Origin of the sequence: Gordonia sp. NPDC057258 (genome assembly GCF_042668985.1) — a bacterium.
Taxonomy (GTDB): domain Bacteria; phylum Actinomycetota; class Actinomycetes; order Mycobacteriales; family Mycobacteriaceae; genus Gordonia; species Gordonia hongkongensis.
Genome location: NZ_JBHUXZ010000026.1, coordinates 1 through 57671 on the forward strand (window position 1 = coordinate 1; position 57671 = coordinate 57671).

Below are 57671 nucleotides of genomic sequence, written 5' to 3' on the forward strand. Positions count from 1 at the left end.
CTACCGCCACATCGCTGGTCCTCCGACTCCAGTCCGCCGTAGCCACCGCAAACACCTCCATGATCATGGTGTTGCGACGACCAGTTGAATCCGCCTGCGACCCGCGGTCGGAATGATGAGTCAACCCGGATAGATCGGTATTGCGCTGCCACACAGCATCTTGAACGCTTGCAGCGGAAGATCCTCCGTCCGCATCGTGGAGGCGACATGCCAACCGACGATCACCCGGGACTGCTGCACGGATAGGTGACATCTGATCTGGCTTGCCTTCGGGCGGTCGGGAAGGATGTAGCTGTGCCTGTTCATGGTGGTTGGCGACCAGGCCGGGGCGTTGATGAACCAGTGGGTCGTGATGGCGTGGTCGGGTGCGAGGGTGGTTGAGAGTCCATGCGGCGAGGGCTCATGGCTCGTGTAGGTCGCGCGAGCGGGCGTTGGCTCGGGGGCTTCATGAGCGCTATAAGCAGGGTGTGGGCCTCGGTACTGCACCGCTGTGCATTAGGCGGCCCATTGTGAACCCAGATGGCTATCGCGACCGTCTGTTGGCCGGCAGCGATGGCGTCACCCTCACCGCTGTCGACGTGACCACCGGCGAGATCGCGTGGACGGCACCGTTCCTCGCCATCGATTCCGACCCGGATGCGTTCGTCACCGGCACAGCACTCGAGCCCTACGGCGACGGGTGGATCTTCTCGTCGGACCGTCGAATGATCAGGCTCGCGCCCCTCTGAGTCACATCTAGGCCGAGATGACCTCGACCGCGTCGTCGTCGGCGAAGACGATGTCGTGATCGTCGGTCGAGATCGCCCAGCGGCGTAGGCGCGCGGTGTGCTCGTCGTCGATGCGGGTTTCGATGGTGGCGTTGCCGGCCAGGTCCGCGAAGTCGTCGACGACCTCGCCCTCTCTGGTCGAACCGTCGTCGAGTGTGACCCTGACCCGTGCCGCCACGGCGACCTCGTCCGGGGCCTCACTGTCAGCGCCGTCGTGGTCGACCGGCTCGTTCTCCGTTGTGCTCATCCGATTGTCCTGTCCCCCTCGGGGTGGCCTCCGACGGTGAACTGCTCCGCACGCCGGTGGCACACCGTTCGTGCGGAGCAGCTTATCAAATGAGTCCATTGACAGCGTGAATGTCGCGGAAGGTGCTGCTCGTGCGACGGGGCCGGCCCAGCGTCTTGATTCGACGCCCCGGCAGTGAGTGTCCGTCGTGTGTACCGAGTCGTCTGCGGCGCAGCGCGATCGGGGTGTACGTGACGGCCGGCCAAAATGCGGATCGCCAGAGTCCGCGGTATCGGACTCTGGCGATCGATCAGGCAGTCGTCGACTGGATCAGTGGGCGGCGTTGTACGCCTCGACAATGTCGTTCGGAATCCGGCCGCGAGCGGAGACCTCGTAACCGTTGTCGGCCGCCCATTCCCGAATTGAGGCATTCACCGACGAACCGGCCCCGCCGGAATTGGTCTTCGTTCGTGCGGATGGTGACCGCCGACGCCCACCGACTCGGGTCGACGCCTTGAGCAATTTCGCGACGGTCACTTTTCCCTGCTCGATCTTGTCGAGATTGGTCGAGGACACGTCTAGTTCGTAGTCGACGCCGAGCCACGACCACGAAACCGTCTGTGCGTCTTGGGGATCGAGTTCGCGACCGTCAAGATCGTCGACAAAGGTCACTGTCTGTATTTTCGACACACTGACCACGGTAGTCGAAAGACGAGGCGGATTCATGGACGTCTGCATTCCCGGTGTCGGGAGTCACTTCGGATATAGAGTGACAAGTCCGTCGAATGCGGACTCGTCCGCTCAATTCAGGCCGGGAATGCTGAATCGAGGTGCTTCGGGACGCGGAATCGTGGAGGTGGCTCGCGACGGCTCCGCAGTTCTCGACGCCGACGGCCGGGGTGATTCGCGTTTCCGGGTCACGCCGACTCGCGGAGTGGGGTCGGTTGTCTTCCGTCGGTTCGCCTCGGCGCCCAACCCGCTACCGGTGGTGTCGTCGACGCGCAGGCACATCGACCGGATCACATGGTGCGCGGTCACCAGCCCATAGGTCATCGGCAGTCCCAATACGGTCACCAGCAGGCGGGTCGGACGCAGTGGGCTGTCTCCGAGGATGGACGGCTCGACGACATTGCCGACCTCCCGGATCAGGTGCAGCGCGAGTTTGTACGCGTAGTGCGCCGCGGTGATCGGTTTGCTGACGGTGAGCTCGTCGAGCGACACGGTTTCCCAGGGATCCGCGCCGTGGCCGAGGTTGTGTCCGATGCCGAGCAGGATGTCGAGCGGGGCGCCGCCGAAGATCGGGATCAGGGAACCGAAGAGCGAGACGCCCAGTTCCCCGACGGAGCGATCCTCCGCCGGGTCGAGCGGGATCAGGTTGTGGTGGATGCGGATTCCGCGCATGACGCTCAGGATTCGCGTCGTCTCGCCGCGAATCCTGGCTGCATCGGCGGGGTTGTTCTCCTGCGCCTGCACGGACACGTAGCGGACCAACCGGCCGAGCGTGAGGGAGCCGATCGGCGTGCAGGTCTCGACATCGGCCAGTGCGAGGTGGTCGGCGATCTCGGCCACCATCGGCGGGATGGGGATGTCGAAGCGGACGGTGTCACTCGGGCGTCCCGCCTGGGCGCGCTGCTCGTCGGTCACTCGTGCGACGCATTGGTCGAGAACGGTCTTCGCCGTGGCGCGCAAGAGGGCCTTCACCGCGAATTCGGACGAGAAGACGAAGGCGGACAGCAGCCAGTTGTACGTGACGAACTGCGCGAGGCCGTCGGCGTCGGTGCCGGCGAACGGACTGCCGAGGTCCGGTGCCGACCCGACGAGGAGCCGGGCCGGGATCAGGACGGTGGTGAACATGTACAGCCACACCGTTTCGACGGCCTGGATCACGGTGATGTTCCCGAGCGGGATCGCCTCGGTGTGCCGGCCGTCGCGGATCTTGAGGAGGTTCGAGACGAGAAGCTGCGAGATCGGGTCGCGGTAGTCGAGGGCGGGATCGTCGTCGTCGGCACCGAGGGTGAGCGGATGCTCGGTCACGGCGAGGGTCGAGATGTGCAGCCTGCGCATGTCGCGATGCGCCGCAGCCCGGCTCGCGCGCGCGGACGCCTGCAACGAGGGCGGCAGGATGTCGTAGACGGCCTCGAAGATCGACTCGTACACGACCGACAGGGTGGTGAAATCGCCGCTCGCGCAGCGTGTCTCGGCGCCCTCGAGCGACTTCGGCGTCGGCAGCAGCGGGCGGGTCAGGGTCTCGATGCGTTCGAGGCGTTCCGGATAGGTCTCGGTTTCCGGGTCGACGGTCGGGGTGAGCTCGTGGACCGGCGTCGCGCGCAGCGGAGCTGCCGAGAACGGTGCCGTGCTACCGACGATCGCGGCAGTGCTCGTCCCGGCCGCCAGAGTGGGCAGCGACATCGTCAATGTGAACACCGCGACGAGTCGCAGTACCCATGGCTGTACGCGCCGTGCTGCATTGCCCCGACCTGAACTCATGCACCCACTAACCGAATAGTCGTCTGGTACCCCGGCGAGGAGTGTCGGCGCCCGCCGCCATCACGGCGTCGTGCGCGACCAGAGCAGTCCGCGAAGGGGAAGTTAGTCGAACGAATCTTAAGGTGCGCGGCGCCGGTCCGCGCACCGGGTGGACCGGAAGCACTGTCGGTGCGTCGTGCAACGATTTCGAGGTGAGACGTCGAGCGGCATGGTTGTCGGTGATGATCGCCGCGGTGTCGGTCGTCGTGGGACTCGGTGCCCTGTTCGTATCCGGGACCGACACCGGATCGGGAGAGGTGCTCCGCCCGTCGGCTCCGCCCGTCGGCTCGTCGACATCTGCGCTGCCGTCACCAGAGGTCCGGACGCCGGTACCCGGCGTCGGTCAGGCCCTCGCCGACCTGGCAACTCTCCAGGTGAAGGGACGTGCCCCCAAGACCGGTTATGCCCGGGCGCGGTTCGGCAAGGCGTGGGACGACGCGGTCGACGTGCAGTTCGGCCGCAACGGTTGCCGGACGCGAGAGGACATCCTCCGCCGAGACCTCACCGGGATCACGGTCCACGACGACGGGTGTCGAGTTCTCGCCGGCACGCTGGCCGACCCGTACACCGGTACGACCATCCCGTTCACCCGAGGACAGGAGACGTCGGCTCTCGTTCAGATAGATCACGTCGTCGCGTTGTCGGACGCCTGGCAGAAGGGCGCGGCGGGCTGGGCCGCGGGCAAGCGCATCGAGTTCGCGAACGATCCGCGGAATCTGCAGGCCGTCTCCGGGACCGTGAACCAACGGAAGAGCGACGGCGACGCCGCCACGTGGCTCCCGCCGAACAAGGCGTACCGATGTACTTACGTCGGCCGGCAGATCGAGGTCAAGAAGTCATACGGACTGTGGGTGACCCCGGCCGAACGCGACGCCATGCGGCGGGTCCTCGCGTCGTGCTGAACCCGTCGGGCCGCGGTCGGCGGTCTCGTCGGTAGCCTTGGCGACCGTGACCGCCGACCAGGGACGACCCCAGCCATCCGACGACGCCGCCGGCCATCCGCTGACCGACGACACCGTCGTCGCGGCGCTCGGTGCCGATCTGCGGTCGGCGGGGTACACGAACGACGGCGTCACCGGCCTGCTCGGCGCCGGCGCCCACGAAGCGCTCGTGCGGGGTGTGTGGTGGCCTGCGCTCGCCGCCACGCGCGACGCCGCAGGCGAGGACGGTCGGCTGGCCACTCTGATCCGCTTGTTCCTCTTGGGTTCGGACGAGCCCGAAGACGCTGTCGCCGCGTCGTTCCCGACGGCCGGAATCGACGCGCTGATCGCCCAGGGGGTATTGGTCCGGGTCGATGGGTCGCGGGTTCGCGCGAACCTCGACATCCGGCCGCACGCCGACGACACATGCGACTACCTCGTCGTCGCCGATCAGGACGCCGCGATGCGGCCCGGACCCGTTGCCCGCGACCACGTCCTGGGGATCGGCGGTGCGTCGATCTCGCTGGCCCGAGCGGTCATCCGTGAGCCCGTCCGTCGCGCGCTCGACATCGGTACCGGGTGCGGCATCCAGGCTCTGCATCTCGACGCCCACTGCGAGCAGATCGTGGCCACCGACACCAACGACCGAGCGCTGGCGCTGGCCGCGGCAACGGCCCGCCTCAACGGGATGTCGTGGGATCTGCGCTCGGGCAGCATGTTCGAGCCCGTCGGCGGGGAACGCTTCGATCTCATCGTGTCGAATCCGCCGTTCGTCGTCGGCGCCGGTGGCCAGGATTACATCTACCGCGATTCCGGGGTCGTCGGGGACGGGCTCTGCGAACAACTCGTCCGCGAGCTGCCCGCGCATCTGAATCCTGGTGGCACCGGCCAGATCCTGGCCAACTGGATCATCCGCGACGGCGAACCGTGGGAGGAGCGCGTCCGGTCGTGGCTCGCCGGCACCGGACTCGACGCGTGGGTCGTGCAGCGCGAGGTCGCCGACCCCATCAGCTACATCTCCCTGTGGCTGTCCGACGCCGGTGAGGACGAGTCCGACGCCGCGCAGCGGGGAGCGGAGTGGCTCGAATGGTTCGAGACCAACGGCATCGTGGCGATCGGGATGGGCTCGATCACCGCCCGGCTTCCGATGCCGGACGAGAACCGCGCTCCCGACGTCGTGGTCGAGGAGATCACCGGCGCCGGTGAAGAGGTGACCGGATTCGAGGCGCAGGCCTTTCTCGCGCGACGGCGCTACCTGCGGGAGACCTCCGACGGCCGGCTGCTCGCACAGCGGCTGTCGGTGGCGCCGGTCATGCTCGAGGAGCACTCGCTCCCGGGTGACGAGGGCTGGCAAGAGGTGTCGGCCGCGGTTCGCCGGCCCGGGGGTCCCGGCGCAGTTCTCGGCGTCGACGAGATCTCGCGCGCCCTGCTCGCCGGTTGCCGGGGACAGGTGCCGCTGGGTGTCCTGCTCGAACTCCTCGCCGACTTCCACGGCGTCGATGCCGACGCCCTGGCCGAGGCTGCGCTGCCCGTCGTCCGTGAGGCGATCGGCCGGGGGATTCTGTACGAAGCGACCTGAGAGTGGTTGCGGGGGAGGTGGTTTCGACTCGGCGCCTCGCTGCGCTCGGTGCCGGCTCAACCAGCAGGGAAAGCGCCTCGCTGCGCTCGGTGCCGGCTCAACCAGCGGGGGAAGCGCCTCGCTTCGCTCGGTGCCGGCTCAACCAGCAGGGGAAGCGCCTCGCTGCGCTCGGTGCCGGCTCAACCAGCAGGGGGCGGCGCCGGCTCAACCAGCAGGGGGTGGCGCCGGCTCAATTACCTGGGGTGGCCGGGAACGTCGCGTCGAGCGCTGCGGCGAGGTCGGCGATGAGGTCGTCGGCGTCCTCGAGGCCCACCGAGAATCGCAGATGGCCCCACTCGCGGAAGGGTTGCGGGTACGCGGCGACCCGCGGCCCGTCGGCACCGACGTGGACGATGAGCGATTCGTCGTGACCGAGTGACACCGCCGAGGTGATCGTCGTCAGCGCCGAGACGAAGCGATTCTGGGTGGCCGGATCGCCGCGGACCGCGAAGGCCATCATGCCTCCGAAGCCGCGACCGCCGAACTGCCGCGCGGCGAGGTCGTGTTCGGGATGCGACGACAGTCCCGGGTAGCGCACGTAGGCGATGCGCGGGTCGTCGTCGAGGAAGGCCGCGACCCGCTCGGCATTGCGTTGGTGCTGAGCGAATCGCAGTGGCAGGGTGATCGCACCGCGGGCGATCAACCACGCGTTGAACGGTGAGATCACGCCGCCGACGTCGACCATCGCCTGCTCCCGGATCTGCGCGATCAGGTCCGGCCGGCCGACCACGGCGCCACCCATCGCGTCACCGTGGCCGTTGATGTACTTGGTCAGCGAGTGCACGACCAGGTCGGCGCCGTCGGCGAGCGGGCGGTACAACACCGGTGGGGTGAAGGTCGAGTCGACGAGCAGCAGCGCTCCGGTGTCGGCGGCGATCTGTGCGAGAGCGCCGATGTCGGCGACCTTGGTGGTCGGGTTGGCGATCGTCTCGGCGATCAGCATGCGGGTGGTGCCGGGCCGCACGGCGGCGCGGGTGGCATCCAGATCCCCGACATCGACGAAGGTCGCCTCGATCCCGTATTTCGTCGGCAACAGGTCCGACCACAGTTTCCACGTGGCCTCGTACGTCGTGTCCGACACGACGACGTGGTCACCGGCGGACAGGAGGGTGAAGAACACGGCGTGCAATGCGGCCACCCCGGACGCGAGGACGACGGCGTCGTCGGCATCTTCGAGAGCGGCGAGCTTGTCCTGCAATGCGACCTGGTTGGCGCCGGTGTTACGCGTGTAGAACAGTTGCTCGGTGCCCGACCAGCTCATCGTCTCGGGTTCGGGCGGCAGGTGATACGAATTCGCCATCGTGATGGGAGTCCGCACCGACGGACCCGACGCGTCGTTTCCGGCGTGGACGCTGCGTGTCATCTCACCTGTCACGGATGAACTCCCATCGGTTCGTCGATGCGTGCCCCGGCCGGGTCCATCACGTCCCGATCCATTCCGGACAGGTCGTCGGACACCACATCGGCCGACAGGTCGTCGACGACCGGTCCCGCAGACCGAGTGGCGTCCGGTTTCTCGTAGGTGGGTACGCCGGGTCCGGATCCGGGGGCGACCTCGGCTCGGCGTGGGCGGACGAGGTCGACCACCCGTACCGGGAGCTTGTGCAGTTTGTCGATGTGGGCGACGTGGCGGAACTCGGCCCAGCCCCAGCAGGCGGCGAACACCAGTAGCGCCACGGCGTCCATCGTGACCGAGTTCCATGGGCGGTGCGCGATGTGGATGGGGACCACGACGAGGGCGATCGCCTGGATCACGTAGGAGTCGAGGCTGCGGGTCCCGGTCATGACCAGAGGTCGCAGCCAGTCGTGGTGCCACCACTTGAGCAACAGCCGGAAGAGCCCGTAGATGGCCGGGATCGCGAGATACGCGCCGATGGCCCGGGCCGGTCGGAAGTCCAGCTTGTCGGCGACGTAGGGCTCGAGATGCGCCCAGGGGCCGTGGTCGATGCCGAAGTGGAAGAACAACGCCACCGCGAGGGCGACGACGACGATCGCGACCAGCCACCGGTCGACGAACTCCGGGACCTTCCAGGTCGACCAGTTCCAGCCGATGACGAGCGCGGGGACGAACATGATCTGCCAGCCCGCGACGTTCTGGATGTGCGGGGCGGCCTGGTAGGCGCTGAGGTAGAACCAGCCGGGGGAGTAGATCAGCGAGAACACATAGAGACCCAGCGAGGCGGCGAGGACCCAGATCCACCAGCCTCGGCGCAGCAGCGGGAAGAGTCCGAACGCCGAGATCAGCAGGACCATGTACAGGAGCAGGATGTTGCCGCCGCTCGGCAGGTACTGCATCGTCAGCGCGAGCCGGATGCCGTCGGCCCAGCCGTCGACCGGCAGCAAGAGCGTCAGCCAGCGATGACCGGCCAGGGCCGCGGCGACCGCGACGAGCGCGATGACCAGCTGGCACAGATAGAGCACGACAATCCGCTTGGCCAGCCGCCGGTAGGCGAAGGCGAGTCCGTGACGCGCGACCCACCGCTGGTAGACGAGGCCGAGGACGATTCCCGACAGCATCACGAACGCGGACATGCCGTCCACGTAGGGATAGGCGTGCGTCGGGGTGGCCAGCGTGGACTCATGCGCGAAGTGCGCCGTGATCATGCTCCAGATCGCCACCCCGCGGGTGGCATCGATGGCCAGGTCTCGTTTCATTGACTTGCACGATAGACAGCGCCGCGGCCGGGGTCATCCCGGGCCGCGGCGAGTCGTGCTGAGAGATTCGCTCAGGTGTAGAGGTCGGCGATCGCTTCCTTGTGCGCGTCGTGGATGACGTTGCGCTTGAGCTTCATCGTCGGGGTGAGCTCTCCGGTGTCGATGGTGAAGTCGGTCTCGAGGATGGAGAACTTCTTGATCGCCTCGGCGTTGGAGACCTTGGTGTTGGCCTCCTTCACCGCGGCGTCGATCTCCGCCTTGAGGTCGGCATTGTCGACCAGGTCGGAGACCGGGGTGTCGGCAGGCAGCCCGTGGCGCTCGAGCCATCCGGGAACGGCCTCGGCATCGATGGTGATGAGCGCCGCGATGAACGGCTTGTTGTCGCCGACGACGAGACACTGGCTCACCAGGGGATGCGCCCGGATGGTGTCCTCGAGTTGGGCGGGGGAGACGTTCTTGCCGCCGGCGGTGACGATCAGCTCCTTCTTGCGGCCGGTGATGAACAGATAGCCGTCGTCGAGCGTGCCGATGTCACCGGTGTGGAACCAGCCGTCGCGGATGGCGTCGTCGGTGGCGGCCTGGTTCTTCCAGTACCCACCGAACACGACGGGTCCCTTGAGGAGGACCTCGCCGTCCTCGGCGATGGCGACGGTGACGCCGGGGATCGGTCGGCCGACCGAGCCGACCTTCTGGTTGTCCTCGTTGTTGGCCGTGACCGCCGCGGTGGTCTCCGACAGCCCGTAGCCCTCGTACACCGGGATCCCGACGCCGCGGAAGAAGTGACCGAGACGCGCGCCGAGCGGGGCGCCGCCGGAGATGGCGCCTTCGCACTGGCCGCCCAGGGCGTCGCGCAGCTTGCCGTAGACCAGCTTGTCGAAGACGGCGTGGCGGAGCTTGAGGCCCAGTCCGACCTTGCCGGCCTCGGTTGCCTTGCTGAACTCGATCGCGGTGTCGGTCGCCTTGTCGAAGATCGAGCCCTTGCCGCCGTCGTAGGCCTTCTGCTTGGCGGAGTTGTACACCTTCTCGAACACGCGGGGCACCGACAGCACGTAGTTCGGTTTGAACACGCCCAGGTCGGCCACGAGGTTCGTCAGGTCGTTGGTGTGTCCGAGGATCACGCCGTTCTCCACGCACCCGACGGTAACGACCCGGGCGAAGATGTGGGCCAGTGGCAGGAAGAGCAGCGTCGACTTGCCCTCGCGCATTCCGGCGCCGACCGCGTCCCGGGTCGCGGCGGTCTCGGCGAGGAAGTTCGCGTGCGTCAGGACGACGCCCTTGGGACGACCGGTGGTGCCCGACGTGTAGATCAGCGTGGCGGCGTCGGACGACAACGCGTTCGCCTGACGCTGGTCGAGGTCGGCATCGGCGATCTTCGCGCCGCGCTTGGTGACCGTGGGAAGCGCGTGGTCGTCGATGACCAGGGTTTCCTTGAGGGTCGCTGTCTCGTCGATCACCCGGAGGTGGCGGGTGTAGTGCTCGTGGTTCTCGACGAACAGCAGGGTGGCGCCGGAGTCCTCGAGGATCCACTGGACCTGGTCAGGGGCCGAGGTCTCGTAGATCGCGACGGTGCAGGCGCCGGCGCGCCAGATCGCGTAGTCCAAGACGGTCCACTCGTAACGGGTCGAGCAGAGGATGGCGACGCGGTCCCCGGCCTGCACGCCCGAGGCGATGAGTCCCTTGGCGACCGCGTCCACCTCGTCGGTGAAGTGCTTGGCGGTGACGTTGACCCATTGATTGTGTGAGCGCTTGCGGAAGAGCGGCATCGTGGGGCGCTCGGCGCGGTAACGCAGGATCGTGTCGACGGTCGTCGCCTTGTCGTCGATCGTCAGATCAGACGGGGTGGCGTACTGCTGCTGCATGGCACTCCTGAGACGGGAGAACAAATGGACATTCCGGACATCGGTATGCGTGTGACCGGGACCGATGGCCGGATGAGTGGCACCGACAGTACCAGGATTCGTGGGATGCATCACACCGGTCGGCGATCGTGGTCCGTGCCCTGCTCAGGGGGCTGATGCGACCCCGGCAAGCCGCGATGCCGACATTCTGGTGCAGGGCCATTACAGTTGAGGGCGATGAATGAGACTTCCGCCGCATGAGTACTTCCGATCACGGCGAGCACGACGCCCCGACCGACCCCTCCGTGGGCACGTTCGACGACCTCGAGATCGATCCGCGCGTCCGCGCCGCCGTCACCGACGTGGGCTACGAGACGCCCTCGCCGATTCAGGCGGCCACCATCCCGACCCTCCTGTCGGGGCGCGACGTGGTGGGTCTGGCGCAGACCGGTACGGGTAAGACCGCAGCCTTCGCCATCCCCATCCTGTCCCGGCTCGACACGTCTGCGCGGACTCCGCAGGCGCTGATCCTGGCGCCGACTCGTGAGCTCGCCCTGCAGGTCTCCGAGGCGTTCGGCCGCTACTCGGCCCGTATGCCCGAGGTGAAGGTCCTGCCGATCTACGGCGGGCAGTCCTATGGCGTCCAACTCGCCGGGCTGCGTCGTGGCGCGCAGGTCATCGTCGGTACCCCGGGTCGTGTGATCGACCACCTCGACAAGAAGACGCTCGACATCTCGGGGCTGGAGTTCCTCGTCCTCGACGAGGCCGACGAGATGCTGACGATGGGCTTCGCCGAGGACGTCGAACGCATCCTGGCCGAGACCCCGGACACCAAGCAGGTCGCCTTGTTCTCGGCGACGATGCCCAGCGCCATCCGGCGTCTCGCGCAGCGCTACCTGAACTCGCCGCAGGAGATCACGGTCAAGGCGAAGACCGCGACCGCGCAGAACATCACGCAGCGCTACCTCCAGGTCTCCCACCAGCGCAAGCTGGATGCGCTGACGCGGTTCCTCGAGGTCGAGACCTTCGACGCGATGATCGTGTTCGTCCGTACCAAGCAGGCGACCGAAGAGCTGGCCGAGAAGTTGCGGTCCCGCGGATTCTCCGCGGTGGCCATCAACGGCGACCTCGCGCAGGCGCAGCGTGAACGGACCATCAACCAGCTCAAGAACGGTTCGATCGACATCCTGGTCGCGACCGACGTCGCCGCGCGCGGACTAGACGTCGACCGCATCTCGCACGTCGTCAACTACGACATCCCGCACGACACCGAGTCGTACGTGCACCGCATCGGCCGCACGGGTCGCGCCGGTCGTTCGGGCAACGCGCTGCTGTTCGTCTCGCCGCGCGAGCGCCACCTGCTGCGCGCCATCGAGCGCGCCACGCGACAGACGCTCACCGAGATCGGTCTGCCCAGTGTCGACGACGTCAACGCGCAGCGAGTGGCGAAGTTCGCCGACTCCATCACGCAGAACCTGTCGTCGGACAATCTCGATCTGTTCCGCGGGCTGATCGAGAACTATGCGCGGGACAACGACGTCGCGATGGCCGACATCGCCGCCGCGCTGGCACTCGAGACGCGCGACGGCGGATTCCTGATGACCCCGGATCCGCCGCAGTCGGAGAAGCGCCCCGAGCGCGAGCGTGCGCCGCGTCGCCCGGGCGCGAGCTTCGCGACGTACCGGATCGCCGTCGGCCGGAAGCACAAGGTGTCGCCCGGCGCGATCGTCGGCGCCATCGCCAACGAAGGCGGCCTGACCCGCGCCGACTTCGGCAACATCAGCATCCGCGACGACTTCAGCCTCGTGGAACTGCCCGACGACCTCGACAGCGAGACCCTGTCCAATCTGCGGCACACGAAGATCGGCAAGAACCCGATCGACATCCGCAAGGACATGGGGTCACCGCGTACTCGTGGCGGCGGCAAGCGCGGAGCGGGTGGTCATGGTGGCGGACGCGACGGTCGCCGCGGCGACAGCTGGGGTAAGCGTCCGTCACCCCGCGTGGCCGGTCGCGGTCGCCACTCCTGAACCGACCCCGGACTGTCCCGCCGCCAGCGGGCTCCCAGTACCAGAAACTGCGTACAACGGCGCACTTCTGAGAGCTGCGTGAGAAAACTTGTCAATTCGAGATCGTTCCGTAACCTGGTCGACGGGGGTCATCCCGCGGGGTCACCATGCGGTGGTCACCGCGAAACACGATGTACACGGACAAAATTCGAGCAACAGGGTTGGTGAGTCACCGGTGTCAGTGGTGAATTCGATTTCGGCAGCAGAGGCAATGAACCACACCCGCGAGGGGCACGCAGTGGTCGTCGATGCACGTCCGCAGGTGGTGCGACATCAGGGCAGCCTGCCCGGTGCGCTCGTGGTGGATCCGACCGAGGTGCCGAGGCGGTTCACGCCCACTCCCTCGGGCACCTTCCCGGTCATCCGCGATCGCGACACCGAAATCGCCGTCGTGTCGGTCCGCTCGGAGGCGCCGCGCATCGCCGAACAGATCGCCGACTGCGGCTACACCAACGTGCGTTACGTCGACGGGGGTTACCGCGCGCTGCGTTCGCGCACCGTCGGCTGAAGCACCCGCGAGAGAATCCGGCGCCGTCCCGCGCGACTGCGCGGGTTCCTCTGACCAGCGTCTTGTAGCGTAAGAGTCGCCGGCGACGAGAGGAACACATCGGTATGCAGGATGACACTCGCGAGGTGCTGCGCGATCAGGTCACCCGGCTGATGTCGTTTCTGGCTGATCTCGTCCGGTCCCGCTCCGGCGACGTGCTCGACATCGCCGATCATCCCGGTCACGTCTGGCTCGGCCCTTCCACCTCCATCTCCACACGCACGAACGCGGTCCCGGGGCAGGTCGTCGTGGAGTTGGGGCCGGAAGACGCCGGACGGAACGACTCGGGCCACGCCGATCTCGGCGGGCTGGTCGACGACCTCCTCGACAATCCCGAAGACCTCGAGCTCGTCGTCGCGTCGGCGCTGGTCACGGTCCGGCAGGCCGCGAACGACGACGCGGCGCCGGTCGTCCGGGAACACCTTCTCACCCAGGCGCTCGTCGCCGAACGCGACGCCGACGACACGATCCGGTTGTCCCTGGCTGCCGGGTCGTCCCCGGCCCTGCACGACACGCATCTCCTGGCGGCGCTGGACGGTCTCGATCTCGCTGGTGCGGTCAAGATCCGCGGCAAGCTGGCCGCGCAGGCGTCGGTGCTGACGGCGAAGACCACCGAGCTGATGGCCGAGTGGCGCGACGCGATCGACGTCGACACCGAGCGCGTGACCCTGTCGGTCGAGACCCGTCCGGCAGTCGTGCTCCGCCGGCGTGGCGTGGAGAACTCGCTCGCGTTCTACGACGCGATCATCGACGACCTGCGGGACGAGGGTTCGGACGTGCCGGTCGGACTGGCACAGCTCGTCCGGCCGATCGAGGCCGCCGACCGACTCGCCGCCCTTCGGGGTGACGGCGTTCTCGATCCCGCGGAGCTGGTCGCCGATGCGCTGTTCCCGCTGCCGTCCAACGTCGAACAACGCGACGTCCTCGCCCGGCTCGGCGCCGACACCGGTGTGGTGGTCGAGGGTCCGCCCGGCACGGGAAAGACCCACACCATCGCCAACGTCACCTCGGCACTGCTGGCGAAAGGTCAGCGGGTCCTGGTGGTGAGCGAGAAAGCTCATGCGCTCCACGTCCTGCAGGACATGCTGCCGCCCGCGCTGCGGGCGCTCACGGTGTCGATCGCCGATGTCTCCCAGGACAGTGCCGAGGGGATAGTGGACGCGGTGACCGAGCTCGCCGAACGCAAGGCGTCGTTCACTCCTGGGGTCGCCGACGCCGAGATCGCCGATCTGTCTGCTCGGCGGGAACATGCTCTGCGGCAACGGGATCAGACGCTCCGCGAACTGTGGGATCTGCGCGCCGGGGAGACCGAGACACACGAATGGGTCGCGGGGGACTACCGTGGCTCCCCGGCGCAGATCGTCCGGCGGGTACGGGCCGACGCCGACGCGTTCGACTGGCTGCCGGGCCCTGTGCACGGCGCCGTGCCGCCGCTGGACTCGGCCGAGTTCGTCCGGCTCGCGGAGTTGCTCGCGAGCACCGGGGGCTTTAACTCGCGCATCGCACAGCGCTTCGTCGACCTCGATGAGCACCTGCCCGACCCGGGGCAGATGGATGCGATCTGCGAGCGGATCGCGTCCCGGCCCCGCGGACCGATGGCCGGTGCCGAGACCCTGCTGTCTGTGCTCGACGGGGTCGACAGTGCTCGCTTGGTCCGGATCAAGGACATCTGCGATGACCTGGCCGTGGCGTCCGGCGAGGTGTCCTCTTACCCGCGTCCGATGATCGACATGGCCGACCGGTTGCTCGCCGGTCGGGCCGCGCACCTCTGGTCGCGGGTGACGACGCTGTCGCCGGTCATCGCCGAAGCTGCTCGCCGGGACCGCGATCTGGGCGGGCACGCGGTCGTCGTCGACGGCAACCGGCCCGGGGACGCCGCGCTGTTCGATGCCGCCGCCGACTTCCTGCGGGACGGCGGTCAGTGGCGGGGACGGCTGCGCCGCTCGCCCGAGCAGCGCGCCGTGGAGGACGCGCCGGTGCGGGCGACGGTGGACGGTCGTCCGCCCCGGGACGAGGCGTCGCTGCGGCGGGTCGCCGATCACCTCACCGTCGTCGACGCGACGCACCAGGTGCATCGCATCCTCGCGGACCTGCACGTCCCGGTCGACGCCTCGGGGTCACGGTCGGCTCAGCTGGACCACCTCGTGCGCCTCGACACCCAGCTGTCATGGATCTCCCGGTTGCTCTCCGGGCGTGAGCATCTGGTGCGCGAACTCGAGTCGATCAGCCCCGGCGGTCCGCGCCCGCGCACCGTCGCCGAGGTGGCCGAGGTGGCGCATCAGGCCCGGTCGGTCGCCGTTGCCAACGACGCGGTCCTGGCCGAGCAGGAACTCGCCGATCGCGTGTACGGGCTGACGACCGAACTCGAGAAGGGGCCGTCGCCGGAGGGTGACGCGCTGCTCTCGGCGCTGGGTACGGCCGATCCGGCTTCGATCCGCGATGCTCGTCGTGCCTTCACCGCGGCCGCGGCCGACGCCGACGAGCAGAACGCCCTCGAGCTCCTCGGACTCCGATTACGTGGCCGCGCACCCGAACTCGCCAAGATCATGTGGGCCGGTGCGCAGGATCCGGTCTGGACCGAACGCGCTCGAGACATGGGCGCGGCATGGGCGTGGCGATTCGCCCACACCTGGGCGCAGGACCGTAGCGATCCGCTCGCCGAGGACCGGTTGCAGTCGGCACTCGACGCCGTCGACGTGGACATCGCGTCCCTGACCACTCGTCTCGCGTCTGCGCAGGCCATCCGGGAGCTGCTGACACGCACCACATCCGGCGAGCTGCAGGCCGTCCAGTCCTACCGCGACCACATGATCAACCTGGGCAAGGGATCGGGCAAGCACGCCAATCGTTTCCGGCGCGCGGCGCGCGAGGCCATGGTCGAGGCGCAGAATGCCGTCCCCGCCTGGATCATGTCGATCAGCCAGGTGGCCGAGACGTTGCCGCCGCGCCGCAACTCCTTCGATGTCGTCATCGTCGACGAGGCGTCGCAGGCCGACATCACCAGTGCCTTCTTGCTGTGGCTGGCTCCCCGGGTGATCGTGGTGGGCGACGACAAGCAATGTGCGCCCGCCGGTCTGAACGGCACGACACTCGACTCGGCGTTCGCCGAACTCGACGCCGCGCTGCCGGATCTGCCGACGTATCTCCGCGACGGGTTGACGCCGCGGTCGAGTCTGTTCTCGTTGCTGCGCAGTCGGTTCGGCAACGTCGTCGGCCTTCGCGAACACTTCCGGTCGATGCCCGAGATCATCGAGTTCTCGTCTCGCCAGTTCTACGGGTCCGCACCACTGATCCCCGTGCGCCAGTACGGTTCCGACCGGCTCGAACCGTTGCGGGCGGTCGCGGTCGACGGGACGGCGACGGGAACCGGCAACGGTGTCGTCAACGACGCCGAGGTGGGCGCGATCGTCGACGCACTGCGGGGCTGCCTGGCGGATCCGGCCTATGACGGACTGGACTTCGGCGTGATCGCATTGCAGGGCGTCAAGCAGGTCGAGGCGATCGAGAAGGCGCTGCACACCGAGTTCGATCCCGACACCTGGCGTTCCCGCCGGATCCGGGTCGGGTCCCCGCCCGATTTCCAGGGCGACGAGCGACGCGTGATCTTCCTGTCGATGGTCGTCTCGGATGCCGGTGCGATCTCGGCGCTGACCCGGGCGGAGTCGCAACGCCGATTCAACGTGGCGGCGACTCGTGCCATGGACCAGCTGTGGCTGTTCCATTCGATCGGCCTCGACGAGTTGCGCCCCAACGACCTTCGCCATTCATTGCTGTCCTATGTCACGGCGAACGAGGGGCCGTCGATCGGGGTCATGCCCATCGACGTCCCGGATGACCGTCGCGTGCCTCCGTTCGACAACCTGCTAGAACAGCGGGTGTTCAACCGCCTCGTCGCCCTCGGCTACCACGTCACCCCGAAGGTCACGGTCAACAACCGCGTCGTCGACCTGGTCGTGCTGGGTGCCGATGCCCGGATGGCCGTCGAGTGCGACGCCGACGAGTTCGCCGGAACCGGACAGCAGGCGCGCTCGGATCTCGAGCGTGAGCGTGAGTTGCGTCGTTGCGGTTGGCAATTCGTGCGGGTGCGCGAGTCGGAGTTCGAACTCGATCCCGATCGCGTCCTGGAGTACGTCGCGACCGCGCTCGACGAACGTGGATGCAAGCCGGGCTCCCTCGTCGCTGTTCCGACCCCGGACACCGCCGGCGACGCGGTGAGGTGGCAACCGATCGATCTCACCGCGGGGGAGTGACGCCGGCCGCGCCCGGGCCGCCGGTCAGCGTACTGATCTGAGCAGCGCGGGCAGGCCGACCGCGGCGGGCACCCGCAGGCTGTGGGTCACCACGTCGGACAGCGCCGACGGCGCCGGGTTGAACTCGATGACCGGGATGCCCGCGCGCACCGCTCGCTCCGGCAACGCGGCTGCCGGGTAGACGATCCCGCTGGTACCCACGACGAGCACCACCTCCGCCGCGCGAAACGCCTGATCTGCACGCTGCCAATCCGATTCGGGAAGCGCTTCGCCGAACCAGACGATGCCGGGCCGCACGACACCACCGCAGCGCGGGCAGGTGGGCGGGTCGACGCGTGGGTCGTCCGCCGGCGTCGCATCGGGGCGGTCAGCGGTGTCGGGATATGCGCCGGGGCCGTCGTACGGGGTGCCGCAGACCGAACACCGGGGGGCGAACAGGCTGCCGTGCAGATGGCTGACGACGTCGCTGCCCGCCCGCTCGTGAAGATCGTCGACATTCTGCGTCACGACCATGACGGTGCGCGAGGTGGCGAGCTCGGCGAGTGCGAGGTGGCCGGCATTCGGCTGCGCGGCAAGCACTTCGCGAGCGCGCCACCGGTACCACCCCCAGACCAGGGCCGGGTCGCGCGCCCACGCCTCGGGGGTGGCGAGTTCGGCGGGGTCGAACTTCTCCCACAACCCGGTCTGGGCGTCCCGGAAGGTCGCGATCCCGCTCTCGGCCGACATGCCTGCGCCGCTGAACACCGTGATCCACTCCGCGCGACGCACGAGGTCGGCGACCGCGTCCGGAATCGGTTCCCCGGAGTCCGGGTCCGGTGTCCCGGCGAGGGTCATCCGGCGGACCCGATGCAGGCGCGTACCAGGGCGGCGGTCTCGTCGGGGTCGGGATCGCGGCGGACCAGGAAGCCCTTGGCGAAGCTGAGCTTGTCGCCGTCGTGCCGTGGCACGACGTGCAGATGGGTGTGGAAGACGGTCTGGAAGGCCGCGCGGCCGTCGTTCAGTGCCAGGTTCACGCCGTCGGCCGACATCGGTCCGGTCTTCATCGCGGTGGCCAGTCGCTGGCCGGCGCGGAAGAGCGAGGCGCCGATCGCCGGGTCCAGGTCGTCGAGCCCGGACGAATGGACGCGCGGCACGAGGAGGGTGTGTCCGCGGGTGACGGGGCGGATGTCGAGGAAACCGAGCACGTCGTCGTCGGAGTACACGATGCGCCCGGGGGATGTGCCGTCGACGATGCCGCAGAAGATGCAACTGCTCATATGCGCGACTCTAGGGCACCGGGGTCGGCGGGCACCCCGGGTCGTGACGCGCGGCCGTGCTCCACATCACATCACGTTTTAATAACGGTTGACCGAGCGGATGCTCGGCCGTTGGCGTACCCCTGGGTATGTTGCCTGGCCTGGCGGTTTTCCGACCCTTCCCATGGCGGTTGGCACGGTGGCCCAAGTTACCCGCGGGGTTACTCGTCGGTATACCCGTAGGTCACCGACAAACATGAGGGTTCCCTCACTTTCGTGTGTCATCATAGGAGTCACGTTCACGCCGACACCGGCTCCCCATGAGTCGGTGCTCGTCAATGTTGTTGTGCAGCAGGCGTGTTCCTTTGTAGTACCAGCTAGCTCGACCCGGCAGTGTCGCCTCGGCGGCCGGTTGTGCGCGCGACGTCGACGAGACCGTTCACGGCAGCGCACGCCATACGCCGCTGCTGACAGCGTTTCTCGCGGCCACAGCGACCGCGCACCCGCCGCCCGCACAACACCCACAGACATCTACCGCACCGCACCTACGCACTCCGCAAATCCACACTCTGAGACCGACCACCACAGAGGAGTATCCGTGACCGTCGACCAGTTCCGCTCCGGCTCGCAGGGCGCCGCCAACGCAGAACGCCCCACCGCCACGCTCATCGAGCGACTCACGCAGGGCGAGCCCTACGCGATCAGCTTCGGCGGGCAGGGCGGCGCATGGCTGCCCACGCTGACCGAGCTGGTCGTCGACGCCGACCTCGAACACCGGGTCGCCACGATCGTCGATTCCGCCGAACGGCTCGTCGAGCCGGTCGCCGACGAACTCGTCGTGGCACGTGTGTCCGGGTTCCACCCCCTCACCTGGGTCCACGCCCACGACGCGGGAGACGACGTCCCCGCCGAGGCCACTCTCGCCGACTTCACCCTCTCCGGCCCGGGCGTCCTGCTCACCCAGCTCGCCGCTGTGGAAGCCCTCCGCAAACAGGGTCTGGACACTGCCGCGCTGCCGCCGAACGCGGTGGTCGGGCATTCCCAGGGGTCGCTGGCCACCGATGCGGTCGGTGCCGACGGTCGGGTCGCGGAATCCGGCCAGGGTCTGTTGCTGGCGGTTGCGCACCTCATCGGTGCAGCCGGTTCGCTGACCGCGCGCCGCCGCGGGCTGGGCGTCACCACCGACGGCACGCCGATGCTCGCCCTGACCAACATCAGCCCGGCTCGCGTCGACGAGATCCTGGCGCAGTACCGCGACGGCCTGCCCGAGAGCGATCTGACGACGGCGCCGGTCGTCGCCATCAGGAACAGCCGTACCGCGGTGGTGCTGTCCGGTGCGCCGCGGCACCTCGCCGCCTTCGCCGCCCTCTGCGAGCGGATCGCCGCGACCGAGGCCGATGAGCGTAAGCGCAAGGTCACCGGTGGGGCACCCTTCGCGCCGAAGTTCGACCACCTGCAGGTGTCGGTCGCCTTCCATCACCCGGCGATGGCCGAGGCCGTCGAACTGGTCGGCCAGTGGGCCGATCGGTGCGGCATCGACCGCGATCTCGCCACCCGCCACGCCCACGACATCCTCGTCGGGCACGTCGACTGGGTCGCGTCGGTCGACGCGATCGTCACCGGTGGCGCCAAGTGGGTCCTGGACTTCGGACCCGGAGACATCGCCACCCGCCTCACCGCCTCACTCGTCCGCGGACAGGGCGTCGGACTGGTTCCGGCCGCCCTGCGCGTCGGACAGCGCAACCTGTTCAGCCCGGGTGGCGTCCCCGAGGTCGCCACGCCGTGGTCTCAGTTCGCGCCGACCCTCGTCGAACTGCCCGACGGGCGCACCGTCGTCGAGACCTCCTTCACCCGCCTCACGGGACGTTCGCCGATGCTGCTCGCCGGCATGACGCCGACGACCGTCGACCCGGCCATCGTCGCCGCCGCGGCCAACGCCGGACACTGGGCCGAGCTGGCCGGTGGCGGTCAGGTCACCGAGGAGATCTTCGCGCGCAACATCGCCACGCTCACCGATCTGCTCGAGCCGGGACGCGAGGCGCAGTTCAACGCGCTGTTCCTCGACCCCTACCTGTGGAAGCTGCAGCTCGGCGGCAAGCGCATCGTGCAGAAGGCCCGCGCGCAGGGAGCCCCGCTCGACGGCGTCATCGTCTCGGCGGGCATACCCGAACTCGAGGACGCGGTCGCGCTCGTCGACGAGTTCGTCGAGGCCGGACTCCGGTTCGTCGCCTTCAAACCCGGCACCGTGGAGCAGATCCGGTCCGTCGTGCGCATCGCGGCCGAGGTTCCGCATCACCCGATCATCGTGCAGATCGAGGGCGGCCGCGCCGGTGGCCACCACTCGTGGGAAGACCTCGACGACCTGCTGCTCGCGACCTACGGCGAGCTCCGCGCCCGCCCGAACGTCGTGATCTGCGTCGGCGGTGGCATCGGCACGCCCGAGCGCGCCAGTGAATACCTCACCGGCAGCTGGTCGGCCGGCTACGGCTACCCGACGATGCCGCTCGACGGCATCCTCATCGGCACCGCCGCCATGGCGGCCAAGGAAGCGACGACGACCCCCGAGGTCAAGCAGCTCCTCGTCGACACCGCCGGCATCGACGAGTGGATCGGTGCCGGTCACGCCACCGCCGGAATGGCCTCCGGCCGTTCGCAGCTCGGCGCCGACATCCACGAGGTCGACAACACCGCGTCGCGCTGCGGCCGGTTGCTCGACGAGGTCGCCGGTGACGCCGACGCCGTGGCCGCCCGCCGCGACGAGATCATCGCCGCGATGGCCGACACCGCGAAGCCGTACTTCGGCGACGTCGCCACCATGACCTACCGCGAGTGGCTCGACCGGTACGCCGCGCTGGCCGTCGGTGACGCTCGGGGCGAGCAGGCCCCGTGGGCCGACATCACCTGGCAGCAGCGCTTCGTGGAGATGCTGCAGCGCACCGAGGCGCGCATGCACCCGCAGGACTCCGGGCCCATCCCGACGATGTTCGCCGAGGTCACCGCCGCCGCCGATGCGTATGCCGCAATCGACGCGCTCGGCAGCGTGTACCCCGAGATCGACACCGACATCCTGCATCCCGCGGACGTCGCGTTCTTCCTGGAGCTGTGCCGCACCCCGGGCAAGCCCGTCAACTTCGTGCCGGTGATCGACAAGGACGTACGCCGCTGGTGGCGCAGTGACTCCCTGTGGCAGGCCCACGATCCGCGCTACGGCGCCGACGCGGTCTGCGTCATCCCGGGGCCGGTCGCCGTCGCGGGCATCACCCGCGTCGACGAGCCCGTGGGTGAACTGCTCGATCGGTTCGAGGCCCGTGTCGCGTCCGATCTGCAGGCCTCCGGGGAGCGCCCGGTCGCCGTCGCCTCCCGGCACCGGGCCGGGCTGGCCGAGGAAGCCGGCGTGCTGACCTCGGTGCTGGAGTCCGACGACGTCAGCTGGGCCGGCCGGATCGTGGCGAGCCCGATCGCGCTGCTCGGCGATCGCGACGCCTGGACCGTGGTCGGACCCGAGCGGGCCGAACACGCCGTCAGCGGCGCCGTCCTGGAGCAGGTCTCCGCCGACTCCGACGCCACCCGTTTCGACCTCGTCGTCCCCATCTCGGGCGCTTCCGTGCGTATCCCGCTGCTGGCCGGCGAGAGCCTGCGCGACGGTGGTTCGCCGCTGGTGGGCCTCGACGACGCGTCGACCGCGATGCGCGAGATCCTTACCGTGGCCGCCGGCGGCAGCCTGGCCGAGGTGACCGATGGCGTGTCGGTCACGACCGTCTCCTGGCAGCCGGACTCGGTCGCCGATCACGCTGCGGTGACCGGGTTCTCCCTGCCGCCGCACCTGCGTCCGACCACCCCGACCGACCCGTTCGGTTTCGCCGTGCCCGACACCCTGGTCGGCGCGTGCTGGCCGAGCGTGTTCAGCGTCATCGGCGCCGCCCGCACCGATTCCGGTGACCCGGTCGTCGAGGGTCTGCTCGACCTGGTCCACCTCGATCACGCGATCGCGCTGACCGGGGAGATCCCCGCGACCGCAGCCGAACTGACCGTCACCGCACGGACCGGCGCGGTCCGGGATGCCGACGTCGGTCGTGTCGTCGAGGTCACGGTGGAGATCGCCGGACCAGCCGGCCCGATCGCGACGCTCGAGGAGCGTTTCGCGATCCGTGGGCGTCTGGGCGCCGCCGAGCTCACCGACCCGGCCCGGGCCGGCGGTGCACCCGCCGCCGAGCAGTCGGCCACCCGCAAGCTGCTCCGGACGGCCACCATCACCGCGCCGAACCGGATGACCGGTTTCGCCGTCGTGTCCGGTGACCGCAACCCCATCCACACCGACGCCGCAGCCGCGAAGCTGGCCGGTCTCGGCGACCCGATCGTCCACGGGATGTGGCTGTCGGCCGCCGCGCAGCAGGTCGTCACCGCGACCGACGCGAAGAATCCGACGCCATCGCCTCGTCCGCTGATCGGCTGGACCGCACGCTATCTCGGCATGGTCCGGCTCGGCGACCGCATCTCGGTGCGCGTCGACCGCGTGGGTCTCGACAACGGCCGCGAGGTCGTCGAGGTCAGCGCCAAGGTCGGCGACAACCTCGTGATGAGCGCGACCGGTCTGCTCGCCGCGCCGCGGACCGTCTACGCGTTCCCCGGCCAGGGCATCCAGAGCAAGGGCATGGGACTCGACGCCCGCTCGCGGTCGAAGGCCGCCCGCAAGATCTGGGATCGTGCCGACAAGCACACCCGTGCGGCGCTGGGCTTCTCGATCCTCGCCGTGGTCCGCGACAACCCGACGACGCTCGTCGCCAACGGGACCACCTACAACCACCCCGACGGCGTGCTGTACCTGACGCAGTTCACCCAGGTCGCCATGGCGACGCTCGGTGTCGCGCAGATCGCCGAGCTCAAGGAGTCCGGTGGCTTCGTCGAGGGTGCCATCACGTGTGGTCACTCGGTCGGTGAGTACAACGCGCTCGCCGCATGTGCCGGCGTCCTCCCGCTCGAGGCCGTCCTCGAAGTCGTGTTCCAGCGCGGCGAGGCCATGCACCACCTCGTCCCGCGAGATGAGCAGGGGCGCAGTGACTATCGCATGGCGGCCATCCGGCCGAGCCAGTTCGGTCTGGCCGACGCCGAGGTCACCGACTTCGTGTCCGGCGTGGGCGCCGCGGGCGGCGAGTTCCTGGAGGTCGTCAACCTCAACCTCCTCGGCTCGCAGTACGCGATCGCCGGCACGGTTCGCGGTCTCGAACTGCTCGAGGCCGAGATCGACCGGCGGCGTGCGGAGTTCGGGGGCAAGCGCGCGTTCATCCTGATCCCGGGCATCGACGTCCCGTTCCACTCGAGCGTGCTGCGCGCCGGGGTCCCGGAATTCCGCGGCAAGCTCGCCGAGCTGCTGCCCGCCGACATCGACATCGACATCCTGATCGGCCGCTACATCCCCAACCTGGTGCCGCGCCTGTTCAACCTCGGACGCGACTTCGTCGAGGAGATCGCGGCGCTGGTGCCGTCGGATCCGCTGAACGAGGTCCTCGCCGACTGGGACGCCTGGGAGGCGACCCCGAGCGAACTGGCCCGGGTGATCCTGATCGAGCTGCTCGCCTGGCAGTTCGCCAGCCCGGTGCGGTGGATCGAGACCCAGGAACTGCTGTTCAGCGGTCCCGAGCGGAACGGGCTGGGAGTCCAGCGCTTCGTCGAGATCGGTCTGAAGGGCGCCCCGACGCTGTCGGGTCTGGCCACCAACACCCTCAAGCTCGACGACTACGCCGCGGCCACCACCGAGGTGCTCAACGTCGAGCGCGACACCGACACGATCCTGGCCAAGGACGCCGGGCACGAGCCCGACGAGGACGAGCTCGACGTTCCCGCAGCGGCCGAGACGTCGGCGGCGGACGCGGCTCCGGCCGCCGCGGCGGCGCCCGCGCCTGCTGCTCCCGCGGCACCGGCGGCACCAGCCGGCGGCCCGCGTCCCGACGACATCGCGTTCACGCCGTCGGATGCGGTGAAGTCCGTGATCGCGCTGTGGACCAAGATGCGCGTCGACCAGATCGGGTCCGCGGACACGATCGAGGCGCTCTGCGACGGTGTGTCGTCGCGTCGTAACCAGCTGCTCCTCGACATCGGCGGCGAGCTCGGACTCGGCGCCATCGACGGTGCCGCCGAAGCCGACATGACCGCGCTGTCGTCGACCGTGGAGACCCTCGCCCGTGGCTACCGGCCGCTGGGTGCGGTGCTCACCGATGCGGTCAGCGACCAGGTCCGCAAGGTGCTCGGCCCGCTGGGCAAGCGCCAGAACTACATCACCGACCGCGTGTCGGGTGTCTGGCAGCTGGGTCCGGGGTGGGGTCTGCACACCACCGTCGCGCTGGCGTTGGGCACCAGGGACGGCGCGTCCGTCCGCGGCGAGGCGCTGGGCAATCTGCTCGACGGCCCGCTGACGGACACCGATTCACTCGACACCCTCATCGACAAGGCCGTGTCCGCGGTGGGTGCGGTCAAGGGCATCCCGGTCGGCAAGCCGGCCGCCGAATCCGGTGGTGGCGCAACGGTCGACGCCGCGGCGCTGGGAGAGTTCACCGAGCAGATCACCGGCCGGTCCGGCGCGCTGGCCTCGGCCGCGTACACCCTGCTGGACAAGCTCGGACTCGCCGAGGTCGCCGATCTCGCCGAGGCCGTGGCCGACCCGAACGCCGAGCTCGCCGAGCTGGTCAGCGCCGAACTCGGGTCGGACTGGGCCCGTACGGTGGCGCCGGCCTTCGACGCGGCCAAGGTCGTCCTCATCGACGACCGGTGGGCAACCGCCCGTGAGGATCTCGTCCGACTCTGGCTGACCGACGAGCAGGACCTCGACGCCGACTTCGACACCATCGTCGGCGGGTTCGCCGGAGCCGGTGACACCGTCGCCGACCACGCCACCTGGTGGCAGGGCAAGGCCCTCGCGAACGGAAACGCCGTGCACGGCCGCATCTTCGGCGCGATCGCGCACGCTGCGGAGAATCCCGAGAAGGGTGCCTACAGCCGCGAGATCGCCGTGGTGACCGGTGCGAGCAAGGGTTCGATCGCCGCCGGCGTGGTCGCCGGGCTGCTGGCCGGTGGCGCGACCGTGATCGCCACGACGTCGCGCCTGAACTCCGACCGTCTCGCCTTCTACAAGAAGCTGTACCGCGAGAACGCCCGGGCCGGTGCCGCGCTGTGGATTGCTCCCGCGAACATGGCGTCGTACGCCGATGTCGACGACCTCGTCGGCTGGATCGCGGGGGAGCAGACGGAGAACCTCGGTGGCACAACGGCAGTGGTGAAGCCGGCGATGAAGCCGACGCTGCTGTTCCCGTTCGCCGCACCGCGGGTCGCCGGTGATCTCACCGACGCCGGTGGTCGCGCCGAGCTGGAGATGAAGGTGCTCCTCTGGTCGGTGGAGCGGCTCATCGGCGGTCTCGCCGACGTCCATTCCGATCACGACATCGCCGCCCGCGTGCACGTCGTGTTGCCCGGTTCGCCGAACCGCGGCATGTTCGGCGGCGACGGTGCCTACGGCGAGAGCAAGGCCTCGCTCGACGCACTCGTACAGCGCTGGTCGGCCGAGGAGTCCTGGGGTTCCAAGACGACGCTCGCCCACGCCCTGATCGGCTGGGTGCGCGGCACCGGGCTGATGGGTCACAACGACGGGATGGTCGACGCGGTCGAGGCGGCGGGTGTGCGCACCTGGAGCACCGACGAGATGGCGGCGAACCTGCTCACCCTGTGCCGCCCCGAGCAGCGGTCGGCCGCGGTGAGTGCGCCGATCCTGGCCGACTTCACCGGCGGCCTGGACAGCTCGACCGACCTCAAGGCGCTCGCGGCCACCGCGGCGGCGGCCGCCGAGGAGTCCGCGGACACCGACGAGGTGTCGGCGACGACCGTCGCGGCGCTGCCGGCACCGGCGCGCGCCCCGAAGGCGATGCGTCCGCAGTGGCCGTCGATCGACGCCCGACCCGAGGACCTCGTGGTCATCGTGGGTGCCGGCGAGCTCGGCCCGTTCGGTTCGGCCCGCACCCGCTTCGAGATGGAGGTCGACGAGAAGCTTTCGGCCGCAGGCGTTCTCGAGCTCGCCTGGAACACCGGACTGGTGCACTGGGATTCGGCGCCGAAGCCGGGCTGGTACGACACCGCGTCCGGAGACCCGGTGCCGGAGAGCGAGATCGCCGAGCGGTACCACGACGAGGTCGTCGCCCGCTGCGGTATCCGCCGCTACGCCGACGACGGGGCGATGGTCGACAACACCTCGCCGCTGCTGACCTCGGTCTTCGTCGACGAGGACCTGACCTTCACGGTCAACTCCGAGGCCGAGGCGCGAGCATTCGCCAGTGCCAACCCGGAGAAGACCCGGGTCACGCAGAACGCCGACGGCGACTGGCAGGTCACCCGGTTGGCGGGCACCGAGATCCGCGTTCCGCGCCAGTTCGCGCTGACCCGGACCGTGGGCGGTCAGATCCCGACCGGTTTCGACCCGACCCGCTGGGGCGTCAGCCCCGACATGGTCGAGTCGATCGACCGGGTCGCCCTGTGGAACCTGGTGGCCACGGTCGACGCCTTCCTGTCGTCGGGCTTCACGCCGAGCGAACTGATGCGCTGGGTGCACCCCGGTCTGGTCGCCAACACGCAGGGCACCGGTATGGGCGGCATGACCTCCATGCGCGACCTGTACATCAACACCCTGCTGGGCGAGGCCAACGCCAACGACATCCTGCAGGAGGCCCTGCCGAACATCGTGGCGGCACACGTGGTCCAGTCGTATGTCGGTAGCTACGGCGCGATGATCCACCCGGTGGCGGCATGTGCGACCGCAGCTGTGTCGGTCGAGGAGGGCGTCGACAAGATCCGCCTCGGCAAGGCGCTGTTCGCGGTGGCGGGCGGCTTCGACGACCTGGGTATCGAGGGCATCGTCGGCTTCGGCGCGATGTCGGCGACCGCCGACTCGGCGAAGATGACCGCGCGCGGCATCGACGATCGCCGGTTCTCGCGTGCCAACGATCGCCGACGCGGCGGGTTCGTCGAGTCGGCCGGCGGCGGCACGATCCTGCTCGCCCGCGGCGATGTCGCGGCCGAGATGGGTCTGCCGGTGCTCGGTGTGGTCGCGTGGGCGCAGAGCTTCGGCGACGGTGTGCACACCTCGATCCCGGCTCCGGGTCTCGGTGCCCTGGGCGCGGCTCGCGGGTCGCTGTCCTCGCCGCTGGCACGTGCGCTCGGTTCGCTCGGCGTCAGCGCCGACGACGTGGCGGTCGTGTCCAAGCACGACACCTCCACCAAGGCGAACGATCCGAACGAGTCCGAACTGCACGAGCGGCTCGCGGCGGCCATCGGCCGCGGCAAGGGCGCACCGCTGTTCGTGGTGTCGCAGAAGTCGCTGACCGGTCATGCCAAGGGTGGCGCGGCGGCCTTCCAGCTCATCGGTCTGTGCCAGATCCTGCGTGACGGCGTGATCCCGCCCAACCGCAGCCTCGACTGTGTCGACGACAAGATGGCCGAGTACCCGCACCTGGTCTGGCCGCGGGAGACCCTCCAGCTCGGCGAGCGGTTCCCGCTCAAGGCGGGTCTGCTGACCAGCCTCGGCTTCGGTCACGTGTCCGGACTGATCGCGGTGGTGCACCCGGAGGCGTTCATCGCCTCGCTGAACCCGGAGGAGCGCGACGCCTACCGTCAGCGCGCCGACGAGCGGACCCGCCTGGGCAGTCAGCGCTTCCTGCAGTCGATCTGCGGTGGCGAGCCTGCCTACCAGCGTCCGCCGAACCGTCGCTTCGACGAGTCGGTCGACGAGCACGACGCCGAGGCGGGCATGCTCCTCGATCCGCAGACCCGTCTGGACGGCGCCGACGTCTACGTCGCCGGTGAGCCGGTGGCGGGTGGTCGGTGACACCCGGTGAGGCGAATGGCGCGAGCGACTACCAAGGGATGAGCGTTCTCGGTGTGGGAATCGACATCGTGTCGATCCCGGAGTTCGGCGAGCAGCTCCGGCAGCCGGGTACGACGTTCGCCGACCGGTTCACGGTCGGCGAGCGTCGGGACTCGGCCGCCGGGACCGGCGACGACGCCCGGCATCTGGCCGCCCGCTGGGCGGCCAAGGAGGCGGTCGTGAAGGCGTGGTCGGTGAGCCGCTTCTCGCGGTCGCCGCTGTTGCCGCTGATCCGGCACAGCGACATCGAGGTCGTGACCGACACGTGGGGCCGTCCGGCCATCCGTCTGTCGGGCGAGATCGGCGAGCATCTGCGCGACACGACCGTGCATGTGTCGCTGACCCACGACGGGGACACCGCTGCGGCGGTGGCCATCCTCGAGGGCAGGTAGCCCCGCGCGGCTCTCAGACCGTCGTCGACTCCTCGAGCAGCAGATAGCCGGCGAGCATCCGCTTGAGTTCGGCGACGGTCTCGTCGTGGTCGTGGCCGTCCTGTACGGAGAAGCTCAGGAGCGAGTAGGCCGTGTGGACGAGCACCTGGGACATCATCTCGCGGCGTTCGCGCTGCGACGGCGTGAGCGGCGCGATGATCCGCGCGACCTGTTCGGCGAGCACCCGTTCGTTCAGCGACGCCGTGGCGCGGGTCGCCGGTGTCGACTGGACGGCCAGCCACACCGCCCGCCGCGACGGGTCGGTGCGCCACAGGGCCGCCAGGTGATCGAGGAACTTCTCGAGCAGGCTGGGCCACTCCAGGGACGGCACCTCCGAGGAAAACGCCGTGAGTTCCTCGCGGACGTCGACGGTGTCCTGGCGGTCCAGCTCGCACACGATGACGTACTTGTTCGCGAAGTACTGATAGAGCGTGCCGATGGGGACCTCGGCCCGGGTCGCGATCTCCTCACAGGTCAGCGATTCGAACCCGACGTCGATCAACAGCTCGCGTGCTGCTTCGAGCATCGCCTGGAACTTGCGCTTGCTGCGTTCCTGAGTGGGCCGCTTGCGCGGCACCAGCGGTTCGGCGGACTCGGGCATCGGGGCCGGCTCAGACGGACAGGTCGCGGCGCAGCTTGGCGACGTGTCCGGTGGCCCGGACGTTGTACTGCGCGAGTTCGATCGTGCCGTCGGCGTCGACCAGGAACGTCGACCGGATGACGCCGGTGACGGTCTTGCCGTACATCTTCTTCTCCCCGAATGCGCCCCACTCGGTGAGCACCTTCTTCTCCGGGTCGCTGAGCAACGGGAACGTCAGGCCCTCGGCCTCGACGAACTTCGCCAGCTTCGCGGGCTTGTCGGGGGAGATGCCGAGGACCGCGATCCCGGCCTCGTTCAGCTCGCCGAGGTTGTCGCGGAAATCGCACGCCTGCTTGGTGCACCCCGGGGTGGCCGCTGCGGGATAGAAGTAGACGACGACCTTGCGGCCGGCGTAGTCCGACAACGAGACCGGGTCGCCGTTCGCGTCGGGCAGCGTGAACGACGGCGCCGTGTCGCCCACGGACAGTCGGGTGGTGGTCTCAGCCATGAGAGCCAGGCTAGTGCATGGCGACATGCCCGGATGCCGGGATGTCGTAGCATCGAGTCGCTGCCATCTGGCGGTTCGTCCCCGGCGCCGAGAGGTCGTGCGGCGGCCGGGAAGTGAGAAGACCAACGAGAAGCGCCGGAAGGATGCAACGTGGCCGGAGATACCGAACGTATCGAGCAGGACATCGCCAAGGCCCGTGAGGACCTCGCCAGCACGCTCGACGCGCTGGCCGAGCGCGCCAACCCCCAGCGGCTCGCCGACGACGCCAAGTCGAAGGCTCTCGCGACACTGCAGACGCCTGCGGTGAAGTACGCACTCGCCGGGGTCGGCGCCCTGGTCCTGCTCGTCGTCGTCCGCAAGGTCGCCTCGCGATGACCCGCTGATCCAGCAATCGGCGGCGCGACCTCGTCCGCACGGGCCCGTCGAACGGCAGAAGCCACTCCGACCAGGCGATTTCACTTCTGCCGCGGGGGTCCTGTAAGGTTCCATCTCGCACCGCCAAGCGCCATTAGCTCAATTGGCAGAGCAGCTGACTCTTAATCAGCGGGTTCGGGGTTCGAGTCCCTGATGGCGCACAGAGTACTCAAGACGCCTCGCATCGAGCGAGGCGTCTTGTGGCGTCTCAGACGGTTTCGACCGCGGCCGGTGGTCGATGAACGGCAGATGAACGTTCGGCGTTTCGGGTGCGCAACACGCCGCTCGAATGGATGACGGCCGAAGCGTTCGGTCCGATCTCTCGTACACTGGTCCGCGACATCGGGGTTCGGAATGTCCGTTTCGGATTCGGGGTGTGCAGTGTTCTCAAGGTTGCGGGGCAGCGTGACCGACCGGTTCGGGGTCGGGGCGTCGACAGGCGGGAGTGAGATGGGGATCGGTCGTACTCGGCGGATGCCGCTGATCATCAGCGGTGTGATGTTGGCAATCGTCGCGCTGGTGACGTCGTGCACGCAGGAGGCGTCGTACTCCGACAACGTCAGCAGTTCGAGTCTCTTCGACGATCTGCTCAAGCCGGGTCTCGAGATCACCGAGTGGGCCGAACGTCCCCTGAACGACAACGCCGTCGGCGTGCAGCCGGGTGCGCCCATCAAGGTGAAGACCAGTGAGGGCACCATCAGCCGGGTGCTGATCAAGAAGTCCGACGGCACCCCCGTCAAGGGCACCCTCGCCGACAACGACACGGTGTGGGTCAGCAACGAGGCCCTCGGCTACAACCGCACCTACACCCTGGAGACCGACGCGGTGGGCATCGGTGGTGCGGTCACCAAGAAGGTCACCTTCACCACGAGCAGCCCCAACAACCTGACGCAGGCGTATCTGACACCGAGCCCCGGCGAGACCGTCGGTATCGGACAGCCGGTCGCGGTGAAGTTCGACGAGCCGATCGCGGATCGTCGTGCGGCGCAGCGCGCCATCCGGATCACCACCGACCCTCCGGTCGAAGGGGCCTTCTACTGGATCAGCCCGAGCGAGGTCCGGTGGCGGCCGGCGGAGTACTGGAAGCCGGGCACCAAGGTGCGGGTCGCGGTCAACACCTACGGCATCGACCTGGGTGACGGACTCTTCGGCCAGGAGAACGTGCGGACCAACTTCACCGTCGGACGCTCGATGATCGTCACGGCCGACGACAACACCAAGCAGGTCGTCTTCGAACGCGACGGCAAGGTCATCCGGACCATGCCGACGTCGATGGGCAAGGCCGGCGACGAGACCGACAACGGCATCTACCTGGTCTCGGACAAGCACGACCACATCATCATGGACTCGTCGACCTACGGCGTGCCGGTCAATTCGTCGAACGGTTACCGCACCCCGGTCGACTACGCGACCCGGATGTCCTACAGCGGCATCTTCTTCCACTCCGCACCATGGTCGGTGTGGGCGCAGGGCAACACCAATACGAGTCACGGCTGCCTGAACCTGAGTCCGGAGAACGCTCTCTGGGTCATGGAGAACACCCTCCGCGGCGACCCGGTCATCGTGAAGAACACCACGGGCGGAACATTGTCGGGCACCGATGGTCTCGGCGACTGGAACATCCCATGGTCGGTGTGGCGCAAGGGCAACGCCGACAACGCCTGACGCTCAGCACGCCTTCGGACGCCACCGAACCGCAGCGCGGTCGGTGGCGTCCGTGCGTCAGCGGGACCCGACGCGGAACGTGCGACTCGTCCCAGAGACGGGCCTCGTCGACCCGTTCGCATCGCGGCTGTCCCCGAAGTAGCGGATGCGGTACATCCCGGACGCGTCCGTCGGCGACCGCCAGGTGATCGTGATCCGCGACGTGTCGGTGCTGCCGGCCGGGCGCGCCCACCGGAACTCCGTGGACCAGTCGTTGTCGTCGGCGACCGTCGTCCACTCGCTGCCGGTACGCCGCTGCACCTCGAGATAGGTCCGGCCGTGCCGGAAGTCGTTGTTGGGATGCGCGCCGACGAACTGCACGGTCACGATCGAACCGGGGCGGTACGTGGCGTCGGGTTCACGCAGGACGTCGCCGTAGCGTCGGCCCGGTATCGGACGGTCGGCGGGGACCGGGGCACCAGGTCGGGTTGCAGTCCGGACTTGTCGACCGGCGCCGGACCACGGCCGATCCGGCGTCCGGACGACATGGCCGCGGCGAGCGCGGCGAACTCCTGCAGGTAGGCGGACAGGGTGTACCGCCCGAATTGGGTCTCGCCGCCTTCGTAGTGCTGCAGGTCGTATTCCTCGGGCGTCGTGACGTACTGGGTGTAGGCGTTCGCGAACCCCTGCACGAGGACGTTGTCGACGTCGGTCCGCAGTTCGCCGGCGACCACTTGACGCAGCCGCAGACCCGCGACGATGGTGACCTCGGCGGGTACGGCGACGAGCACGAGTTCGCCGATGCGCATGAGCTGCAGCGGCACCACCGACGGGATCCAGCCCGAGGGCGGCAGCAGACCGAGCGGGAACGCGATCAGCTTGGGCGCCTGCATGTCTCGCATCCACGTTGCGATCGGTGGGACGCGGTCTCCGCCGAGCGCGGTGACGAGGGGATTGGTCATGCCCTCGACGAGGAAGGGGAGCGGTTTCTCGTAGTTGTCCTCGCTGCTGGTGGCCACCGCGCCGGCGCCCATCATCGCGGGGGTGGTCGACGCCGGTCGGCCGTCGGGTGTGTAGGTACCGGAGATCCGGACCGCCGACATGTCGACGTACCGCACGATGGAGTCGACGCCGCCCCGGGTCATCGGACGGGCCGCCTCGAAGCCTCGCCGTCCGGCGATGTACTGACGCTCGCCGATGAGTTCGCAGTTGCGTCTGTTGTCCGATGTCGGTCCGCGCGGATCGAACTGCGCGAGTGCGAGGTTCGGCGTCATGTCGCCGGAGTTGGTCTGCGGGAAGGCGGCCACGAACCCGGGCTGGGTGCGCTCCCACAGGTGGCTCGCGTAACCTTTGTTGTCGCCGGCGATGAGGACGTTGCGGTCGGTGAGAGACGTGCCGTGTGTCGGGAACCAGGTGATGGCACCGACATCCCGGCCGCCGGAGGTGTCGTGCTGCCGCAGTCGTAGCACCGTGACCTGCGGGTCGATCGCATCGGGGAAGTGCCGCTTGTCGGCCGTCGGGTTCGCGTCGAAGGCGACCCGGGATCGATTCCGGCTGGCGTCGTGCAGTTCCTCGCGGCCGATCGTGACGCTGCCGGGCGCGAGATTCTCGTGCGCGCGAACGATCGCGGCGAACATGCCGTCGATCTCGGCGTCGTAGGAGTTCTTCTTGAACCCGAACGCGGCGAGCGAATACGCGTAGTCCCAGGACGTGCCACCGCAGGAGGCGTGCGTGTGCTGTGCGTTCAGATTCACGTTCGATTCGGTGTACAAGGAGCCGAATCGGTTGCGCAGTCTGGCCATCAGGCCCATGTGGTGCGACTGGAACAGGCACGCGAGGTCGGCGGTCAGGAAGACGACGCGCCGCCCGGTGGCGGGATCGACGATGATGTAGGCCCGCGCCCAGCAACGCTGCAGGAGCCCGGCCGCGACCTGCTCTGGATTCGAATACCCCATCATGCCCTGGCCGACGACCGCGCCGGTGACATCTCCGATGCCGCAGCCGACGAGGTAACTCGTCGACTCGGAGGGCGACGCGCCGGCCGGGGCAGCGGACAGGCCGGAGCCGAGCCCGGCCGCGGCGGCGGTCGCGGCGGCACCGGCCATCAACTGTCTGCGCGTGAGGTCCACGTGCCGTCCTTCCGGGCGTCGGACGACACCGGCAGACGTGCGATGTCATCGCGGCACACACCCTGACGGCGCGGCCGTGTGGTCGAGATCAGTTCAGGACGTCGAACTCAGTCGTTGTCGTCGCCGCCCGGGATCCCGATGATGAACCCGATCCCGATGATGATGCACGAGATCAGGGCAACGGCAGGCATGACCCAGTAGGAAGGCATGTGGTGAACGTTACTGCGAGGCATGCCCATGCGCCCGGCTTCGAGGACTTTCGGGGACGAAGGTCCCCGGTGGTGTCGAGGCCGAAGTCTGCCGGTCAGACATCCAGCCCGGACAGGGCGTCGGCGAGATAGTCGTCCTCGGCGCCGTTGCCGGGTAGTTCGAGCGCGCGGCGGTACGCGATCGCCGCGCCGCGGTCGTCGCCCAGTTCGCTCAGCGTGAGGGCGCGGGCGATGTGAAAGGGCCGGAACCGGTCGAGCTGTGTGTCCGACTGCAACTGATCGAGCATCGCGATACCGCGCGCCGGGCCGTACGCGCGTCCGACGGCGACTGCGCGACCGACGCGCACGACGGGTCCGGGATCGTGCACTTCGAGTAGTCGGTACAGGACGGCGATCTGGGTCCAGTCGGTCTCGTCCGCGGTGGCTGCCTCGGCGTGCACGGCCGCGATCGCCGCCTGAATCGTGTACAGGCCGGCGCCTGCTTGTGCCGCAGCGTGTTCGGCAAGCGCGATGCCCTCGCCGACGAGCGCCTGGTCCCAGAGCCGGCGGTCCTGGTCATCCAGCGGAACCGGTCGGCCGTCGGAGTCGAGCCGAGCCGGCCGGCGGGACTGGGTGAGCAACAGAAGGGCGAGCAGTCCGGTCGTCTCGGCGTTGGGGAGCAGTGCGCGCAAGGTCCGCGCGAGGGCGACGGCCTCGTCGGTGAGGTCGTCGCGGATGTGCGCGTCCCCGGTGGAGCGCGCGAACCCCTCGGAGAACAGCAGGTAGATGACCCGCAGGACCCCGCCGAGCCGACGCGGGAGATCGCCCTCGCGCGGCGGCGCGAACGGAACACCCAGCGCGCCGATCCGCTTCTTGGCGCGCACGATTCGCTGCTGGGTCGTCGGTACCGGGATCAGCAGCGCATGCGCGACCTCCGCGGTGGTCAGCCCGGCGACGAACCGAAGGGTGAGCGCGATCCGGTCCTCGGCGCGTAGCACGGGATGGGTGCAGGCGAAGAACATGCCGAGGCGTTCGTCCGGCAACCCCGGTGGCGGCTCCTCAGCCGGGTCTGCGAACTCCGCAGGCGTGGAGGCACGTTCGGTCTCGGTGTGCAGGCGGGCCAGTTTCCCGGCGAGGACGGACTCACGCCGCACCACGTCGAGCGCCTTGCGTTTGGCCGTCGTCGTCAGCCATGCCTCCGGTGAATCCGGGACTCCGGTACGCGACCAGGTGATCAGGGCCTGCGCGATCGCGTCCTGCAACGCGTCCTCCGCGAGGTCGAGATCGCCGAACTTCTTCGTGAGCGTGGCGAGTACACGAGAACGGACGTCGCGATCGACGGCCGACACCGCCCGGCGGGCCACGGACCCTGCGGAATCCGTGGCCGCCGAACGGTGTGAATTGTTCGTCATCGCTCAGTACGGTGCGAGCGGCCGAATCTCGACATGGCCGCCGGGTGCCGAACCGGGGCTGCGGCGGGCCCACTCGATCGCCTCGTCGACATCGGCGACGTCGATGACATAGACCCCGCCGACGAACTCCCGGACTTCCGCGAACGGCCCGGACGACGCGACCACCCGCTCGCCGCTGTCGTCGGTGTGCACCACCGCGCGCTCGTCCTCCAGCGCGAAGGAGTTGACGACGACGCCGGCCTTGGTGATCTCCTCGTCGAAGGCGAAGAACTCTTCGGGGCTGGCGCCACCGTCCTCACCACATGCCGGATCGTTGACATGTCCCATGAGCAGCAATGCGTACTTCATCGTTCCTCCAGTTCTCGGCCGGCGGCATGCGGTACCGACTGCGCTGTGCGTACCGATGCGGCCACGATGTCGAACCGGATCGGTCCGACACCATGGTGACGTACGGCGATTCCGGATATCGACAGCGCTGCGAAAAGAGATTCGGGACATGAGACGTAGCGCGCGAACGACGTCAACGACATGGTCCTGTGGGAGCAGACAAACGCCGAATGAGATTGACGAACAACTCGGTCGAGGAACCCACACCGGGCGACGGCGCGGACTACGATCCACAGATCGACACCGCAGCCGACGACGCACCGCCCACCCTTCCGCCCCCGGGCGAGCCGTCTCCTACTCATTCCGGAGGCGCCCCGCTCGGCGGCCCCACCCACGAAGACGCCGCCCAACTCGAACAGGTGCTCAACGACGACTTCGAGTTCGATCTGACCGGCGATGAGCTAGAAGCGGTCAGACGCTGGCAGGGTACGGACCGCTTCTACCAGCGCGTACAGATGCGGATGCGCGAACAACTTGGGGAGTTCGACGACGACGAAGCCGATCACGTGGGGTTCACGGACCCCGGCAGCGCCCCGGTGCTCCTGCGAGTGCTAGCCACACGAGGAACACGAGCCCTGTGGGTGCCACCGGTGGGCCACCCGGAGCTTGCGAATCAGCGAGAACTCCTGCTTGGAGCGTCCGCGCTGTACATTGTGGGTGTACAGGCCACTGAAGAAGGACTGACCGAAGTGACCGTGGAAGTGAGGTGAGCGTGATGTCCAACGAACGACTCTGGGACGATTCCGCGTTCACCCCTGTCGGACGAACCCCGCAGCCTCCCGCCTCACTGGACGCGCTCCTCGCCGACCTCGGCCTGGGACGCGCCGACGAGCGCGAACGCCGCCACGCTCTGAGTGACTGGCTCGCGAACCATGAACCGTCGAAGCGCCTCGTCCGAAGTTTCGAGCGTCGCGGGTACGGCGACCTCATAAGCGGCTGAGACCTTCTCCCACGCGCGCAACCCAGCGGGTGCGTGCGTCGAACGTCGATGTTGGGGATACCGTGCGGCAGCTACGGCGGCCATCACCCAGACGCTGGTCCACCGGGTGCCGGGAATCTTAGAACCAGGCCCACGTGTGGTGTCATCCGGATCGCTCTGATGCACAGCGTGTTGCATCACGGCCACGAAAAAGCCCCGCCTGCGGATCGCAGACGGGGCTTCGTCGGGGTGGATGACGGGACTCGAACCCGCGACAGCCAGGATCACAACCTGGTGCTCTACCAACTGAACTACATCCACCATCGGCGTCGGAAACCTGGGCGTCAGCGCCGGGTCTCAGAGCCATCAACACTCTAGCGGGTCGGTGCCGCAGAACTCCAATCGGTTACCCGACCTGCGTGTTCAGGCAGGGCCGAGGTCTTTGACGATCTCGGCGAGGGCATCGGTGTCCGGGCCGGGGGCGGGCACGAACGCCGCGGCCCGGTAGTAGCGGAGTTCCCGGATCGACTCGCGGATGTCCGCGAGGGCCCGGTGCGCGAGCCCCTTCTCGGGCTGGCCGAAATAGACCTTGGGGTACCAGCGCCGGCACAATTCCTTGATCGAGCTGACGTCGACCATGCGGTAGTGCAGGTAGGCGTCGAGTTCGGGCATGTCCCGCGTGATGAATCCACGGTCGGTACCGATCGAATTGCCCGCGAGGGGGACCGCGCCGGCGGTGGTCACATGCTTGCGGATGTAGTCGAGCACCAGCTTCTCGGCTTCGGCGAGGGTGACGGTGGACGCCCGCACCTCCTCGGTGAGACCCGAGGCCGCATGCATCTTGGTCACCACGTCGGGCATCGACGCCAGCGCCTCGTCGTCGGCGTGGATCACGACGTCGACACCGTCGCCGAGGATGTTGAGGTCGCCGTCGGTCACCAGGGCCGCGATCTCGATGAGTTTGTCCGACTCGAGTCGGAGTCCGGTCATCTCGCAGTCGATCCACACCAGTTTGTCCTGCACCCGACAACCTTAGCCAACCTCGCGTGCGAATCCGTGGGAGATCGGCCCCCGCGGTCTATCGTGTGCTCGTGACCAAAGCCTCCAGTCCGGCGCAGCACATCGCCGCCGGATACGCGTTCAGCACCGCCGCACTCGAACTGGGCGCCGTCTCGGTGGCGGGGCAGGTGGATCCCGCGGCGAAGGTCCGAATCCCGCTGTCGATGATGAACCGGCACGGTCTCGTCGCCGGCGCGACCGGGACGGGAAAGACCAAGACGCTACAGCTCATCGCCGAGCAACTATCGAGCAACGGCGTTCCTGTCGTCATGGCCGACATCAAGGGCGACCTTTCCGGACTGAGCCGGGTAGGCGTGGGCAACGACAAGATCGCCGAACGATCCCACCAGACCGGCGACGACTGGCAACCGGCGGTGCACCCCGTCGAATTCGTGTCGCTGGGTGCGGAGGGAATCGGCGTACCGATCCGTGCGACCATCACCTCGTTCGGGCCGATCCTGCTCAGTAAGGTGTTGGGGCTCAACGCCACCCAGGAGTCGACGCTGGGCCTCATCTTCCACTGGGCGGACAAGAAGGCCTTGCCGCTTCTCGATCTGAAGGATCTGCGGTCGGTCATCGCCTTCCTCACCAGCGACGAGGGCAAGGCCGAACTGAAGGGGATCGGCGGGGTGTCGCGGCAGACCGCCGGCGTGATCCTGCGGGCGCTGTCGAATCTCGAGGCCGACGGCGGTGACACGTTCTTCGGCGAACCCGAGATCGATCCCGCCGACCTCATCCGGACGGCGCCCGACGGACGCGGCATCATCACGTTGTTCGAGCTCGGTACCCAGGCGGCCCGCCCCGCGCTCTTCTCGACCTTCCTCATGTGGATTCTGGCCGATCTGTTCGAATTTATGCCGGAGGTGGGCGACCTCGACAAACCAAAGCTGGTCTTCATCTTCGACGAATCGCATCTGCTGTTCGACGATGCGTCGAAAGCCTTTGTGGACCAGGTCGTCCAGACGGTGAAACTGATCCGGTCGAAGGGCGTCGGCGTGTTCTTCTGCTCCCAGCTGCCGACGGACATCCCGAAAGAAGTGTTGTCCCAGCTGGGTGCCCGGATCCAGCACGCGCTGCGGGCCTTCACCCCTGACGACCAGAAGGCGCTGCGTACGACGGTCAAGACCTACCCAGTGTCGGAGGTCTACGACCTCGAGCAGGTGCTGACCTCTCTCGGTACGGGCGAGGCGGTCGTGACCGTGCTGTCCGAGCGCGGTGCGCCGACCCCGGTCGCGTGGACGGTGGTCCGAGCGCCCCGGTCGGCGATGGAGGCCATCGGCGCCGACGCCGTCACCTCGGCGGCGAAAGCCGGGCCGTTGTACGCGAAGTACGGCACGCCCATCGACCGCGAGTCGGCGTACGAGATCCTGGCCGCGAACACCCTCGCACCGGGGGAGCCCGCCGACGCACCGGCACCCGTGCCGCCGACGCCGGCCCCGGAGCCGATGCCGGAGGAGCCAGGGCTCCTGACCGAGGTGCTCACGAGCAAGCCGATGCAGAGTTTCCTGCGATCGGCGGCGAGCGCGGCCGGACGCGAGTTCAGTCGCGCGATCTTCGGCACGGGGCGTCGCCGGCGGCGCTGAACGGCGCCCAGACGACTCCTACTCCGCGCTGAACTTGCGGTAGAACCCACCGACGATCGGGGCCACCACCCCGCGCGGTGTGTACCCGCCGGCCACCGACATCGCCTTGGACAGGGTGCCGGGCACGACGCGCATCTTGTTGTGCGCCAAGGCATCCAAGCTCATCTCGGCGACCTTGGCCGAGGAGTGCCACAGGAAGTCCGGGACGACCTTGTCGACGATGGACGCCTCGTCCGGGGTGGGAGTGTGCGTGCGCACCGGGCCGGGCGCGAGCAGGGTGACGTGCACGCCCTGCCCGGACACCTCGCCGCGCAGGGATTCACTGAAGCTGTTCACGAAGGCTTTCGATGCCGCGTACGTCGCGTTGTTGGGAATCGGCATGTTTCCGGCGGCCGACCCGACCATCAGGATGCCGCCCGAGCCGCGCCTGACCATCTGCGGGAGCACCGCCAGGGTGAGGTCGTGGACGGCGTTGACGTTGAGGCGGACCTGCGCGCGTTCGTAGTCGGCGTCGAGGTCGGCGACCGGTCCGAAGGTCGCGATGCCCGCGTTGTTGCAGAGGATCGAGATGTCGCGGCCGGCGAACTCGGCCGCGAGCACTTCCACCTTCGTCGGGTCCGACAGGTCGACCGCGCGGACCTCGACCGAGACCTCGTGTGCCGTGCGGAGTTCGCCGGCGAGTTCCTCGAGAAGGTCGCCCCGGCGGGCGACGAGGATGACCGAATGACCCCGGGCGGCAAGCGCGCGTGCGAGTTCCCGTCCGATCCCGGACGAGGCCCCGGTGACGACGGCACGGGCGGTGGCGGAGGGCGGCGGTACCGGCATGTCGCAATGGTAGCCGCCGCCTCTCGCGCCGAGACCGAGCGTCAGTCGATGCCGGCGGCGACCTCGGTGCCCTGCCGGATCGCGCGCTTGGCGTCGAGCTCGCCGGCGTAATCGGCCCCGCCGATCACATGCGTCGTGACCCCGGCCAGCGTCAACGGATCGACCAGATCGCGTACCGACTCCTGGCCCGCGCAGATCACCACGTTGTCGACCTCGAGCACGCGGGTGTCGGTGACGTTGCCCTCGTCGTCGCGGAAGCTCAGATGCAGCCCCTGGTCGTCGATCTTGTCGTAGGTGGCGCCGCTGATCTGCTCGACGCCTTTCATCTTCATCGTCGCGCGATGGACCCATCCGGTGGTCTTGCCGAGGGACTTGCCCTGCTTACCGACCTTGCGCTGGACCAGGTAGACCTGACGCACCGGCGGAAGCGGCCGCGGCTTGGTGACGAAGCCGGGCTTCTCCGGATCCTCGGTGACGCCCCATTCCTGTTCCCACTCTTTCAGATTCATCGTCGGCGACTCGTCGGTGGTGAGGAACTCGCTGACGTCGAAACCGATGCCGCCGGCACCGATCACGGCCACGCGCTTGCCGATCTCCCGATGTCCGAGCACGGCGTCGGCGTATGACATCGCCATCGGGTGATCGACGCCGGGGAAGCTCGGGATGCGCGGCACGACGCCGGTCGCGACGATCACGTCGTCGAACTTCTCGGCGATGATCTGCTCGGCGTCGGCGCGGGTGTTCAGCCGGACCTCGATACCGAGCACCTCGATCTGACGGGTGAAGTAGCGGATCGTCTCGCTGAACTCCTCCTTGCCTGGAATGCGTGCGGCGATGGAGAACTGGCCGCCGATGGAGTCGCCGCCCTCGAACAGGGTGACCTTGTGGCCTCGCTTGGCGCCGGCGACGGCTGCCGACAGGCCGGCCGGGCCCGCGCCGATCACGGCGAGGCGCTTGGCCTTTCGTGTCGGACCCAGGATGAGCGTGGTCTCGCGTCCCGCGATCGGGTTCACCAGGCACGACACGTGTTTGCCGACGAAGGCGTGGTCGAGGCAGGCCTGGTTGCAGCCGATGCAGGTGTTGATCTCGTCGGAGCGACCCTCGCGGGCCTTGTTCGCCAGGTGGGGATCGGCGAGGAACGGCCGGGCCATCTGGATGGCGTCGACGCGTCCGTTCGCGAGGATCTCCTCGCCGAGTTCCGGGGTGTTGATGCGGTTGGCCGCGATCAGCGGGATCGAGACCTCGTCGCGGAGCCGTTCGGTGAACTTCACGAACGCGCCGCGCGGCACCGAGGTGACGATGGTGGGAACCTGGGCCTCGTGCCAGCCGATATCGGTGTTGATGGCGTCGACGCCGTACTGCTCGGCCTTGCGAGCCATCAGCGCGACCTCGTCCCAGGTCTGTCCCTTGCGGATCAGGTCGGCGATCGACTGACGCAGGATCACCGGGTAGTCGCGGGGGACTTGACGGCGGATCTCCTTGATGACCTCGACCAGGAAACGCTGGCGGTTCTCGGTGTTGCCGCCCCATTTGTCGGTGCGGTCGTTGGTGTGGGGGCAGAGGAACTGGTTGATGAGGTAGCCCTCGCCGCCCATGATCTCGATGGCGTCGAAGCCGGCCTTGCGTGCCAGCTTGGCGGACTGCCCGAACGACCTGATGACGTGGCGGATGATCGGCTCGGTCATCTTCAGATGCTTGAAGGGGTGGATCGGCGACGGATCGGTGCCGGGAGCGACCTTGAACGGCGTGTATCCGTAGCGGCCGGCGTGGATCAGCTGCATCGCGATCTTGCCGCCCTCGTCGTGCACGGCCTTGGTCACGCGCTTGTGGCGGGTCATGTCGACGACGTTGGTCATCTTGCCGCCGGCGAAGGCGAGCAAACCCGTCCGGCTGGTGCCGAAGCCGCCGGTGATGATCAGTCCCGCACCGCCTTTGGCGCGTTCGGCGAAGTACGCGGCCAGCTTGTCGGTGTCCCAGAACCGGTCCTCGAGACCGGTGTGCATCGAACCCATGACCAGTCGGTTCTCGATGGTCATGCCGCCGATCTGCAGGGGCGTGAACAGGTGCGGATAGTGCTGGTTCGGTTGTGCCGTCGGGGCTGACATGGCGCGACCTTTCATCTCGGTGAACCTGGGTGGACGGATTGGCGGTATCGAAGGTGTTGCGGGACTGGCTAACTCAGCTCTCGGTCAATTCCCGTTCGAGTCCGTGGATGACCTCGTCGCACCATTCGATGTATCCCTGCTCCTGGCGGATGCCGCCGCGGAGGACGAGGTACTGGTGCAGCTTGCGGCCGGTGAGCGTGTCGGGATCGGGGTAGTAGTCGGCCTGGAAGCCGGTGTAGAGCTTCAGTTGCGCGAGGTGCTCGTCGCGGTGGGCCTTGAGTTCGCCGATGATGGCGGCGAGGTCGCCGAACTCCGCGGCCCGCAGCTTCACGCCGATGTCGCTGCGGAGCGGTTGCAGTGGGGTCGGACTCATCGCCCAGTCGGCCAGGGCGTCGCGCCCGGCATCGGAGATCGTGTAGACCTTCTTGTCCGGACGGCCGTCCTGACTGATCGACTCGACGCTGACCAGTTCGTCGTCGAGGAGCTTCTTCAGCGTCCGGTAGATCTGCTGGTGCGTGGCTGACCAGAAGTAGCCAATGCTGCGGTCGAATTGTTGACCGATCTCATAGCCCGTTCCCGGTCGCTCGGCCAGCGACACCAGAATCGCGTGTTCGAGCGCCATGAGAGCAAGCTACCACTGCAACAACGCACTATGCAACAAGGTGTATATGAGTCGAGTTGCATATCGGGCGGCGGCGACGCCGACCCAGGAGGACCCGAAGTGAGGCGTCGTCAGCATCCGTGCCGCACACTGTTCGGCATGGGTGAACCGGAGACGAGGTCTCGGAATCTGCTGTCCTGGAAGCTGACCGACAACGCGGTCGTGGCACCGGAGGAACGGCTGACCTGGCCGCGGACGGTCAGCATCGGCCTGCAGCACGTGGTCGCCATGTTCGGCGCGACCTTCCTCGTCCCGGTGCTGACCGGATTCCCACCGTCGACGACGCTGTTCTTCTCCGGCGTCGGCACGATCCTGTTCCTGCTGATCACCCGCAACCGCCTGCCCAGTTACCTGGGTTCGAGTTTCGCCATCATCGCGCCGGTGACGGCCGCCGTCGCCTCCGACGGGGCGTCGTCGGCGCTCGGGGGACTCGTGGCGGTCGGCGCACTGCTCGTCGTCATCGGGCTCATCAGCCATTTCGCGGGTGTTCGGTGGATCGAGACCCTGATGCCACCCGTCGTGACCGGCGCGATCGTCGCCTTGATCGGGCTCAATCTGGCGCCGGCGGCCAAGAACAACTTCGTCGCCGATCCCGTCCTGGCGACGATCGTGCTGGTGCTGCTGGTGGCATCCGCGGTGCTGTTCCGCGGGCTGCTCGGTCGCCTGGCGATCTTCTTGAGCGTCGTGGCCGGCTATGTCCTCGCGCTGATCCTCGACCGGATCGACAGCGACAACGACTACATCGACACCTCCGCCATCGGCGACGCCGCCTGGATCGGACTGCCCGACTTCCAGACGCCCACGTTCGACCTGGGTGTCCTGCCGTTGTTCCTCCCCGTGGTGCTGGTGCTCGTCGTCGAGAACATCGGCCACGTGAAGTCGGTCGCGATGATGACCGGGAAGGACTACGACGCGACCATGGGTCGGGCGCTGGCCGCGGACGGAGTGGCCACCATGCTGGCCGGCAGCGGCGGCGGGTCGGCCACGACGACCTACGCCGAGAACATCGGCGTGATGTCGGCGACCAAGGTGTACTCGACAGCAGCCTATTGGGTGGCCGGCGGCGCGGCGATCCTGCTCGGACTGTCGCCCAAGGTCGGCGCCGTGATCGCCGCGATCCCGCCTGGCGTGCTCGGCGGTGTCACGACCGCGCTCTACGGTCTGGTCGGTGTCATCGGCGTCCAGATCTGGGTGGCGAACAAGGTCGATTTCTCCAAACCGATCAATCAGTTCACCGCGGCGATCCCGCTCATCATCGGCATCGCCGACTACACCTGGCAGGTCGGCGACCTCGTGTTCGCCGGCATCTCGCTGGGCTCGGTCGCGGCACTGGTCATCTATCACTCCATGCGCCTCATCGGCGGGTGGCGGGGGACGGTGGATGTCGGCCGGACGGGCACTCACCACGGCGACGCATAGGTGTCCGACCGACGAACCCCAACTCGACTGATCGACTTCGATCGAGGTCCAGGAGTCGAGTTGAGGTTCGCAGGTGGACGGTCGCGAGGGGACCGGGATAAAACAGACGACTACTCGAAAGCCTGGCGTGTGTTCGAGTCGCGGCTCACCACGGCAGCCGTAGCGGGATGTCGGGAATCGGCCCCGGCAGGTCGATGTCCCCGTCGGCGCGATCGTTGAACAGATAGAGCCACCACAGGGGAGCGGGTGCGCCGACCGGTGGCGGGAGTTCGGCGACGTCGGGCTTGCGAGGGACGTAGAGGTCGGGTTCGGCGCCGACGATGACCTTCACCATGTTCTGGAAGGCCGTGGATTCCGGGTCGTTCCAATAGGCACCGTGGGTGACCAGACCACCGTCGACCCTGCGTCGATCTGCGTCGAATGTGCGCTCGTCGAGGTCGACTGTGCCGGTGTCGAGCCTGATCACGCCGGGCGCGGTGTCGGGGTCATGGCCATGGGGGTTTCCGGGAAAGGACTGGACGTAGTGGATCGGGTCGCCCGGGAAGGTCAGCGAGTATCGATCCACGCCGCCGGGATGCGGGGTGTCGTAGATGCCGGTGCCCGCCGACGACGCGTAGATGACGCGGTCGGGAGACAAACCGAGTTGTTCGGCCGAGCCCACGACCGACCCGCCGTAGCTGTGGCCGATGTAGGTGGTGGTCGCGCCGGGTGCGAGATGCGCGATCTCGGCGTCGAGTTCGCGACCGAACAGCTCCAGGCGGTGCGCCATGGCTGCGGCAAAGCTCGGACTCGCCGCCGAGCGGAGGTCGGGCGGGAGGTCGCCGTCGAGGTAGAGGAACACCGGGCCGCCGGTGCGTGCCGCGAGTTCGGCTGCGGCCGTGCGGTTGTGGCCGACCACGGTGTCGAGGTTCGTGCCGGTCCCGGGCACGTAGGTCGCCGTGTTCGGGGTACCGGGCCGCAACGATCCGATCATCTCGACCAGTCGTCCGCGCGGGGTGTTGACGAAGGTGATGAAGGTCCGCTCGACGAGTCCGTCGTCGCCGCGGGGTGTCTCGTCGGCGATCGGGTCGGGGCTGGGCTCGAGGAGTCCGCGCAGGGTCCGAGCTCTTCGGCCGTGCCCGCGACCGGCCGCCATCTCGTCGAGAAGCGCGTTGCGGATGTTGATCTCGTTGGCCTGGGCGCGGATCGCGAACGGGACGCCCGGTAGGTTCCCGACGACGTGTGGGTTCGCCTGCATCAGACGTCGGACGTCGTCGGCACCCATCTGTTGGATGATGTCGCGGACCTGGGTCGGCGTGAGCGTCTCCAGCATGCGGACGGCCTGATCCGCGTCCATCTCGGCGTCCCCGGGCAGTGTGACGTCGGGTTGACCTGCCGTCATCGACGCGAGGTCGGCCGCGAAGTTCTCGAGTCGTGCACCGTAGCGCTCGTCGAGGGCGTCGACGGTGTCGAGAGCCTCGGCGATGGATTCCGCGAGAAGGGCGGCCTGACCGTCGAATTCGTGCTCTGGATGTGTCACCTCGCCGTCGTCGAAGACGGTGAAGCCCAGCCCCTCGGCGCCCCGGACGACACCAAGTGCGAAGTCGCGGGCGTAGCCGAGGTCGGCGGCGGCATCGGTGGCCTCGTCGGCGATCATCTGCACCACGTTGCGGACCTCGCCGGCATGATCGTGTTCCGCCCAGATGGCTTGGTGCGCAGCATCGTGCGTGCCGCCCGACCACCTCGAGGCGTTGTCGAAGGCACGCACCGCCCGACCGATGCCGGTGTCGATGCGCTCGGCGAGCGTCGAGGCAGCGGACCCGGCGGCGGCGATCGACTGCGGATCCCACGCGCGCAACTGCGAGAGGGTGGGTCGCATCAGCGGTTCCGAAGCGAGCGGAACCGGGTGCCCGACCGCGCGTCGGCGTCTGCCGTCGTCGCGTCGAACGCCCGCAGCATCTGGCTCATCGTCATCAGGCGTTCACCGATGGAGTCCACCGCCAGCCGTGCGGGTCCGATCGTGGCGGCGAGGGCACGCACGACGCGACTCGAGGGTCCGAGCGCCGCTCCGACGGCCTCGACATCCGCGGCGTGGATCGCGATCGCGGCGGCCCGCCAGGTGCGCGCGATGCCCTCGACCTCGGCGGGATCGACACCGAACAGCGATGCTTCTGAACCCTTCTGGTCTCGTCGACCAGATGAGAGGGGCGGAAAACCGGACAGAGAGCGGGGGAGCGTCATGATCCTCCAGGGAGTCGCGACCCACCGAGGTGTGGGGCAGGACTATGACGCACGGCGTGCCCCGAACGGTTCCCGATCCACTTCGAGCGGTCGGCGACAGGCACATGACGTGCCCCCGGCAGGACTCGAACCTGCGACCTAGGGATTAGAAGGCCCTTGCTCTATCCACCTGAGCTACGGAGGCTGACCGGCGAGCGTGACGTGGCGCACGAGCGGCCGGGCAGAGAGAGTCTACGACACCGTCGTCGCTATGCCGTGCGCCACGGCGGGCCAGGTCGAATTGGGATCACGTCAGTCGCCGGTCCTACAGTTGGAGAATGACCCGCACGTCGACGCCCGCCTCCGCGGAGCAGCATCGCGACGCGATGAACGAACCGCGCGGCGTCGTCACCGCGATCCTGTGGGCATCGGGTTGGCTCGCCGCGATCGTCGCCGTCGCCGTCACCGCGATCTCCGCGGCGTCGGCGCTCCGGCTGACCGGTGTGCCCGATCCGGGGCCGCTGACCACCTACGGCGCACCTGCGCTGACCGCGATCGGCGAGTTCGCCGCGGCGATCGCGCTCGGGTCGGCCGTGTTCGCCGCGTTCTTCGTGCCGCCCCAGGCGAGCGGCGTCCTCGACGTCGGGGGTTACCGCGCCATCCGGATCGCGGCGGCGAGCGCGCTGACGTGGTCGGTCTCCGCTCTGCTGTTGATGCCGTTCTCGGCGTCGGAGGTCAGTGGGGCGCCGCTGGCAGAGGCGATCCGCCCGGCGAACCTGCTGACCGCCTACGGCCAGGTCGCGGAGGTGCGCACCTGGTTCTGGACCGCGGTGTTCGCACTGGTCGCGGCCATCATCGCTCGGGTGACCCTGCACTGGGGCCCCACGATCGCGGTCATCGCGTTCTCCGTGTTCAGCCTGATGCCGTCCGCGCTCGCGGGCCACTCCTCGTCGGGTGGCAACCACGACGTCGCCACCAACAGCCTGATCCTGCACATCATCGGCGCGACCCTGTGGCTCGGCGGTCTCGCCGCGGTCGTGGTCTACGCCCTCGCCGACGGACGATGGCGTGCCCTGGCGGTTCGGCGGTTCTCGCGCGTCGCGTTCTGGTGCATCCTCGTCGTGGGCGCCAGCGGTGTCGTCAACGCCCTGGTGCGGGTGCCGCTCGGCGACCTGTTCACCGACACCTACGGCCGTCTGGTCGTGGCCAAGGTGGTGGCCCTGGTCGTGCTCGGCGGACTCGGCGCGTGGCATCGCCGCGTCACCATCGCCCAACTGGACGCCGACGACAAGCCGTCGCTGTTCGTCCGCTTCGGACTGGTCGAACTCGCCGTGTTCGCCGCGACCTTCGGCCTGGCCGTCGGCCTGAGTCGCACACCGCCTCCGCTCGTCGACACCACCCAGATCTCGGCGACCGAGAACGCGATCGGTTACGACCTCGACGGGCCGCCGACGTTCGTCCGCCTTCTCACCGAGTGGCGCTTCGACCTGATCTTCGGGCTCGCGGCGATCGTGCTCGCCGTCGTGTATCTCCGGGGAGTCATCCGCCTGAGGCGCCGGGGTGATGCCTGGCCGGTCGGTCGCACCGTCGCGTGGCTCCTCGGGTGTCTGCTGCTGTTGCTGGCGACGTCATCGGGATTGGGCCGCTACGCCCCGGCGATGTTCAGCATCCACATGATCGCGCACATGCTGCTGTCGATGATGGTGCCGGTCCTGCTGGTGCTCGGTGGCCCGGTCACGCTCGCCCTGCGGGCACTGCCGCCGGCCGGTCGGGGCAATCCGCCGGGCCCGCGCGAGTGGATTCAGCTGGGCGTGCACTCGGCGCCGTCCCGGATCCTGACGCATCCGCTGATCGCCGCGGTCATGTTCGTCGGCAGCTTCTACGTTCTTTATCTCGGCGGTCTGTACGAGTCCGTGGTCCAGTACCACGCGGCGCACCTGTTGATGAATCTGCACTTCCTGATCAGCGGCTACCTCTTCTACTGGCTGGTGATCGGCATCGACCCGGCCCCGCGTCAGGTGTCACCCGTGGCAAAGCTGGGCCTCGTGATGGCCTCGATTCCGTTCCACGCGTTCTTCGGCATCGCCCTCATGATGACGACCGCGGTCATCGCCGAGACCTACTACCGCGGGCTCAATCTCCCGTGGAACTACGGCCTCTTCGACGACCAACGTGTCGGGGGCGGAATAGCCTGGGCCGCAGGCGAGATCCCCCTGGTGGTGGTCCTGCTCGCGCTGTTCGTGCAGTGGCAGCGCAGCGATACGAAGCTGGCGCGACGCTTCGACCGCAACGCGGACCGCGACCACGACGCGGACCTCGGCAGCTACAACGAGATGTTGAAGGAACTCAACAAGCGCGGTTGAGCGGCAACAGGTCTCAGCCGGACCCCGTCGACACCGTGCAGACCGACGACCCGGCCTGGATCAAGGCGCCGGTGTGCAGGGGATCGAAGCCGAAATCGGCAGCGGTGCGGCCGGTCGCAGTGATCAGCTCTGGGGGACACCGGAAGCTCGTCACGAGTTCGCCTGCGGCGGCAAGCTGGTCGACGATGGCCACGGTGAACTCGTTGATCGCGGTCCGGACCGGACCGAGATCGGACGTCGCAGGTGGAGCAGTCTGCCCAGGCAGCCGCCACTGCGCAAACAGTCCGCGTTGGACGGTCTTGCTAGCCTCGATCTGATCGCGGAACACACCGCGTACGTAGGCGGGGTCGAGACCGCGGTCGGTGGCCAGCTGCGACACGGTGTCGAGGACCACCTGTTCGCGCGCCGGGTCGTCGATGGCCGCGCCGGACGCCCATTTCGTCGCGGCGACGGTGTCGGCCAGTGCGAGCCGGCCCGCGATCGCCTCGGTCAGACCGGTCAATGTCGGCGAAGCGACCGGCGCAGCGCCTGCGAGGGGCGGGGCAACCAGCATTGTTGCCGCTGCGATGAGACCTACCAGGAGCCTTCGGATGCGCACCCTGCGAAGTGTATGGGCGGCGAGCGTCAGGTGCATCGCGATCTGTGGGTAACCCGTCGAGTTCTCCACAGTCGTGCGGCCTCGACGGTTGACGGCCCCGCTGCGGGTGATGCTGGTGCGGCCACACCTTCCCGTGGCCGACAACCGTAGGAGACGACCATGTTTGAGACGTACACGACCGTCATCGGAACCGTAGTGTCCGATCCCCGTCGGCGGCAGACGACCACCGGGGAGGACGTGATCTCCTTCCGCGTGGCGTGCACCTCGCGGCGGATCGACAAGAACACCGGCGAGTGGTCGGACGGACCCACGTTGTACCTGACGGTCAGCTGCTGGCGGCGCCTGCTGACCGGGGTCGGCCTGGCGATCGCCAAGGGTCGACCGGTGATCGCGCACGGTCAGATCAAGACCAACGAGTACCCGTCGGCGGACGGCTCACGTCGCTCCGATCTCGAGATGACGGCCGTGGCCGTCGGACTCGACCTGAGTCGCTGCGTCGTCACTTATCGGGGCACGCCCGCCCAGGGGCGCGCGGCCGACGCGCCGGTCGTCGCAACCGCGCCCGAGACCCGCGAGTCGGCGGCGTGAACGCACGATCGTGGGGTTGAGCCGATTACGACTCAGTCCGAACGGTTCCGGACCAGTCGCCAGTGGTTCTTGCCGTCGGCACGACGATAGGCGAGTTCGTCGAGGACGTTGATCGCGATGGCCAGGCCGCGGCCACGCTCGGCGAAGTCGTCGGGCAGGCTCACGGCGTCGAGATCGACGCGGGCGGGACTGCCGTCGTCGGAGTAGCGGGCTTCGATCCGGTCCGGTGCGACCTCCAGCTCGAGGCACAGGGTGACGGTTGCGCCGTCCCCGGCGTGTTCGATGATGTTGGCGCCGATCTCGGCCACGGCGAGCTCGAACTGCATCGCGTCCATGTCGTCGATGGGGCACTCCGCGAGGAGATCGGCGAGGAGTGCGTGGATGTGGTCCATGGTCTCGAGCGAGGTGATCTCCTCGAGGGTGCGGGTCGCGGTGTTCTCGGTCATCGCCGGGTCCTCGATCTCTGGGTGAGTGGGACGGGTCCCGTCAGGCCCCGTCGAAGGCGTCGTCGGCCGACGGGTGGACGCGCAGAACGCGATTGAGATTGGTCAACTCCAGGACGGTGACCACCTGCGGCGTCGGGGCCGCGATCCGGAGGTCGCCGCCGGCCTGGCGTGCCACCTTCAACCCGGAGACGAGTGCGCCCAGGCCCGAGGAATCGATGAAGTCGGTGCCGGACAGGTCGACGACGATCCGGGCCGAACCGGACCCGACCAACTCGTGCAACTGGTCTCGGAGTCGCGGGGCGACAACCATGTTGAGCCGGCCCTCGGGCCGGATCGCCACGGCGCCGCCGTCGACGCTACGTGTTGCGAAATTCGCCATCACTGCCCTTCCTCATCGGGACCGCGGTACCGCACCGCGGTGATGACAACGCTCAGGATCACCAGATCGAACACTACCCAGAACAGGTTCACGCCGACGCCGAGAACGGAGACGGCGCCCCGGTACAGCTGCACGATACCGATGACCGAGGCCACCACGAGCAACGCCATCGCGATCAGCTGTGGCCGAACGATGTGCCAGGGCAACGCATCCTGCGACTGCTTGGTCTTCGGGGTCACCGCGAAACCGAGCGGACGGTTCATGTAGACGTTGCGAAATGCGGTGGTGCACGCCTTGATCCAGACGGGGAACAGAGCGAGGCTGTACTGCTGGCCGCGCCACGTCGGCGTGCCTCGTGCCACCACCAGGAACAGTATCTGGTTGACCACCAGGAACGGGATCAGCCGCAGGAAGAAGTCCCAGCTGTAGGCCTCGACCGGCAGGATGCCCAGCACCAGGTAGACCACCGGTGCCGCGATGTAGGCGATGGCCGCGAAACCGGCGAGGTAGCTCCACATCGTCGCCCAGTACATGAGTCGCTGGGTGAGGGTGAGGCCCTTCTGTACCAGCGGGTTCTCCCGCAGCATTACCTGGATCGTGCCCTGCGCCCACCTAAGCCGTTGCGTCACCATGGTTTTCAGGTCCTCCGGCGCCAGGCCGAAGGCAAGATTCTCGTGATGGTAGGCGGAGTTCCAGCCGAGGGCGTGCAACCGCATACAGGTCGCCATGTCCTCGGTCACCGAGATGGTGGCCAGGGGCAGCATGGGCTGGGCCTCGTCGGATCGCCCGACGTCGACCGCCGCGACCATGGCGCGGATGGATTCGATGGCGCCGAGCGGCGACCACTCGCGCTCGGCGAGGACCGCGAGTGCGTCGTAGTCGACGGCGCCGGCACCGGCTTCCTGCTCGCTCAGCTCGGTGAGCGCCTCGATGGCCTCGAGGTCGGCGCGCATGGCCTCGACGTCGGCGTCGACGAGCCCGCGTGCCGCCTCGTCGACGCGCGCCTGGAAGCGATAGGTGATCTCGGCCAGTGGCTCTTTCTTCTTCAGCTGCGCGCGAGCGTCTTTCACGGCCTCGTCGACGGCGTCGAGCGCGGCCGAGGCGGTGGGGTTGTCTTTCCCGACCTGCTTGCGCGTCGACTTGAGGACAGAACGCGCGGTGCGCAGGGCGCGATCGATGCCGTCGGAGACGGCGGAGACGTACTGGGTGATGCCGAGCTGCATCAGCGCCTCCCGGCGCAGCACGGCGTTGGATCCGCAGAAGAACGCGGCGTTCCACCCGTCCTTGCCCTGCTGGATCGGCCCGTAGAACAGCGGAGCCTGGCTGCCGAGCGGGTCCCCGGGCGGCACGTTCACGAAATACTGCGGCGTCTGGACGAGGGCCATCTTGTCGTCGTGGAAGTAGCCGAGCGTGCGGTCGAGGATCTGCGGTTCGGGGATCTGATCGGCGTCGAGGATGAGGAGGAACTCGCCGTCGGTCTGCATCAGGGCGTTGTTCAGGTTGCCGGCCTTGGCGTGCCGCGGCTTGTCGAGCCAGTTCGACGATCGCGTGATGTACCCGATGCCTGCCTGGGCCGCGGCCTCGGCGAGCTCGGGTCGATCACCGTCGTCGAGGATCCACGTGGTGTGCGGGTAGGTGATCGCCTTCGCTGCGATCGCAGTCTTCATCACCAGATCCAGGGGTTCGTTGTAGGTGGTGATGAAGACATCGACGGTGGCGCCCTCGGGCGGGGGAGGCGGATCGGGGCGGTGTTGCAGCCGCCACATCGTCAGCCCGAACAGCAACGAGTCGATCAGGCTGTAGGTCTCGGCGACGACCAGGGGAACCGCGATCCACCAGGCGTCCCAGTTCACCGAGGCCAGCCAGCGCCACACGATGTAGTTGATCCCGAGGATCGCGGCGGCGACGATCACCAGCCGCAGCCACGGCGACGGGGCCGTGCGTGCGAGGGTGGCACCCTCGACGCTCTCGCTCATCCCGCATCGTCTCGACGAATGGCCACGACGGTCACATCGTCGATCGGCGGCCGTGAGGCGACCAGTTCGCTCACCATCGAGCACACCTCCGACGGGGTCGAGGTGTCGGCGAACAGTGCCTGCAACGCCGACTCGTGACCAGACGGCAAGAGGTCCAGCAGCCCGTCGGAGGTGATGACGACCATGTCGCCGGGATCTAGGTGGACCCGGGCGGAGTCCCAGGTGTCGTCGCGCAGGATGCCGATCGGCAGACCGCCCCCGGGGAGCGACTCCACACCTCCGGCGGCCCGGCGGACGATCGACAGGCCATGGCCGGCGTCCACGTATTCGAGCTGACCCTCGTCGGTGTGCAGGCGTGCATGGAACGCGGTCGCGAACGTCTCGGTGCCGGCGAAGTCGTCGGCGAGCTGATCGGCCACCGTCTCGACCACCTTCGCGAGGTCGGCGTCGGCCGCGGCATGTCCGGCGGCGTCGAGTGCGCGGGATGCGGCTCGGATCGCCGACCGGACCGTCGCCGTGAGGATCGCCGCGCCGAGCCCCTTTCCCATGACGTCGGCGACGGTGAACACCAGGCCGTCGCTCCAGGGGTAGTGATCGTAGAAATCGCCGCCGACGGCGAAGGCGGGCAGGCACATCGCCGCGATCGACCAGCCGGGAACGACTCCGAGAGGCGGCGGCAGCAATTGACGCTGCACCAGTGCCGCGCGTTCCAGGTCGTCGCTGTTCGCGATCTCCCGCTGCGCCCATGCGGCGAGCTCGCGGAACGCCGCCTCCTGATCGGTGGTGAGTTCCCGCGGCCGGGTGTCGTACAGACAGAAGGTCCCCACGGGATGTCCGCCGGGGCCGTACAGCGGATATCCCGCGTAGAAGCGGATTCCGTCGTCTGCGGCGATCTGCGGGATCGCGGCGAAGGCCGGGACCTTCGAGACGTCGGGGATGATCAGCGCCGGATCGTCGGGGTGGTCATAGGCGCGCGCGACCGTCACCTGGCAGACCGTCTGTTCCCGCGGCAGGTTCTGCAGCTCGATGCCGTCGACCGCCTTGAACCACTGCCGGTCCCGGTCGAGCAGCGACACCGTCGACATCGGTACGCCGAACACGGCTTTCGCCATCCGGGTGATCTGCGCGAACCGATCCTCCGGGGGCGAGTCGAGGACGTTCAACTGCTGCATCGAATGCAGTCGTGCCTCTTCGATGTCGGCATCGATGTGCGCGTCCACCAGGGTCACCTCAGTCCCGCTTTCTCGAGTGCGTGCGCCATCGCGGCGCCCGCTGCTGCCGTGCTGCCCAATCTCCAGTCCGCTTCTTTGTCGTGGTCGAACCAGACAAAGCCGGTAACGTCGTCGGCGTCGTCGAGGTAGGTCACCAGGTCGGCGATCCAGTCGGCTTTGGAACCACCGGCTTCTGTCGACCCGACCTCTGTGACGAGTATCGGTTTCTCGGAGGACAAGTTACGAAGCTGTGCAAACGAATCGGCGAACAACTCCGCCGGCGGAGTCCATCGGTGGCCGGGCACCGCGCCCCAGTTGTAGCCGTCGATCCCCAGGACGTCGACGTAGGTGTCGCCCGGGTACCAGCGTGACAGCGGAGCGTCGTCGGAAAGGGGGACATTCGGGGCCCACACCCACTTCACGTTGGTCGCGTTCTTGGACGCGAAGAGGTCGTGGACATGGCGCCACGCGGCGATGTACAGCTCGGGGGAGGTCCCGCCGGCGGGGCTCCACGGGTACCAGTCGCCGTTCGGCTCGTGCGCGAACCGGAGGTAGACGATCCCGCCCCAGGCGACGAGTTCGTCGGCCCAGCGGTACAGGTAGTCGTCGTGGGCTCCGGCCACGATCGACGACATCGTGAACGCGCCCCAGTCGTAGTCGTCACCGCCGAGGTGGCGCCACGGCTCCCAGGTGACCACCGGTTCGGCACCCGAGGCGACCACGGCGTCGAGTGCGGCGATCGGGGGGATCGCGGTGAAGTCCTCGAAGAACAGGTTGACGGTCGGCCGGACCCCGACGAGGTCGGTGACCGCGGCGACCTCGGCCGGGCGGAGCGGGCCGCTCGGGGTGCTGACACCGAACCGCAGGCAGTCCCCGGCCGGGCCGTGCAGGGGAGAGATGGTCGGCGGACACTCGCGCGGCGCCGGCTCGCAGGCGACGACGCCCATCGACCCGACCATGACACCCAGGACCACGGACACGATCGTCCATCTGGGTACCGCACCCATCGACCGCTCCCATCGCCTCGCCGCCGCACACCGGCACGGCGCTCACCCATTCCCCCGTTCTCGTCCCCACGACATTCTCTCGGCAAACCTGCCCACCCGCGCGTCAACCGCGAAAGACGGTGCACCGAACCGGCGCAGACGCACCGGACCGTCGCCCGGCATGCGACGGCGACTAGGCTTGTCCCCATTGTGTGTGCGCCCGGGCGCACACCCCCCGCGTCCGCGGCAGACAGATCACACGGCATCGAGCAGGTCCGAAGGAGTTTTCACGTGGCTGAGTTCATCTACACGATGAAGAAGGTTCGCAAGGCGCACGGCGACAAGGTCATCCTCGACGACGTCACCATGTCCTTCTACCCGGGCGCCAAGATCGGCGTCGTGGGACCCAACGGCGCGGGCAAGTCGTCGATCCTGAAGATCATGGCCGGCCTGGACCAGCCGTCGAACGGCGAGGCGTTCCTCGACCCCGACGCAACCGTCGGCATCCTCCTGCAGGAGCCGCCCCTCAACGAGGAGAAGACGGTCAAGGAGAACGTCGAGGAGGGCATGGGTGAGATCAAGGTCAAGCTCGACCGCTTCAACGAGATCGCCGAACAGCTCGCGACGGACTACTCCGACGAGCTGATGGAAGAGATGGGCAAGCTCCAGGAGGACCTGGACAACAACGACGCCTGGGACCTCGACTCCCAGCTCGAGCAGGCGATGGATGCGCTGCGCTGCCCGCCGGCCGATTCGCCGGTCACCCACCTGTCCGGTGGTGAACGTCGCCGCGTCGCACTGTGCAAACTGCTGCTGCAGAAGCCCGACCTCCTGCTGCTCGACGAGCCGACCAACCACCTCGACGCCGAGTCGGTGCTGTGGCTGGAGCAGTTCCTCGCGAACTACTCGGGAGCAGTGCTGGCCGTGACCCACGACCGGTACTTCCTCGATCACGTCGCGCAGTGGATCTGTGAGGTCGACCGCGGCAAGCTGCACCCCTACGAGGGCAACTACTCGACCTACCTGGAGAAGAAGGCCGAGCGTCTCGAGGTCCAGGGCAAGAAGGACCAGAAGCTGCAGAAGCGGCTCAAGGAAGAGCTCGCCTGGGTCCGCTCCGGCGCCAAGGCCCGCCAGACCAAGAACAAGGCCCGCCTCGCACGCTACGAGGAGATGGCGGCCGAAGCGGAGAAGACCCGCAAGCTCGACTTCGAGGAGATCCAGATCCCGACGCCGCCGCGCCTGGGCGACGTCGTGGTCGAGGTCTCGCACCTGGACAAGGGCTTCGAGGGCCGGGTTCTCATCAAGGACCTGTCGTTCACCCTGCCGCGCAACGGCATCGTCGGTGTGATCGGTCCGAACGGCGTCGGCAAGACGACCCTGTTCAAGACGATCGTCGGCCTCGAGCAGCCCGATTCGGGCACGGTGAAGGTCGGCGAGACGGTCAAGCTGAGTTACGTCGACCAGAGCCGCGCCAACATCGACCCCAAGAAGACGGTGTGGGAGGTCGTCTCCGACGGGCTCGACTACATCGAGGTCGGCCAGAACGAGATGCCCTCGCGCGCCTACGTCAGCGCCTTCGGGTTCAAGGGCCCTGACCAGCAGAAGCGCTCGGAGGTGCTCTCCGGTGGTGAGCGCAACCGCCTGAACCTCGCGCTCACCCTGAAAGAGGGCGGCAACCTGATCCTTCTCGACGAGCCGACCAACGACCTAGACGTCGAGACCCTGGGCTCGCTGGAGAACGCGCTGGAGCAGTTCCCCGGGTGTGCCGTGGTCATCAGCCACGACCGCTGGTTCCTCGACCGCACCTGTACCCACATCCTGGCGTGGGAAGGCAACGTCGAAGAGGGGCAGTGGTTCTGGTTCGAGGGCAACTTCGAGGCCTACGAGGCCAACAAAGTGGATCGCCTCGGCGCCGACGCCGCCCGCCCGCACCGGGTCACGCACCGCAAACTGACTCGCGATTAATCCCGGTTCCGCCCGGCGCGGGTGACTAGCATCGGCAGATGTGACGTCACTCGTTCCGGACGCGGTGGACCACTACTTCAGGTCGCGGACCGACGGGTCGGCAGGTGAGTCGGCCGCCGACCGGGTGCGCAGACATCTCGATGA

General features: G+C 68.2%; 42 protein-coding genes, 3 tRNA genes and 1 pseudogene (1 of these 46 running past the window's edge). 19 read left to right on the forward strand and 27 right to left on the reverse strand.

What is annotated here, in order from left to right:
* Positions 1 to 509 precede the first annotated feature (509 nt).
* Positions 510 to 728, forward strand: coding sequence for a hypothetical protein (locus ACFUEJ_RS17115; RefSeq protein ID WP_257881094.1), 219 nt, complete (start codon positions 510 to 512; stop codon positions 726 to 728).
* A gap of 7 nt (positions 729 to 735) precedes the next feature.
* Here the strand turns inward: ACFUEJ_RS17115 and ACFUEJ_RS17120 are convergent, their stop codons facing one another.
* The 3 genes from ACFUEJ_RS17120 to ACFUEJ_RS17130 all read right to left on the reverse strand — a co-directional run bounded on the left by ACFUEJ_RS17120 (position 736) and on the right by ACFUEJ_RS17130 (position 3402).
* Entirely contained in the window at positions 736 to 1014 is a 279-nt protein-coding gene (locus ACFUEJ_RS17120; protein ID WP_101818615.1) for a hypothetical protein, read from the reverse strand.
* 309 nt (positions 1015 to 1323) lie between these two features.
* Positions 1324 to 1719, reverse strand: a complete 396-nt coding sequence (locus ACFUEJ_RS17125) for an Lsr2 family protein (protein WP_172622052.1) — start codon at positions 1717 to 1719, stop codon at positions 1324 to 1326.
* 75 nt (positions 1720 to 1794) lie between these two features.
* Positions 1795 to 3402, reverse strand: coding sequence for a hypothetical protein (locus ACFUEJ_RS17130; RefSeq protein WP_101818616.1), 1608 nt, complete (start codon positions 3400 to 3402; stop codon positions 1795 to 1797).
* 299 nt (positions 3403 to 3701) lie between these two features.
* On the opposite strand from ACFUEJ_RS17130, the gene ACFUEJ_RS17135 reads away from it, so the two are divergent.
* The gene (locus tag ACFUEJ_RS17135) at positions 3702 to 4421 is read left to right on the forward strand and encodes an HNH endonuclease family protein (RefSeq protein ID WP_101818932.1); all 720 of its coding nucleotides are present in this window, start codon (positions 3702 to 3704) and stop codon (positions 4419 to 4421) included.
* A gap of 46 nt (positions 4422 to 4467) precedes the next feature.
* Positions 4468 to 6018: a methyltransferase gene (locus ACFUEJ_RS17140; protein WP_101818933.1), complete on the forward strand. Its 1551-nt coding sequence runs from the start codon at positions 4468 to 4470 to the stop codon at positions 6016 to 6018.
* A gap of 229 nt (positions 6019 to 6247) precedes the next feature.
* Here ACFUEJ_RS17140 and ACFUEJ_RS17145 read toward each other — a convergent pair whose 3' ends face one another.
* The 3 genes from ACFUEJ_RS17145 to ACFUEJ_RS17155 all read right to left on the reverse strand — a co-directional run bounded on the left by ACFUEJ_RS17145 (position 6248) and on the right by ACFUEJ_RS17155 (position 10571).
* Positions 6248 to 7420: a trans-sulfuration enzyme family protein gene (locus ACFUEJ_RS17145; RefSeq protein ID WP_388030785.1), complete on the reverse strand. Its 1173-nt coding sequence runs from the start codon at positions 7418 to 7420 to the stop codon at positions 6248 to 6250.
* Positions 7421 to 7428: 8 nt separating this feature from the next.
* A complete protein-coding gene (gene opgC, locus ACFUEJ_RS17150; protein WP_101818618.1) occupies positions 7429 to 8712 on the reverse strand; it encodes an OpgC domain-containing protein in 1284 nt (427 codons plus the stop codon).
* Positions 8713 to 8783: 71 nt separating this feature from the next.
* Positions 8784 to 10571: a long-chain fatty acid--CoA ligase gene (locus ACFUEJ_RS17155; RefSeq protein WP_101818619.1), complete on the reverse strand. Its 1788-nt coding sequence runs from the start codon at positions 10569 to 10571 to the stop codon at positions 8784 to 8786.
* Positions 10572 to 10807: 236 nt separating this feature from the next.
* Between ACFUEJ_RS17155 and ACFUEJ_RS17160 the strand changes: the two genes are divergently transcribed.
* From ACFUEJ_RS17160 to ACFUEJ_RS17170, 3 genes are all read left to right on the forward strand, one after another.
* The gene (locus ACFUEJ_RS17160) at positions 10808 to 12580 is read left to right on the forward strand and encodes a DEAD/DEAH box helicase (protein WP_101818620.1); all 1773 of its coding nucleotides are present in this window, start codon (positions 10808 to 10810) and stop codon (positions 12578 to 12580) included.
* Positions 12581 to 12794: 214 nt separating this feature from the next.
* Positions 12795 to 13127 (forward strand): rhodanese-like domain-containing protein, encoded by a 333-nt coding sequence (locus ACFUEJ_RS17165; protein WP_101818621.1) that lies wholly within the window; start codon positions 12795 to 12797, stop codon positions 13125 to 13127.
* A 104-nt stretch (positions 13128 to 13231) separates the two neighbouring features.
* The gene (locus ACFUEJ_RS17170; protein WP_101818622.1) at positions 13232 to 17416 is read left to right on the forward strand and encodes an AAA domain-containing protein; all 4185 of its coding nucleotides are present in this window, start codon (positions 13232 to 13234) and stop codon (positions 17414 to 17416) included.
* 24 nt (positions 17417 to 17440) lie between these two features.
* Here ACFUEJ_RS17170 and ACFUEJ_RS17175 read toward each other — a convergent pair whose 3' ends face one another.
* Positions 17441 to 18250 (reverse strand): NAD-dependent deacylase, encoded by an 810-nt coding sequence (locus ACFUEJ_RS17175; RefSeq protein WP_101818623.1) that lies wholly within the window; start codon positions 18248 to 18250, stop codon positions 17441 to 17443.
* The gene (locus tag ACFUEJ_RS17180; protein ID WP_064571485.1) at positions 18247 to 18672 is read right to left on the reverse strand and encodes an HIT family protein; all 426 of its coding nucleotides are present in this window, start codon (positions 18670 to 18672) and stop codon (positions 18247 to 18249) included. The genes ACFUEJ_RS17175 and ACFUEJ_RS17180 overlap by 4 nt, the downstream gene beginning before the upstream one ends.
* Before the next feature lie 577 nt (positions 18673 to 19249).
* Here ACFUEJ_RS17180 and ACFUEJ_RS17185 point away from each other — a divergent pair.
* Both ACFUEJ_RS17185 and ACFUEJ_RS17190 read left to right on the forward strand, forming a co-directional pair.
* Entirely contained in the window at positions 19250 to 28513 is a 9264-nt protein-coding gene (locus ACFUEJ_RS17185) for a fatty acid synthase subunit beta domain-containing protein (protein ID WP_388030792.1), read from the forward strand.
* A 38-nt stretch (positions 28514 to 28551) separates the two neighbouring features.
* Positions 28552 to 28944 (forward strand): holo-ACP synthase, encoded by a 393-nt coding sequence (locus ACFUEJ_RS17190; RefSeq protein WP_055474732.1) that lies wholly within the window; start codon positions 28552 to 28554, stop codon positions 28942 to 28944.
* Between the two features lie 13 nt (positions 28945 to 28957).
* Here the strand turns inward: ACFUEJ_RS17190 and ACFUEJ_RS17195 are convergent, their stop codons facing one another.
* Complete coding sequence (locus ACFUEJ_RS17195; RefSeq protein ID WP_055474733.1) at positions 28958 to 29584, reverse strand: TetR family transcriptional regulator; 627 nt, start codon at positions 29582 to 29584, stop codon at positions 28958 to 28960.
* 10 nt (positions 29585 to 29594) lie between these two features.
* Entirely contained in the window at positions 29595 to 30071 is a 477-nt protein-coding gene (gene bcp / locus ACFUEJ_RS17200; RefSeq protein ID WP_055474734.1) for a thioredoxin-dependent thiol peroxidase, read from the reverse strand.
* Between the two features lie 150 nt (positions 30072 to 30221).
* On the opposite strand from bcp, the gene ACFUEJ_RS17205 reads away from it, so the two are divergent.
* From ACFUEJ_RS17205 to ACFUEJ_RS17215, 3 genes are all read left to right on the forward strand, one after another.
* A complete protein-coding gene (locus ACFUEJ_RS17205) occupies positions 30222 to 30446 on the forward strand; it encodes a DUF3618 domain-containing protein (RefSeq protein WP_058250014.1) in 225 nt (74 codons plus the stop codon).
* Positions 30447 to 30573: 127 nt separating this feature from the next.
* A tRNA-Lys gene (locus tag ACFUEJ_RS17210) sits at positions 30574 to 30646 on the forward strand.
* A 313-nt stretch (positions 30647 to 30959) separates the two neighbouring features.
* Positions 30960 to 32150: an Ig-like domain-containing protein gene (locus ACFUEJ_RS17215; RefSeq protein WP_058250283.1), complete on the forward strand. Its 1191-nt coding sequence runs from the start codon at positions 30960 to 30962 to the stop codon at positions 32148 to 32150.
* A 57-nt stretch (positions 32151 to 32207) separates the two neighbouring features.
* On the opposite strand, the pseudogene ACFUEJ_RS17220 reads toward ACFUEJ_RS17215, so the two are convergent.
* From ACFUEJ_RS17220 to ACFUEJ_RS17230, 3 genes and pseudogenes are all read right to left on the reverse strand, one after another.
* Positions 32208 to 34258 (reverse strand): annotated as a pseudogene (locus ACFUEJ_RS17220) (neutral/alkaline ceramidase).
* 304 nt (positions 34259 to 34562) lie between these two features.
* Positions 34563 to 35858 (reverse strand): RNA polymerase sigma factor, encoded by a 1296-nt coding sequence (locus ACFUEJ_RS17225; RefSeq protein WP_159370599.1) that lies wholly within the window; start codon positions 35856 to 35858, stop codon positions 34563 to 34565.
* A 3-nt stretch (positions 35859 to 35861) separates the two neighbouring features.
* Entirely contained in the window at positions 35862 to 36206 is a 345-nt protein-coding gene (locus ACFUEJ_RS17230) for a YciI family protein (RefSeq protein WP_137809297.1), read from the reverse strand.
* Between the two features lie 209 nt (positions 36207 to 36415).
* Here ACFUEJ_RS17230 and ACFUEJ_RS17235 point away from each other — a divergent pair, with 209 nt between their 5' ends.
* A complete protein-coding gene (locus ACFUEJ_RS17235) occupies positions 36416 to 36955 on the forward strand; it encodes a hypothetical protein (protein ID WP_288813016.1) in 540 nt (179 codons plus the stop codon).
* A gap of 5 nt (positions 36956 to 36960) precedes the next feature.
* Complete coding sequence (locus tag ACFUEJ_RS17240) at positions 36961 to 37185, forward strand: hypothetical protein (RefSeq protein ID WP_137809299.1); 225 nt, start codon at positions 36961 to 36963, stop codon at positions 37183 to 37185.
* 227 nt (positions 37186 to 37412) lie between these two features.
* Here ACFUEJ_RS17240 and ACFUEJ_RS17245 read toward each other — a convergent pair.
* Positions 37413 to 37485 (reverse strand) — tRNA-His (locus tag ACFUEJ_RS17245).
* A gap of 102 nt (positions 37486 to 37587) precedes the next feature.
* Positions 37588 to 38187, reverse strand: coding sequence for an oligoribonuclease (gene orn, locus ACFUEJ_RS17250; RefSeq protein ID WP_078113579.1), 600 nt, complete (start codon positions 38185 to 38187; stop codon positions 37588 to 37590).
* Positions 38188 to 38255: 68 nt separating this feature from the next.
* On the opposite strand from orn, the gene ACFUEJ_RS17255 reads away from it, so the two are divergent.
* Positions 38256 to 39806, forward strand: coding sequence for a helicase HerA-like domain-containing protein (locus ACFUEJ_RS17255; RefSeq protein ID WP_388030800.1), 1551 nt, complete (start codon positions 38256 to 38258; stop codon positions 39804 to 39806).
* Positions 39807 to 39824: 18 nt separating this feature from the next.
* On the opposite strand, the gene cmrA is transcribed toward ACFUEJ_RS17255, so the two are convergent.
* The 3 genes from cmrA to ACFUEJ_RS17270 all read right to left on the reverse strand — a co-directional run bounded on the left by cmrA (position 39825) and on the right by ACFUEJ_RS17270 (position 43358).
* A complete protein-coding gene (cmrA, locus tag ACFUEJ_RS17260) occupies positions 39825 to 40631 on the reverse strand; it encodes a mycolate reductase (RefSeq protein ID WP_058250019.1) in 807 nt (268 codons plus the stop codon).
* Positions 40632 to 40672: 41 nt separating this feature from the next.
* On the reverse strand, positions 40673 to 42736 hold the full coding sequence (locus ACFUEJ_RS17265; protein ID WP_388030803.1) for an FAD-dependent oxidoreductase: 2064 nt from the start codon (positions 42734 to 42736) through the stop codon (positions 40673 to 40675).
* Positions 42737 to 42809: 73 nt separating this feature from the next.
* Positions 42810 to 43358, reverse strand: coding sequence for a PadR family transcriptional regulator (locus tag ACFUEJ_RS17270; protein ID WP_058250020.1), 549 nt, complete (start codon positions 43356 to 43358; stop codon positions 42810 to 42812).
* A 138-nt stretch (positions 43359 to 43496) separates the two neighbouring features.
* On the opposite strand from ACFUEJ_RS17270, the gene ACFUEJ_RS17275 reads away from it, so the two are divergent.
* Positions 43497 to 44816 (forward strand): uracil-xanthine permease family protein, encoded by a 1320-nt coding sequence (locus ACFUEJ_RS17275; RefSeq protein WP_068972489.1) that lies wholly within the window; start codon positions 43497 to 43499, stop codon positions 44814 to 44816.
* A 145-nt stretch (positions 44817 to 44961) separates the two neighbouring features.
* Here the strand turns inward: ACFUEJ_RS17275 and ACFUEJ_RS17280 are convergent, their stop codons facing one another.
* The 3 genes from ACFUEJ_RS17280 to ACFUEJ_RS17290 all read right to left on the reverse strand — a co-directional run bounded on the left by ACFUEJ_RS17280 (position 44962) and on the right by ACFUEJ_RS17290 (position 47220).
* Positions 44962 to 46674 (reverse strand): alpha/beta hydrolase, encoded by a 1713-nt coding sequence (locus ACFUEJ_RS17280; protein ID WP_068972488.1) that lies wholly within the window; start codon positions 46672 to 46674, stop codon positions 44962 to 44964.
* The gene (locus ACFUEJ_RS17285; protein WP_058250023.1) at positions 46674 to 47036 is read right to left on the reverse strand and encodes a hypothetical protein; all 363 of its coding nucleotides are present in this window, start codon (positions 47034 to 47036) and stop codon (positions 46674 to 46676) included. The genes ACFUEJ_RS17280 and ACFUEJ_RS17285 overlap by 1 nt, the downstream gene beginning before the upstream one ends.
* Before the next feature lie 110 nt (positions 47037 to 47146).
* A tRNA-Arg gene (locus ACFUEJ_RS17290) sits at positions 47147 to 47220 on the reverse strand.
* Positions 47221 to 47353: 133 nt separating this feature from the next.
* Here ACFUEJ_RS17290 and ACFUEJ_RS17295 point away from each other — a divergent pair.
* A complete protein-coding gene (locus ACFUEJ_RS17295; protein WP_205333123.1) occupies positions 47354 to 49378 on the forward strand; it encodes a cytochrome c oxidase assembly protein in 2025 nt (674 codons plus the stop codon).
* Between the two features lie 13 nt (positions 49379 to 49391).
* On the opposite strand, the gene ACFUEJ_RS17300 is transcribed toward ACFUEJ_RS17295, so the two are convergent.
* Positions 49392 to 49976 carry a chorismate mutase gene (locus tag ACFUEJ_RS17300; protein WP_068972493.1) on the reverse strand — a complete coding sequence of 195 codons (585 nt, stop codon included), beginning with the start codon at positions 49974 to 49976 and terminating at the stop codon, positions 49392 to 49394.
* Between the two features lie 159 nt (positions 49977 to 50135).
* On the opposite strand from ACFUEJ_RS17300, the gene ACFUEJ_RS17305 reads away from it, so the two are divergent.
* Positions 50136 to 50564: a single-stranded DNA-binding protein gene (locus tag ACFUEJ_RS17305; protein WP_058250025.1), complete on the forward strand. Its 429-nt coding sequence runs from the start codon at positions 50136 to 50138 to the stop codon at positions 50562 to 50564.
* Positions 50565 to 50596: 32 nt separating this feature from the next.
* Here ACFUEJ_RS17305 and ACFUEJ_RS17310 read toward each other — a convergent pair whose 3' ends face one another.
* From ACFUEJ_RS17310 to ACFUEJ_RS17330, 5 genes are read right to left on the reverse strand one after another with little or no spacing between them, the layout of a single operon-like run.
* Positions 50597 to 51010, reverse strand: coding sequence for an ATP-binding protein (locus tag ACFUEJ_RS17310; protein WP_058250026.1), 414 nt, complete (start codon positions 51008 to 51010; stop codon positions 50597 to 50599).
* A gap of 40 nt (positions 51011 to 51050) precedes the next feature.
* Positions 51051 to 51389 (reverse strand): STAS domain-containing protein, encoded by a 339-nt coding sequence (locus ACFUEJ_RS17315; protein WP_058250027.1) that lies wholly within the window; start codon positions 51387 to 51389, stop codon positions 51051 to 51053.
* Positions 51389 to 53365, reverse strand: a complete 1977-nt coding sequence (locus tag ACFUEJ_RS17320; RefSeq protein WP_068972487.1) for a glycosyltransferase family 2 protein — start codon at positions 53363 to 53365, stop codon at positions 51389 to 51391. The genes ACFUEJ_RS17315 and ACFUEJ_RS17320 overlap by 1 nt, the downstream gene beginning before the upstream one ends.
* A complete protein-coding gene (locus ACFUEJ_RS17325) occupies positions 53362 to 54594 on the reverse strand; it encodes a PP2C family protein-serine/threonine phosphatase (RefSeq protein ID WP_068972486.1) in 1233 nt (410 codons plus the stop codon). Before ACFUEJ_RS17325 ends, ACFUEJ_RS17320 begins: the two co-directional genes overlap by 4 nt.
* Positions 54591 to 55583 carry a glycoside hydrolase family 26 protein gene (locus ACFUEJ_RS17330; protein ID WP_159370609.1) on the reverse strand — a complete coding sequence of 331 codons (993 nt, stop codon included), beginning with the start codon at positions 55581 to 55583 and terminating at the stop codon, positions 54591 to 54593. Before ACFUEJ_RS17330 ends, ACFUEJ_RS17325 begins: the two co-directional genes overlap by 4 nt.
* Positions 55584 to 55853: 270 nt before the next feature.
* On the opposite strand from ACFUEJ_RS17330, the gene ettA reads away from it, so the two are divergent.
* Complete coding sequence (gene ettA, locus ACFUEJ_RS17335) at positions 55854 to 57527, forward strand: energy-dependent translational throttle protein EttA (RefSeq protein WP_065629023.1); 1674 nt, start codon at positions 55854 to 55856, stop codon at positions 57525 to 57527.
* A gap of 40 nt (positions 57528 to 57567) precedes the next feature.
* Positions 57568 to 57671 carry the start of an NAD-glutamate dehydrogenase gene (locus tag ACFUEJ_RS17340; RefSeq protein ID WP_159370610.1) on the forward strand. The gene runs 4630 nt beyond the window's last position, so only the first 104 of its 4734 coding nucleotides appear in the window; the start codon lies at positions 57568 to 57570; the stop codon falls past the right edge of the window.

Excerpts from the sequence above, each read along its gene's own strand:
- ACFUEJ_RS17130 (WP_101818616.1), bottom strand. The coding sequence starts at position 3,402 with ATGTCGCTGCCCACTCTGGCGGCCGGGACGAGCACTGCCGCGATCGTC.
- ACFUEJ_RS17230 (WP_137809297.1), bottom strand. The coding sequence starts at position 36,206 with ATGAAGTACGCATTGCTGCTCATGGGACATGTCAACGATCCGGCATGT.
- ACFUEJ_RS17155 (WP_101818619.1), bottom strand. The coding sequence starts at position 10,571 with ATGCAGCAGCAGTACGCCACCCCGTCTGATCTGACGATCGACGACAAG.
- ACFUEJ_RS17175 (WP_101818623.1), bottom strand. The coding sequence starts at position 18,250 with ATGACCCTCGCCGGGACACCGGACCCGGACTCCGGGGAACCGATTCCG.
- ACFUEJ_RS17145 (WP_388030785.1), bottom strand. The coding sequence starts at position 7,420 with ATGACACGCAGCGTCCACGCCGGAAACGACGCGTCGGGTCCGTCGGTG.
- ACFUEJ_RS17195 (WP_055474733.1), bottom strand. The coding sequence starts at position 29,584 with ATGCCCGAGTCCGCCGAACCGCTGGTGCCGCGCAAGCGGCCCACTCAG.
- ACFUEJ_RS17330 (WP_159370609.1), bottom strand. The coding sequence starts at position 55,583 with ATGGGTGCGGTACCCAGATGGACGATCGTGTCCGTGGTCCTGGGTGTC.
- ACFUEJ_RS17125 (WP_172622052.1), bottom strand. The coding sequence starts at position 1,719 with ATGAATCCGCCTCGTCTTTCGACTACCGTGGTCAGTGTGTCGAAAATA.
- ACFUEJ_RS17265 (WP_388030803.1), bottom strand. The coding sequence starts at position 42,736 with ATGTCAGCCCCGACGGCACAACCGAACCAGCACTATCCGCACCTGTTC.
- ACFUEJ_RS17120 (WP_101818615.1), bottom strand. The coding sequence starts at position 1,014 with ATGAGCACAACGGAGAACGAGCCGGTCGACCACGACGGCGCTGACAGT.
- cmrA (WP_058250019.1), bottom strand. The coding sequence starts at position 40,631 with ATGCCGGTACCGCCGCCCTCCGCCACCGCCCGTGCCGTCGTCACCGGG.
- ACFUEJ_RS17270 (WP_058250020.1), bottom strand. The coding sequence starts at position 43,358 with ATGGCGCTCGAACACGCGATTCTGGTGTCGCTGGCCGAGCGACCGGGA.
- ACFUEJ_RS17310 (WP_058250026.1), bottom strand. The coding sequence starts at position 51,010 with ATGACCGAGAACACCGCGACCCGCACCCTCGAGGAGATCACCTCGCTC.
- ACFUEJ_RS17225 (WP_159370599.1), bottom strand. The coding sequence starts at position 35,858 with ATGACGAACAATTCACACCGTTCGGCGGCCACGGATTCCGCAGGGTCC.
- ACFUEJ_RS17315 (WP_058250027.1), bottom strand. The coding sequence starts at position 51,389 with ATGGCGAATTTCGCAACACGTAGCGTCGACGGCGGCGCCGTGGCGATC.
- ACFUEJ_RS17215 (WP_058250283.1), top strand. The coding sequence starts at position 30,960 with ATGCCGCTGATCATCAGCGGTGTGATGTTGGCAATCGTCGCGCTGGTG.
- ACFUEJ_RS17280 (WP_068972488.1), bottom strand. The coding sequence starts at position 46,674 with ATGCGACCCACCCTCTCGCAGTTGCGCGCGTGGGATCCGCAGTCGATC.
- ACFUEJ_RS17235 (WP_288813016.1), top strand. The coding sequence starts at position 36,416 with ATGAGATTGACGAACAACTCGGTCGAGGAACCCACACCGGGCGACGGC.
- opgC (WP_101818618.1), bottom strand. The coding sequence starts at position 8,712 with ATGAAACGAGACCTGGCCATCGATGCCACCCGCGGGGTGGCGATCTGG.
- ACFUEJ_RS17170 (WP_101818622.1), top strand. The coding sequence starts at position 13,232 with ATGCAGGATGACACTCGCGAGGTGCTGCGCGATCAGGTCACCCGGCTG.
- ACFUEJ_RS17320 (WP_068972487.1), bottom strand. The coding sequence starts at position 53,365 with ATGAGCGAGAGCGTCGAGGGTGCCACCCTCGCACGCACGGCCCCGTCG.
- ACFUEJ_RS17240 (WP_137809299.1), top strand. The coding sequence starts at position 36,961 with ATGTCCAACGAACGACTCTGGGACGATTCCGCGTTCACCCCTGTCGGA.
- ACFUEJ_RS17285 (WP_058250023.1), bottom strand. The coding sequence starts at position 47,036 with ATGACGCTCCCCCGCTCTCTGTCCGGTTTTCCGCCCCTCTCATCTGGT.
- ACFUEJ_RS17305 (WP_058250025.1), top strand. The coding sequence starts at position 50,136 with ATGTTTGAGACGTACACGACCGTCATCGGAACCGTAGTGTCCGATCCC.
- ACFUEJ_RS17190 (WP_055474732.1), top strand. The coding sequence starts at position 28,552 with ATGAGCGTTCTCGGTGTGGGAATCGACATCGTGTCGATCCCGGAGTTC.
- ACFUEJ_RS17295 (WP_205333123.1), top strand. The coding sequence starts at position 47,354 with ATGACCCGCACGTCGACGCCCGCCTCCGCGGAGCAGCATCGCGACGCG.
- ACFUEJ_RS17160 (WP_101818620.1), top strand. The coding sequence starts at position 10,808 with ATGAGTACTTCCGATCACGGCGAGCACGACGCCCCGACCGACCCCTCC.
- ACFUEJ_RS17275 (WP_068972489.1), top strand. The coding sequence starts at position 43,497 with ATGGGTGAACCGGAGACGAGGTCTCGGAATCTGCTGTCCTGGAAGCTG.
- bcp (WP_055474734.1), bottom strand. The coding sequence starts at position 30,071 with ATGGCTGAGACCACCACCCGACTGTCCGTGGGCGACACGGCGCCGTCG.
- ACFUEJ_RS17135 (WP_101818932.1), top strand. The coding sequence starts at position 3,702 with ATGATCGCCGCGGTGTCGGTCGTCGTGGGACTCGGTGCCCTGTTCGTA.
- ACFUEJ_RS17180 (WP_064571485.1), bottom strand. The coding sequence starts at position 18,672 with ATGAGCAGTTGCATCTTCTGCGGCATCGTCGACGGCACATCCCCCGGG.